This window comes from Pseudomonas sp. o96-267 (assembly GCF_003935465.1).
GTDB lineage: Bacteria > Pseudomonadota > Gammaproteobacteria > Pseudomonadales > Pseudomonadaceae > Aquipseudomonas > Aquipseudomonas sediminis.
The window spans coordinates 1-56,395 of record NZ_RHQP01000033.1 but is presented as its reverse complement, the minus strand read 5'-3'; the positions used below and the strand labels follow the sequence as shown (position 1 = coordinate 56,395).

The 56,395-nt window shown below is 62.9% G+C and carries 50 protein-coding genes and 1 pseudogene (1 of these 51 cut by a window edge); 24 read left to right on the top strand and 27 right to left on the bottom strand.

The features are described from left to right. The 4 genes from EGJ86_RS20095 to EGJ86_RS20080 form a co-directional block, all read left to right on the top strand. Window positions 1-307 carry the end of a thiazole synthase gene (locus EGJ86_RS20095; protein ID WP_017363115.1) on the top strand. It extends 488 nt beyond the left edge of the window, so 307 of the gene's 795 nt are visible here — the last part of the coding sequence; the start codon falls outside the window, past its left edge; the stop codon is at window positions 305-307. 68 nt (window positions 308-375) lie between these two features. Then, a complete protein-coding gene (trmB, locus tag EGJ86_RS20090) occupies window positions 376-1,092 on the top strand; it encodes a tRNA (guanosine(46)-N7)-methyltransferase TrmB (protein ID WP_125836379.1) in 717 nt (238 codons plus the stop codon). Window positions 1,093-1,274: 182 nt separating this feature from the next. Then, window positions 1,275-2,618 (top strand): DUF1329 domain-containing protein, encoded by a 1,344-nt coding sequence (locus EGJ86_RS20085; protein ID WP_125836378.1) that lies wholly within the window; start codon window positions 1,275-1,277, stop codon window positions 2,616-2,618. Window positions 2,619-2,691: 73 nt separating this feature from the next. Then, the gene (locus tag EGJ86_RS20080; RefSeq protein ID WP_125836377.1) at window positions 2,692-3,240 is read left to right on the top strand and encodes a hypothetical protein; all 549 of its coding nucleotides are present in this window, start codon (window positions 2,692-2,694) and stop codon (window positions 3,238-3,240) included. Between the two features lie 25 nt (window positions 3,241-3,265). Here EGJ86_RS20080 and EGJ86_RS20075 read toward each other — a convergent pair whose 3' ends face one another. The 11 genes from EGJ86_RS20075 to EGJ86_RS20025 all read right to left on the bottom strand — a co-directional run bounded on the left by EGJ86_RS20075 (window position 3,266) and on the right by EGJ86_RS20025 (window position 12,300). After that, window positions 3,266-3,589, bottom strand: coding sequence for a DUF3392 domain-containing protein (locus EGJ86_RS20075; protein ID WP_099525941.1), 324 nt, complete (start codon window positions 3,587-3,589; stop codon window positions 3,266-3,268). 89 nt (window positions 3,590-3,678) lie between these two features. Beyond that, window positions 3,679-4,839, bottom strand: coding sequence for a radical SAM family heme chaperone HemW (hemW, locus tag EGJ86_RS20070; RefSeq protein WP_125836376.1), 1,161 nt, complete (start codon window positions 4,837-4,839; stop codon window positions 3,679-3,681). Next, entirely contained in the window at window positions 4,836-5,444 is a 609-nt protein-coding gene (gene rdgB / locus EGJ86_RS20065; protein WP_372237980.1) for an RdgB/HAM1 family non-canonical purine NTP pyrophosphatase, read from the bottom strand. Before rdgB ends, hemW begins: the two co-directional genes overlap by 4 nt. Then, window positions 5,437-5,853: a DUF4426 domain-containing protein gene (locus EGJ86_RS20060; RefSeq protein ID WP_125836375.1), complete on the bottom strand. Its 417-nt coding sequence runs from the start codon at window positions 5,851-5,853 to the stop codon at window positions 5,437-5,439. The genes rdgB and EGJ86_RS20060 overlap by 8 nt, the downstream gene beginning before the upstream one ends. 14 nt (window positions 5,854-5,867) lie before the next feature. Next, the gene (gene metW / locus EGJ86_RS20055) at window positions 5,868-6,488 is read right to left on the bottom strand and encodes a methionine biosynthesis protein MetW (RefSeq protein WP_125836374.1); all 621 of its coding nucleotides are present in this window, start codon (window positions 6,486-6,488) and stop codon (window positions 5,868-5,870) included. Between the two features lie 2 nt (window positions 6,489-6,490). After that, the gene (locus EGJ86_RS20050) at window positions 6,491-7,630 is read right to left on the bottom strand and encodes a homoserine O-acetyltransferase (protein WP_125836373.1); all 1,140 of its coding nucleotides are present in this window, start codon (window positions 7,628-7,630) and stop codon (window positions 6,491-6,493) included. A gap of 85 nt (window positions 7,631-7,715) precedes the next feature. Next, window positions 7,716-9,692, bottom strand: coding sequence for a dynamin-like GTPase family protein (locus tag EGJ86_RS20045; RefSeq protein WP_099525936.1), 1,977 nt, complete (start codon window positions 9,690-9,692; stop codon window positions 7,716-7,718). A gap of 181 nt (window positions 9,693-9,873) precedes the next feature. Beyond that, window positions 9,874-10,164 (bottom strand): DUF167 domain-containing protein, encoded by a 291-nt coding sequence (locus EGJ86_RS20040; RefSeq protein WP_125836372.1) that lies wholly within the window; start codon window positions 10,162-10,164, stop codon window positions 9,874-9,876. 2 nt (window positions 10,165-10,166) lie between these two features. Then, window positions 10,167-10,760, bottom strand: a complete 594-nt coding sequence (locus EGJ86_RS20035; RefSeq protein WP_003463941.1) for a YggT family protein — start codon at window positions 10,758-10,760, stop codon at window positions 10,167-10,169. 11 nt (window positions 10,761-10,771) lie between these two features. Continuing rightward, window positions 10,772-11,590, bottom strand: coding sequence for a pyrroline-5-carboxylate reductase (proC, locus tag EGJ86_RS20030; protein ID WP_125836371.1), 819 nt, complete (start codon window positions 11,588-11,590; stop codon window positions 10,772-10,774). A gap of 17 nt (window positions 11,591-11,607) precedes the next feature. Then, window positions 11,608-12,300, bottom strand: coding sequence for a YggS family pyridoxal phosphate-dependent enzyme (locus tag EGJ86_RS20025; protein WP_125836370.1), 693 nt, complete (start codon window positions 12,298-12,300; stop codon window positions 11,608-11,610). A gap of 71 nt (window positions 12,301-12,371) precedes the next feature. Here EGJ86_RS20025 and pilT point away from each other — a divergent pair, with 71 nt between their 5' ends. Then, window positions 12,372-13,406: a type IV pilus twitching motility protein PilT gene (gene pilT / locus EGJ86_RS20020; RefSeq protein WP_003463935.1), complete on the top strand. Its 1,035-nt coding sequence runs from the start codon at window positions 12,372-12,374 to the stop codon at window positions 13,404-13,406. 126 nt (window positions 13,407-13,532) lie between these two features. Further along, on the top strand, window positions 13,533-14,678 hold the full coding sequence (locus EGJ86_RS20015; protein WP_099525931.1) for a PilT/PilU family type 4a pilus ATPase: 1,146 nt from the start codon (window positions 13,533-13,535) through the stop codon (window positions 14,676-14,678). Here EGJ86_RS20015 and EGJ86_RS20010 read toward each other — a convergent pair. Then, window positions 14,644-15,531, bottom strand: coding sequence for a TIGR03915 family putative DNA repair protein (locus EGJ86_RS20010; RefSeq protein WP_125836369.1), 888 nt, complete (start codon window positions 15,529-15,531; stop codon window positions 14,644-14,646). The two genes, EGJ86_RS20015 and EGJ86_RS20010, sit on opposite strands and share 35 nt — an antisense overlap. Next, window positions 15,531-16,742 (bottom strand): putative DNA modification/repair radical SAM protein, encoded by a 1,212-nt coding sequence (locus EGJ86_RS20005; protein ID WP_125836368.1) that lies wholly within the window; start codon window positions 16,740-16,742, stop codon window positions 15,531-15,533. The genes EGJ86_RS20010 and EGJ86_RS20005 overlap by 1 nt, the downstream gene beginning before the upstream one ends. Before the next feature lie 148 nt (window positions 16,743-16,890). Here EGJ86_RS20005 and EGJ86_RS20000 point away from each other — a divergent pair, with 148 nt between their 5' ends. After that, window positions 16,891-17,289, top strand: coding sequence for a TM2 domain-containing protein (locus EGJ86_RS20000; protein ID WP_125836367.1), 399 nt, complete (start codon window positions 16,891-16,893; stop codon window positions 17,287-17,289). A 147-nt stretch (window positions 17,290-17,436) separates the two neighbouring features. Here the strand turns inward: EGJ86_RS20000 and ntrC are convergent, their stop codons facing one another. The 5 genes from ntrC to glnA all read right to left on the bottom strand — a co-directional run bounded on the left by ntrC (window position 17,437) and on the right by glnA (window position 22,987). Next, window positions 17,437-18,870 (bottom strand): nitrogen regulation protein NR(I), encoded by a 1,434-nt coding sequence (ntrC, locus tag EGJ86_RS19995; RefSeq protein ID WP_125836366.1) that lies wholly within the window; start codon window positions 18,868-18,870, stop codon window positions 17,437-17,439. Continuing rightward, a complete protein-coding gene (gene glnL, locus EGJ86_RS19990) occupies window positions 18,867-19,955 on the bottom strand; it encodes a nitrogen regulation protein NR(II) (RefSeq protein WP_099525926.1) in 1,089 nt (362 codons plus the stop codon). Before glnL ends, ntrC begins: the two co-directional genes overlap by 4 nt. A 190-nt stretch (window positions 19,956-20,145) precedes the next feature. Then, entirely contained in the window at window positions 20,146-20,763 is a 618-nt protein-coding gene (locus EGJ86_RS19985; RefSeq protein ID WP_125836365.1) for a DUF4124 domain-containing protein, read from the bottom strand. A 5-nt stretch (window positions 20,764-20,768) separates the two neighbouring features. After that, window positions 20,769-21,344, bottom strand: a complete 576-nt coding sequence (locus EGJ86_RS19980; protein ID WP_125836364.1) for a DUF4124 domain-containing protein — start codon at window positions 21,342-21,344, stop codon at window positions 20,769-20,771. A gap of 236 nt (window positions 21,345-21,580) precedes the next feature. After that, a complete protein-coding gene (gene glnA, locus EGJ86_RS19975) occupies window positions 21,581-22,987 on the bottom strand; it encodes a glutamate--ammonia ligase (protein WP_072424925.1) in 1,407 nt (468 codons plus the stop codon). Window positions 22,988-23,315: 328 nt separating this feature from the next. On the opposite strand from glnA, the gene thiI reads away from it, so the two are divergent. After that, a complete protein-coding gene (thiI, locus tag EGJ86_RS19970; RefSeq protein WP_125836363.1) occupies window positions 23,316-24,770 on the top strand; it encodes a tRNA uracil 4-sulfurtransferase ThiI in 1,455 nt (484 codons plus the stop codon). A 272-nt stretch (window positions 24,771-25,042) separates the two neighbouring features. Continuing rightward, entirely contained in the window at window positions 25,043-26,866 is a 1,824-nt protein-coding gene (gene typA, locus EGJ86_RS19960; protein ID WP_125836362.1) for a translational GTPase TypA, read from the top strand. Between the two features lie 173 nt (window positions 26,867-27,039). Here typA and gbcA read toward each other — a convergent pair whose 3' ends face one another. Then, a complete protein-coding gene (gene gbcA / locus EGJ86_RS19955; RefSeq protein ID WP_099525922.1) occupies window positions 27,040-28,332 on the bottom strand; it encodes a glycine-betaine demethylase subunit GbcA in 1,293 nt (430 codons plus the stop codon). A 313-nt stretch (window positions 28,333-28,645) separates the two neighbouring features. On the opposite strand from gbcA, the pseudogene gbcB reads away from it, so the two are divergent. After that, window positions 28,646-29,750 (top strand): annotated as a pseudogene (gene gbcB / locus EGJ86_RS19945) (glycine-betaine demethylase subunit GbcB). A 75-nt stretch (window positions 29,751-29,825) separates the two neighbouring features. On the opposite strand, the gene EGJ86_RS19940 reads toward gbcB, so the two are convergent. Continuing rightward, a complete protein-coding gene (locus EGJ86_RS19940) occupies window positions 29,826-30,866 on the bottom strand; it encodes a low specificity L-threonine aldolase (protein ID WP_125836361.1) in 1,041 nt (346 codons plus the stop codon). Window positions 30,867-31,105: 239 nt separating this feature from the next. Between EGJ86_RS19940 and EGJ86_RS19935 the strand changes: the two genes are divergently transcribed. From EGJ86_RS19935 to fdhA, 8 genes are all read left to right on the top strand, one after another. Continuing rightward, window positions 31,106-31,405, top strand: a complete 300-nt coding sequence (locus EGJ86_RS19935) for a hypothetical protein (protein WP_125836360.1) — start codon at window positions 31,106-31,108, stop codon at window positions 31,403-31,405. Window positions 31,406-32,098: 693 nt separating this feature from the next. Next, entirely contained in the window at window positions 32,099-33,352 is a 1,254-nt protein-coding gene (glyA, locus tag EGJ86_RS19930) for a serine hydroxymethyltransferase (protein WP_017675820.1), read from the top strand. 66 nt (window positions 33,353-33,418) lie between these two features. Then, a complete protein-coding gene (locus EGJ86_RS19925; RefSeq protein WP_125836359.1) occupies window positions 33,419-34,669 on the top strand; it encodes a sarcosine oxidase subunit beta in 1,251 nt (416 codons plus the stop codon). Window positions 34,670-34,680: 11 nt separating this feature from the next. Continuing rightward, on the top strand, window positions 34,681-35,007 hold the full coding sequence (locus tag EGJ86_RS19920; protein WP_125836358.1) for a sarcosine oxidase subunit delta: 327 nt from the start codon (window positions 34,681-34,683) through the stop codon (window positions 35,005-35,007). Next, window positions 35,004-38,027 carry a sarcosine oxidase subunit alpha gene (locus EGJ86_RS19915; RefSeq protein ID WP_125836357.1) on the top strand — a complete coding sequence of 1,008 codons (3,024 nt, stop codon included), beginning with the start codon at window positions 35,004-35,006 and terminating at the stop codon, window positions 38,025-38,027. The genes EGJ86_RS19920 and EGJ86_RS19915 overlap by 4 nt, the downstream gene beginning before the upstream one ends. Next, on the top strand, window positions 38,020-38,649 hold the full coding sequence (locus tag EGJ86_RS19910) for a sarcosine oxidase subunit gamma (RefSeq protein ID WP_125836356.1): 630 nt from the start codon (window positions 38,020-38,022) through the stop codon (window positions 38,647-38,649). Before EGJ86_RS19915 ends, EGJ86_RS19910 begins: the two co-directional genes overlap by 8 nt. A gap of 122 nt (window positions 38,650-38,771) precedes the next feature. Then, on the top strand, window positions 38,772-39,635 hold the full coding sequence (gene purU, locus EGJ86_RS19905) for a formyltetrahydrofolate deformylase (protein ID WP_125836355.1): 864 nt from the start codon (window positions 38,772-38,774) through the stop codon (window positions 39,633-39,635). Between the two features lie 322 nt (window positions 39,636-39,957). Next, window positions 39,958-41,157 carry a formaldehyde dehydrogenase, glutathione-independent gene (fdhA, locus tag EGJ86_RS19900; protein WP_125836354.1) on the top strand — a complete coding sequence of 400 codons (1,200 nt, stop codon included), beginning with the start codon at window positions 39,958-39,960 and terminating at the stop codon, window positions 41,155-41,157. Window positions 41,158-41,316: 159 nt separating this feature from the next. On the opposite strand, the gene EGJ86_RS19895 is transcribed toward fdhA, so the two are convergent. From EGJ86_RS19895 to EGJ86_RS19865, 7 genes are all read right to left on the bottom strand, one after another. Continuing rightward, window positions 41,317-42,639 (bottom strand): sigma-54 dependent transcriptional regulator, encoded by a 1,323-nt coding sequence (locus EGJ86_RS19895; protein ID WP_125836353.1) that lies wholly within the window; start codon window positions 42,637-42,639, stop codon window positions 41,317-41,319. Beyond that, a complete protein-coding gene (locus EGJ86_RS19890; protein WP_125836352.1) occupies window positions 42,636-44,519 on the bottom strand; it encodes an ATP-binding protein in 1,884 nt (627 codons plus the stop codon). The genes EGJ86_RS19895 and EGJ86_RS19890 overlap by 4 nt, the downstream gene beginning before the upstream one ends. A gap of 108 nt (window positions 44,520-44,627) precedes the next feature. Continuing rightward, entirely contained in the window at window positions 44,628-45,362 is a 735-nt protein-coding gene (locus EGJ86_RS19885) for an amino acid ABC transporter ATP-binding protein (protein ID WP_037005476.1), read from the bottom strand. Then, entirely contained in the window at window positions 45,359-46,027 is a 669-nt protein-coding gene (locus EGJ86_RS19880) for an amino acid ABC transporter permease (protein ID WP_166432422.1), read from the bottom strand. The genes EGJ86_RS19885 and EGJ86_RS19880 overlap by 4 nt, the downstream gene beginning before the upstream one ends. Further along, window positions 46,024-46,770: an amino acid ABC transporter permease gene (locus EGJ86_RS19875; RefSeq protein ID WP_013717486.1), complete on the bottom strand. Its 747-nt coding sequence runs from the start codon at window positions 46,768-46,770 to the stop codon at window positions 46,024-46,026. The genes EGJ86_RS19880 and EGJ86_RS19875 overlap by 4 nt, the downstream gene beginning before the upstream one ends. 292 nt (window positions 46,771-47,062) lie before the next feature. Then, window positions 47,063-47,971, bottom strand: a complete 909-nt coding sequence (locus EGJ86_RS19870; RefSeq protein WP_125836351.1) for a glutamate/aspartate ABC transporter substrate-binding protein — start codon at window positions 47,969-47,971, stop codon at window positions 47,063-47,065. A 256-nt stretch (window positions 47,972-48,227) separates the two neighbouring features. Beyond that, window positions 48,228-49,121 carry an acyltransferase gene (locus tag EGJ86_RS19865; RefSeq protein WP_125836350.1) on the bottom strand — a complete coding sequence of 298 codons (894 nt, stop codon included), beginning with the start codon at window positions 49,119-49,121 and terminating at the stop codon, window positions 48,228-48,230. Window positions 49,122-49,283: 162 nt separating this feature from the next. Between EGJ86_RS19865 and EGJ86_RS19860 the strand changes: the two genes are divergently transcribed. The 6 genes from EGJ86_RS19860 to creC all read left to right on the top strand — a co-directional run bounded on the left by EGJ86_RS19860 (window position 49,284) and on the right by creC (window position 56,270). Next, window positions 49,284-50,522: an HD-GYP domain-containing protein gene (locus EGJ86_RS19860; protein ID WP_125836349.1), complete on the top strand. Its 1,239-nt coding sequence runs from the start codon at window positions 49,284-49,286 to the stop codon at window positions 50,520-50,522. Window positions 50,523-50,609: 87 nt separating this feature from the next. Then, window positions 50,610-51,119, top strand: coding sequence for an ATP-dependent zinc protease (locus EGJ86_RS19855; protein ID WP_099525906.1), 510 nt, complete (start codon window positions 50,610-50,612; stop codon window positions 51,117-51,119). 162 nt (window positions 51,120-51,281) lie between these two features. Continuing rightward, window positions 51,282-53,312 (top strand): methyl-accepting chemotaxis protein, encoded by a 2,031-nt coding sequence (locus EGJ86_RS19850; protein ID WP_125836348.1) that lies wholly within the window; start codon window positions 51,282-51,284, stop codon window positions 53,310-53,312. Window positions 53,313-53,469: 157 nt separating this feature from the next. After that, window positions 53,470-53,910 (top strand): CBS domain-containing protein, encoded by a 441-nt coding sequence (locus EGJ86_RS19845; RefSeq protein WP_125836347.1) that lies wholly within the window; start codon window positions 53,470-53,472, stop codon window positions 53,908-53,910. Between the two features lie 251 nt (window positions 53,911-54,161). After that, window positions 54,162-54,842, top strand: coding sequence for a two-component system response regulator CreB (gene creB / locus EGJ86_RS19840; protein WP_125836346.1), 681 nt, complete (start codon window positions 54,162-54,164; stop codon window positions 54,840-54,842). Between the two features lie 3 nt (window positions 54,843-54,845). Continuing rightward, window positions 54,846-56,270, top strand: coding sequence for a two-component system sensor histidine kinase CreC (creC, locus tag EGJ86_RS19835; RefSeq protein ID WP_125836345.1), 1,425 nt, complete (start codon window positions 54,846-54,848; stop codon window positions 56,268-56,270). Window positions 56,271-56,395 lie beyond the last annotated feature (125 nt).

Below are 56,395 nucleotides of genomic sequence, written 5' to 3'. Positions count from 1 at the left end.
CGGCTTGATCGGCTCCGGCCTGGGCATCTGCAACCCGTACAACCTGCGCATCATCCTCGAGGAATCGAAGGTGCCGGTGCTGGTCGACGCCGGCGTGGGCACTGCCTCCGACGCTACCATCGCCATGGAGCTGGGCTGCGAGGCGGTGCTGATGAACAGCGCCATCGCTGAAGCGCAGAATCCCGTGCTCATGGCCCGCGCCATGCAGCATGCCGTCGAGGCCGGGCGCCTGGCCTACCTGGCCGGCCGCATGCCGAAGAAACTCTATGCCAGTGCTTCGTCGCCGCTGACTGGCCTGATCAATTAAGGATGACGATTGGCTGCGTGCCGGTTCGCCGGCGCGCCAAGTCGTAACGCAATCTACAAGAGCCCAGCATGACCGATACCCAACAGCTCGAACTGACCGAAGATGGTCGCCAGCGCCGTACCATCAAGAGCTTCGTGATGCGCGCCGGGCGCATGACCGAAGGTCAGCAGCGTGGCATCGACAAGGGCTGGCCACTGTTTGGCCTTGAACTCGAAGACGGTCTGCGCGATTTCGATCAGGTCTTCGGGCGTAGCGCGCCGCGTACCTTCGAGATCGGTTTCGGCATGGGCCATTCCACCCTAGAGATGGCCGCCGCCGCGCCCGAGCAGGATTTCATCGGCGTCGAGGTGCACAAGCCGGGCGTGGGCGCCCTGCTCAATGGTGCGATGACGCAGAACCTCAGCAACATCCGCGTTTACAGCTGCGATGCACTGGAAGTGCTGCGCGATTGCGTCGCCGATGCCAGCCTCGATCGCGTGCTGCTGTTCTTCCCCGACCCCTGGCACAAGTCGCGTCATCACAAGCGCCGCATCGTCCAGCCGGCTTTCGCCGAGCTGGTGCGCAGCAAGCTGAAAATCGGCGGTGTGCTGCACATGGCCACCGACTGGGAAAACTACGCCGAACACATGCTCGAGGTGATGAACGCGGCGCCGGGCTACCGCAACCTGGCCGCCGATGGCACCTATGTGCCGCGCCCCGAGGAGCGCCCGGTGACCAAGTTCGAGCGCCGTGGCGAGCGCCTTGGCCATGGTGTGTGGGACCTCAAATTCCAGCGCCAGGAGTGATGTCCGAGCGATCCCTGCTGGCAGGGATTGTCCAGGCTTAGAACCGGCAGGATGCACGATTAGATCGGGATAACCCGGCTGCCAGGACGGTACCTCACCGCAAGACACAACAACGATAAGTGCGCCTGCAAGGCGCGCAGACATTAGCGGCACCGCTTGCATGGCGCCGCGAGGAGAGCATTGTGTTGAGATCGGTTTCCATTCTTCTGCTGACTGCCCTGGCGTTTCAGGCCCATGCCAAGGTCGATGCCAGCCAGGCCGCGCGTCTGGGTCAGGACCTGACACCACTGGGTGGCGAGCGGGCAGGTAATGCTGCCGGCACCATTCCCGCCTGGACGGGCGGCCTGGCGACTCCGCCAGCCGGCTACCAGCCTGGCATGCACCACCCGGACCCCTATGCGGACGACAAGCTGCTGTACCGGGTCGACAGCCAGAATCTGGCGCAGTATGAACAACTGTTGCCGATCGGCCTCAAGACCCTGCTGCAGGAAAACCCCAGCTTCTACCTGCGGGTATTCCCGACCCGCCGCAGCGCTGCTGCGCCGCAGCGTATCTATGACGCCACGCGTTTCAATGCACAGAATGCCGAGCTGATTTCCGGTGGCAATGGTGTGCAGGGCGCAGCTGCCGGCGTGCCGTTCCCTCTGCCGCAGACCGGCCAGGAGGCCATCTGGAACCACGTCATGCGTTACCGCGGCGACCAGATCAGCATGGCCACCAACCAGGCGGCGGTGCTCGCCAACGGTAGCTACAACCTGCTCAAGCTCGAGCGCGACGTCTACTTCCTCTATGGCCGCGAAGGCGTTGCCCCGCAGGATCTGGACAACACCCTGTTCTATTACAAGTACAAGGTGGTAGCGCCGGCCCAGCTGGCCGGCGCGGCGCTGGTGGTGCAGGAGACCCTCGACCAGGTGCTGGCGATTCGCAAGGCCTGGCGCTTCAATCGTGGTGAGCGCCGTGTGCGCCGCCTGCCGATGCTTGCCTACGACACCCTGCAACCCGACACCAATGGCATGGCCACTGCCGACCAGGTTGACTCCTACAATGGCGCACCGGATCGCTACGAATGGCAGCTGCTGGGCAAGCGCGAGATGCTGGTGCCCTACAACAGCTATGCCGTGCACCAGAAGGGCATTCCCTACGCCGACATCCTGCAGGCCAAGCACATCAATCCGGAATTGCTGCGTTACGAGTTGCACCGCGTCTGGGTGGTGGAGGCGGACCTGCGCACCGGCTTCAGTCATCCGTATGGCAAGCGTCGTTTCTATCTCGACGAGGACAGCTGGCAGATCCTCGCGGTCGATCTGTATGACCGTAATGGCAACCTGATCGGCCTGCAGGAAGCTCACCCGATCAGCTACTACGACGTGCCGATGTTCGGCTCGACCCTGGAGACCATCTACGACCTCAAGGGCGGCCGCTACTTCGCCGACGGTTTGGATAACAACGAGAAGATGTACGACTTCAACGCCAGGTTGAGCCCGCGTGACTTCACCCCGCAGGCGCTGCGCCGCGAAGGCAACTGACGGGGCTGCGGTCGTTCACGAAGCCGCCTTCGGGCGGCTTCTGTATTTTTGCGCATCTGATCAGGGAGGATGCATGAGCATCAGATTGCATATATTCGGCGCATCCGGCTCCGGTACCACCACGCTGGGCAATGCCCTGTCCAATAGCTGCGGCTGGCTGCACCTCGATACCGACGACTTCTACTGGTTACCCAGCGAGCCGCCGTACCTGCACAAGCGTCCACCACCACAACGGGTGGAGTTGATCCGCGAGTGCGCCGCGCAGGCGTCGAGCTGGGTGTTGAGTGGCTCGCTATGCAGTTGGGGAGAGGCATTGATCCCGTCGTTCAGTCATGCACTGTTCCTGCATCTGGACGATGACGAGCGCATGCACCGGCTACGTCAGCGCGAGGCGCAGCGCTACGGCGAACGAATTGAACCGGGCGGCGATATGCACGCCCAGAGTCTGGCCTTTCTCGACTGGGCGGCCGGCTACGAGCAGGGCGACCGGCACACGCGCAGCCGACTCATGCACGAGACCTGGATCGAGCAGCACCTGACGTGTCCGTTGCTGCGCCTGGATTCGACGCATGCCACCCCTGCGCAATTGGTTGAGCAGGTGATGGTGTGGCTGCAAGGTTGATGGGGCAGCCTGTGCGCTGCGCCCGCTAATTGCGGTCGGCGAGTATGCCGATGACCGCGAAGATCAGAATCAGCACTGGCGCCAGCGTGTAGTTGTTGAAGTGCGCCAGGCCCTTGGCCAGCCAGGGCGTGAGGAAGACGATGGCCAGGCCGTAGCCGACCGCGCAGAACACCACGAACAGCAGGGTGCGCAGGACGAAATTGAGGTTACCGATGGTGCGTTGAACCCAGGCGTTGATGGCTGGGCCGAACAGCACCAGCAACGTGGCCATGATGGCCAGGGAAATATCGCTGAGGTGGCTGCGGCTCCAGCGCGAAAGGGTGACGATCAGGTCCAGTAGCAGATCCATGCGGGCTCCTTCAGTGCAGCGCGACGTGAGCAATGGCCGCGCGAATCAGGCGCGCTAGCCTACCGGATTCATGCCGCTCTGTGGGTGAACTACGCCAGGAACTGCTGCAGCAGATCGTTGAGGAACAGTTGCCCCTTGGTGGTAGCTGCCAGGCGGGCTGGATCGGCCTGCAGCAGCCCCTGGCGTTCGGCTTCGCGGCGCGTCTGTTCGAGCTGCTGCAAAGGCAGGCCAGTGCGCTGGCTGAACAGTTCGGCCGGTGCACCTTCGGTCAGGCGCAGCACGTTCATCAGAAACTCGAAGGGCAACTCGTCAGCTTCCAGCAGGCGTTCCCCGGCCTGGAATGCCTTGACCGGGTCGAGGTAGTCCTTCGGCAGGCGGGTTTTCCAGGTGCGCTGGATGTGTCCTGCGGGCGTGCTCAATTTGGCGTGGGCGCCGGCGCCGATGCCGAGGAAATCACCGAAGGTCCAGTAATTGAGGTTGTGTCGCGCCTGCTTGCCAGGCCTGGCGTAGGCGGACACTTCGTATTGCGCGTAGCCTTCGGCTGCGAGCAGGGCCTGGCCGGCTTCCTGGATATCCCACAGCAGATCGTCCTCGGGCAGTTCGGGCGGCTGGCTCCAGAACACCGTGTTCGGCTCCATGGTCAGCTGGTACCAGGACAGGTGCGTCGGGCCCTGGCTGATGGCGGTGCGCAGGTCGAACAGGGCGTCCTCGATGCTCTGCTCGGGCAGGCCGTGCATCAGGTCGAGGTTGAAGTTGTCGAAGCCGGCAGCACGCGCCATATCGGCAGCGCGAATGGCTTCGTCGCCGTCGTGGATGCGCCCCAGCGCCTTGAGCTTGGCTTCCTGGAAACTCTGCACGCCGATGGACAGGCGATTGATACCCAGCGCCCGGTAGCCCTTGAACTTGGCCTGCTCGAAGGTGCCAGGGTTGGCCTCCAGGGTGATTTCGATATCCGGCGCAAAACCGACACGTTGCTCTACGCCTTCCAGCAAACGGCCCAGGGCGCGGTCGGAGAACAGGCTGGGCGTGCCGCCGCCGAAGAAGATCGAGGTCAGTTGCCGGCCATGGACGTGCTGCAGGTCGATATCGAGGTCAGCCAGCAGCGCGTCGACGTACTCTTCTTCAGGCAGCGTCGGCCCGGCGGCGTGGGAGTTGAAGTCGCAGTAGGGGCATTTGCGCACGCACCACGGGATGTGGATGTAGAGCGCCAGGGGCGGGAGCAGGAAACTCCCGCCAGCGGAATCGCTCATGCCAGCCCCAGGCGCTGCTTGAGCAGGGCCATGGCGCGGGCGCGGTGGCTGAGGCGGTTCTTCTGATCGGACGGCATCTCGGCGCTGGAACATTCGCTATCCGGCACCCAGAACAGTGGGTCGTAGCCGAAGCCGTGCTCGCCACGGGCTTCGTGCAGGATGCTGCCGTGCCACAGGCCTTCGCAGAGGATTGGCAAAGGGTCGTCGGCATGTCGAACCAGTGCCAGGGCGCAGACGAACTGCGCGCCGCGCTCGGCATCCGGCACGTCTTTCAGGGCGGCGAGCAACTTGGCGTTGTTCGCCGCATCGCCCTGGCCATCGGCATAGCGTGCCGAGTAGATGCCGGGGGCGCCGCCGAGGAAGTCCACCGCCAGGCCGGAGTCGTCGGCCAGTGCCGGCAAGCCCGAGATGCGCGCGGCGTTGCGTGCCTTGAGGATGGCATTCTCGACGAACGACAGACCGGTTTCTTCCGGCTCGACCTGGCTGAATTCGCCGATCGAACGCACGCGCACGGCGTCGCCGAGCATGGCCTGCAGCTCCTTGAGCTTGCCGGCGTTATGGCTGGCCAGGACCAGCTCCTTGAAACCACTCACTGGCTTAGTCATCCGGGAACATTTCCTGGTTGAAGGTGATGCGGTGTGCGTCATCACCCTGGCGTACGTTCAGGGTGAAGCTGAGCATTTCGCGGGTCTTGAATGGGAACTGCGCCAGGTAATAGATGGCCTCGCCTTCGGTGACCTGGCGGAACGTTAGCGCGGTGCTCTTGCCCAGCAGGTCCTTCACCTCGCCCCCGACCACGGCGGTGCTGGCCTTGCCGGCTTTGAGCACGGCGACATTGATCACGCCCTGGGTCTTGCTGCGTACCAGGCCGGCGGCGCTGGCGATATCCGGCTGGATGAAGCTGGAGTTGAACACGCTGTAGTGCACGTCGAGATCGCCGAAGCTCTGCTTACGCTCGGCGGCGGCCGGCAGGGCCAGGCACAGGGCGATCAGGAAGGGGATGATGCGGCGCATGTTGTTCTCCTCGTTCAGACCGCGACGCGGTGGGCGGACAGATCCGCGCCGCTGATGCGGTAGATGCCGATCTCGCCCAGCAGGTTGGGCCAGATACGGCTGGCGATGCCGTGGCGATGGTCACGGTCCACCGCCAGGCGTGCTTCCACACGGGCACCTTGGGCGTGGCAGAGACGCTCGAAGTCCTCGAAGGTGCAGAAGTGGATGTTCGGGGTGTTGTACCAGGTATAGGGCAGGAAGTCCGACACCGGCATGCGACCTTTTGTCGTCAGGTACCAGCGGCAGCGCCAGTGGCCGAAATTGGGGAAGGTGATGATGCAGGTCTTGCCGACGCGCAACATCTCGGCCAGCACCTTGTCCGGGTAGTGCAGCGCCTGCAGCGACTGGGTCATGACCACCACATCGAAGCTGTTGCTGGCGAAGTTGCCCAGGCCCAGGTCGAGGTTCTGCTCGATGACGTTGACGCCGCGCTCGATGCACAGGGCGATCTTGTCCGGGTCGATTTCCAGGCCGTAGCCGGCCACCTGCTTGTTGTCGCGCAGCCAGGCCAGTAACTCGCCGTCGCCGCAGCCCAGGTCGAGCACACGGCTGCCCGGGGCGATCCATTCCTGGATGATGTCCAGATCCGCTCGCATGCTCATACCTCGATTCGCTTCATGTAGCTGCCGAACGCCTGCAGGTAACGCGGGATCGGCATGAGGAAGGCGTCGTGGCCCTGCGGTGCGTCGATCTCCAGATAGCAGACGTTCTTCTTCGCCGCCGTCAGCGCGTCGACGATTTCCCGCGAGCGCACGGGTGAGAAGCGCCAGTCGGTGGTGAAGGACATCACGCAGAAATCCGCCTTGGCCACGGCCAGGGTCTTGGCCAGGTCGCCGTCATGCGCGGCGGCCGGGTCGAAGTAGTCCAGCGCCTTGGTCATCAGCAGGTAGGTGTTGGCATCGAAGCGGCCGGAGAACTCCTCGCCCTGGTAGCGCAGGTAGCTTTCCACCTGAAACTCGACGCTGTGGAAGTCGTAGTTGAGCTTTTCACTCTTCAGGCCACGGCCGAATTTCTCGCCCATGGCGTCATCGGACAGGTAGGTGATGTGCCCGACCATTCGCGCCAGCATCAGGCCGCGCTTGGGGATCACACCCTGTTCCTGGAAGTGTCCGCCGTGGAATTCCGGGTCGGTGAGAATCGCCTGGCGCGCCACTTCGTTGAAGGCGATGTTCTGCGCCGACAGTTTGGGCGCCGAAGCGATGGCCAGGCAGTGGCGTACGCGCTCGGGATAGCTGATGGTCCATTGCATGGCCTGCATGCCGCCGAGGCTGCCGCCGATCACCGCCGACCATTGGCCGATGCCGAGCTCGTCGGCCAGGCGCGCCTGGCTGTGCACCCAGTCTTCGACCGTCATCACCGGGAAATCGGCGCCATAGGGTTTGCCGGTGGCCGGGTTGGTGCTGCTCGGGCCGGTGGAGCCGTTGCAGCCGCCGAGGTTGTTGAGGCTGACGACGAAGAACTTGTTGGTGTCGATCGGCTTGCCGGGGCCGATGCAGCTGTCCCACCAACCGGGTTTGCGATCATCCGGGCTGTGATAGCCGGCGGCGTGATGGTGGCCGGACAGGGCATGGCAGATCAGTACCGCATTGCTGCGCGCGGCGTTCAGTTCGCCGTAGGTTTCGACGACCAGTTCGTACTCGGCCAGGCTGCGCCCGCAGGCCAACGCCAGGGGCTCGCTGAAGCGAAATACCTGGGGGCTGACCAGGCCGACGGAATCTTCGGGAAATGCAGTGGGCATGGAGGCGCTGCTAAGGAATCGGAGGAGGGCGCCAGTCTAAAGAGCACCGACCCGAGCGGCAAGCGAGCTGGGCGCCCGCCCCCCTCTACAGGCTTTGTGGGCGTGCTGCCATCGGCAGGCTGACCACCTTACCTTGCCGCTGCACCGGTGCCGGTCGGCGCAGTACGCGCAGCATGTCGCTGGCCTGCGCCAGTTGCTGTTCCAGCTCTTCCTGGTAACGCGCCAGTTGCAGGCTGCGTTTGCGCGTCTGCTGAGTTTCCTGAGCCAGGGCCTTGAGGCGCAGCATGTGGCTTTCCAGCATCTGCTTGTGTTCCAGGGTGTGTTGCATCAGCGGCATCAGCGCATCGGCGGCCCATTGTTCGGCATCCAGGCGCAGGCGCTGGTGCAGGCCGATCACCTCCTGGGCCAGAGTCGCGAAGAAGCGCCGGGTCAGGCTGCGCTGCTCGGTGAGCAGGGTTTTCAGATGCAGGCGGAACTGGTCACCCTTTTCCTGCAGCTTCTTCAGCTCACGCAGGTAACGCTGAATCTTGAACTGCGGCGCGTCGACGCCGCCTAGCGGGCTTTCTTCGTTATGCCGGCGATAGATGGCGGCGACCATCTTGTTGGCCATCTCGGCTTCGTGCTGCAGGTTGTGCAAATCCTGCTCGACGGCGCGAAAGAAATGCAGGATGCCCTGGTTGATACCCAGGGTGGTCCAGCTGCCGGTCAAGGTACGTCGCACTTCGCTCAGGTGTTCTTCCAGGCGTTCGACGCGTGCGGCGTGACGCAGTAGCTGTCCCTGGCGTTGCAGCAGACGCTGGTTGGTCTTCAGGCCAAGCAGGCGCTTGTGGTGCAGGCTGTGGTCTTCCTTGGTCTTGGCGGTCAGTTCGAACAGCAGTTGGCCGTTGTCCTGCTGATGGTTGCCGAGCAGGGCCAGCTGTTCGCTGACTTTCTCCAGGCGCAGGCTGAGCACGTGTTGACTGTTGTTGAGCAGCGCCAATACCTGGCGTACCACGCTATCTTCGATCAGGCGCTCCTTCTGCGCGACGATACGCTCGCACAGCAGGGTCTCCAGATTGGCCATCTGGCTGCGGGCCAGCAGCGCCTCGTCCTTGCGCACCTTGGCCAGCAGCGCCTGCTTGGCCGATAGCGGCAGTACGTCCTGCTTGGCGATGCCCAGCTGTTTGGCGGTGGCGCTCTGGATCTGGCCGATGGCGTTCTGCACGAAAGTCTCGCCTGCCAGGTCGTCCCATAGCACGTCGATCTTGTTCAGCACGGCAAACAGGCTGGTCTGGGTGTCTTCGTCGAGCTGACGGATATGCTGTTGCCAGATGTGCATATCGCTGGCGGTGACGCCGGTATCGGCGGACAGCAGGAAGATGATCGCCTGGGCATTGGGCAGCATCGACAGGGTCAGCTCGGGTTCACTGCCCAGGGCGTTTAGGCCGGGGGTGTCGAGAATACGCAAGCCCTGGCGCAGCAGCGGATGATCGAAGTTGACCATCGCATGGCGCCAGGCGGGTACCAGCACCTGGCCGCGTTTACCGGTGCCTTCGAGCATGTCCGGGTGGAAGCCGAGCTGGATCGCCTGTTCCACCGGCATGGGTTTGGTCTTGGCCACCTGACTGAAGGCCAGGGCCATGTTGGCCGGGTCGCTGATGTCCAGCGGGATGTTCACCCAGTGCCGGGGAATACGCTTGAACTGCGCGACGCTGGCCGAGGCCGTGCGGGTCTCGATGGGCAACAGACGAATGTAGGGTCGTTCCGAACGCGGATCGAAGAACAGCTCGGTGGGACACATGGTGGTGCGCCCGGCATGCGAGGGCAGCATGCGCTGACCATATTCGGAAAAGAACAGGCTGTTGATCAGCTCGGTCTTGCCGCGCGAGAACTCGCCGACGAAGGCCAGGGTGATGTGATCGGTGCGCAGGATCTTCAGCGCACGTTCGAGCTTGGCCTGAACCGCCTCGGAGTTGAGCCGGTTGTGCTCCAGCCAGCTGCGATAGCGCGTGATCTCGCGCATCAGCTCGCGTTTCCAGGCGACGTAAGCGTCAACCTGCTGGCTGAGACGTTCCATGCTCATCCTGGCTCTCCTCTCGGCAAGTTCATCCACTTGCTGGGGCTGCGTGACTGTTCAGTTGGGGTTGCCGCCAGGAAGCACGGCATTGGCGAGAATAGCTTGCATTATGCGAGCTACAAGGCGGTCGTCAATTGGCCGCTTCTACAGTCCCGCCTTATGGTCGGGTGCGGCGGCTGAGCGGTCGTCAGGTGCGCTGCAGCCCAGGAATCGGCGGCAGGCTTCGCGGGGCGCGGATACGCAGGCGTTTATGCCGATTGAGTTCACCGCTTTCCAGGCTCACCTGGCTCTTGGCGACGCCGAAGGCCTTGGCCAGGAAGGCCAGCAGGTGGGCGTTGGCCTTGCCGTCTACCGGCGGGGCGGTGAGGCGGATTTTCAGCCGCTCACCCTGCAGCCCGGCGAACTCGTCCTTGCTCGCCTTGGGCTGCAGGTGGCAGTCGAGGATCAGGTCCTCACTATCCCAGCGGTAGAAGCTCATCCTCAGAGAAAGGGGCTGAGCATCGGCGGCAGACCAGTGGAGGCCGCCAGCCCGCCAATCACGAAACGATCGATCAGGTTGATGGTGATGAAGGCGAAAATCGGCGAGATATCCAGGCCGCCGAGGTTTGGCAGCAGCTTACGGAATGGCGCCAGCAGCGGCTCGCAGATCTGGTTCACCAACTGTGCGCCCGGGTTGTAGCTGCCCGGAGCGACCCAGGAGAGGATCACGCTGATGATCAGGGCGAAGAAGAACACCTTGAGAAACAGCGAGGTCACGCCAATCATCGACCAAACCAGCAGCTGCAGGATGAAGCCGCCGACGTTGTAGCCCATCAGGGTCAGGGTGACGATCATCAGTAGCAGCTGCACCAGGATAGCCAGCACCAGCGAAGCCAGGTCCAGCCCGGCGAAGCCCGGAATGATCCGGCGCAGTGGAGTCACCAGCGGTTGCGTGGCCTTGACGATGAACTGGCTCAGCGGGTTGTAGAAGTCCGCACGTACCAGTTGCAGGATGAAACGCAGCAGCACGATCAGCAGATACAGGCTGCCGAGGGTCTGAATGATGTAGATCAGGGCTTCGATGAGTCCGGACATGTGTGCTTCCTTTATTGACCCAGTTGTTCGGCCAGTTCGGCCGAGCGATTGGCAGCGGCATTCAGTGCCTGTTGTACCAGCGCTTCGAAGCCGCCGGCCTGGAAGGTTTTGATTGCCGCTTCGGTGGTTCCGTTCGGTGAGGTAACACGGCGACGCAATTCGGCCGCGTCGACATCGCTTTCACTGGCCATGCGCGCAGCGCCCAGGGCGGTCTGGATGCTCAGACGCGCAGCGGTCTCACGCGGCAGGCCGAGTTTCTCGCCAGCTTCGGTCATCGCCTCGATCAGCAGGAAAAAATAGGCAGGGCCGCTGCCAGAGACGGCAGTCACTGCATCGAGCTGCGCTTCGTCGTCCAGCCACAGGGCCAGGCCGACGGCGCTCAGCACCTGCTCGGCCTGGGCTTTCTGCGCGGCGTTGACGCGCGGGTTGGCGAACAGGCCGGAAACACCCTGGCGCAGCAGCGCTGGCGTATTGGGCATGCAGCGCACTACCGGGCGCTGGCCAAGCCAGTTCTCCAGGCTGGCGCAGCTGATGCCGGCGGCGATGGAGATGATCACCTGATTCGGCGCCAGGTGGGCGGCCAGGTCCAGGCACACTGTCTTCATGATCTGTGGCTTGACCGCCAGCACGATCAGGTCCGCGCCTTTGATCGCTTCAGCGTTATCGGCAAAGGTGGCGATGCCGTGTTCCTGCTGCAGACGAGTACGTTGTTCGCTACCAGGTTCGCTGGCGCGGATGGCGCTGGCTGCCACGCCCTGCGCACGCAGGCCACCAATCAGGCTGGCGGCCATGTTGCCGGCGCCGACGAAGGCGATGGTCGGGTTGCTCATTGCAGAAAATCCTTCATTCAGTGAGTGGGCTGGCCGTAATCGCGGGCACCGAACAGGGCGGTACCGATGCGCACCCAGGTGGCGCCTTCGGCGATGGCGGCCTCCAGGTCATGGCTCATGCCCATGGACAGGGTATCGAGGTTCAGCGCCAGGTCATCACGCAATTGGCGCAAACGGGCGAAGGCGGCATGTTGCGCGGCAACATCGTCGGTAGGTTCGGGAATCGCCATCAGCCCACGCAGGCGCAGGTTGGGCAGGGCGGTTACAGCCTTGGCCAGCTCTGGTAACGCTTCCGGGCTGCAGCCGGATTTGCTGTCCTCAGCGCTGACATTGACCTGCAGGCAGATATTCAGCGGCGGCAGGTGGGCGGGGCGCTGCTCGGAGAGGCGTTGGGCGATTTTCAGGCGATCCACCGAATGTACCCAGTCGAAATGCTCGGCGATGGGCCGGGTCTTGTTCGATTGAATGGGGCCGATGAAGTGCCAGATCAAGGGTAGATCGTTCAATTCGACCTGTTTGCCCAATGCCTCCTGCAGGTAGTTCTCGCCAAAATCGCACAAACCAGCTGCATGAGCTTCACGAATGGCCGCTGCTGGCTTGGTCTTGCTCACCGCGAGCAGGCCGATATCCGTCGAATTACGCTGCGAGGCTTGCGCCGCCTCACGGATGCGCGCTCCGACCTTTGCAATATTCTCTGCTATCGTGGACATTACCTGAGCTCTATAAGCCTGGCCGTTGCGTTTGCGGCATTCTACCTGCTTGCTTGTAATTGGGGAGTCCCATGGATATCACTGAGCTGCTCGCCTTCAGCGCCAAGCAAGGCGCGTCGGATTTGCACCTCTCGGCGGGTCTGCCGCCGATGATCCGCGTCGACGGCGATGTACGCCGCATCAACCTGCCGCCGCTGGATCACAAGCAGGTACACGCGCTGATCTACGACATCATGAATGACAAGCAGCGCAAGGACTTCGAAGAGTTCCTCGAGACCGACTTCTCCTTCGAAGTGCCGGGTGTGGCGCGTTTCCGGGTCAACGCCTTCAACCAGAACCGTGGCGCCGGTGCGGTGTTCCGTACCATTCCGTCCAAGGTGCTGACCATGGAAGACCTGGGCATGGGCGAGGTGTTCCGCAAGATCACCGACGTGCCGCGCGGCCTGGTGCTGGTCACCGGTCCCACCGGTTCGGGCAAATCGACCACCCTCGCGGCGATGCTCGACTACCTCAACAGCAACAAGTACCACCACATCCTCACCATCGAAGACCCCATCGAATTCGTCCACGAGTCGAAGAAGTGTCTGGTCAACCAGCGCGAGGTGCACCGCGACACCCACGGCTTCTCCGAGGCCCTGCGCTCGGCCCTGCGGGAAGACCCGGACATCATCCTGGTGGGCGAGATGCGCGACCTGGAAACCATCCGCCTGGCGCTGACCGCCGCGGAAACCGGTCACCTGGTGTTCGGCACCCTGCACACCACCTCCGCCGCCAAGACCATCGACCGTGTGGTCGACGTGTTCCCGGCCGAGGAGAAGTCGATGGTGCGTTCGATGCTCTCCGAGTCGCTGCAGGCGGTGATCTCGCAAACCCTGCTGAAGAAGATCGGCGGCGGTCGTGTTGCCGCCCACGAAATCATGATCGGCACACCGGCCATCCGTAACCTGATCCGTGAGGACAAGGTCGCGCAGATGTATTCAGCGATCCAGACCGGTGGCGCGCTGGGCATGCAGACCCTTGATGCCTGTCTGAAGACGTTGGTGTCCAAGGGACTGGTCAGCCGCGACAGTGCGCGCGAGAAGGCCAAGAGCCCGGAAAACTTCTAGGAACTGGTGTGGGAGCGAGCGTTGCTCGCGAAGCTTTCGCGTCACCCAGTTCGCGGGCACAGCTCGCTCCCATGATTCGGCAGATGGCTGCCGAACGGCATTGCACACGAAGCGGCGAGAACGACGATGGAATTCGAAAAACTACTGCGCCTGATGGTCGAAAAAGGCGGCTCCGACCTGTTCATCACCGCTGGTGTCCCGCCGTCGATGAAGGTCAATGGCAAGATCATGCCGGTGACCAAGAACGCCATGTCGCCGGAGCAGACCCGCGAGACCGTATTGGGCGTGATGAACGAGGCACAGCGCCGCGACTTCGCCGAGAACCATGAGTGCAACTTCGCCATCAGCGCCCGTGGTATCGGTCGTTTCCGCGTCAGCGCCTTCTACCAGCGCAACCTGGTGGGCATGGTGCTGCGCCGGATCGAGACGACCATCCCGACTATCGACGAGCTCAAACTGCCGGAAATTCTCAAGAAGCTGGCGCTGACCAAGCGCGGCCTGGTGCTGTTCGTCGGTGCCACCGGTACCGGTAAGTCCACCTCGCTGGCGGCAATGATCGGCTATCGCAACAGGAACAGCAGCGGTCATATCATCTCCATCGAAGACCCGATCGAGTACATCCACCAGCACCAGAGTTGCATCGTCACTCAGCGTGAAGTGGGCATCGACACCGAGTCGTTCGAAGTGGCGCTGAAGAACACCCTGCGTCAGGCGCCGGACGTGATCCTCATCGGTGAGGTGCGGACCCGCGAGACCATGGATCATGCCGTGGCCTTCGCCGAAACCGGTCACCTGTGCCTGGCTACTCTGCACGCCAACAACGCCAACCAGGCGCTGGACCGCATCATCAACTTCTTCCCGGCTGACCGGCAGAACCAGGTGTGGATGGACCTGTCGCTCAACCTCAAGGCCATCGTCGCTCAGCAACTGATTCCAACCCCAGATGGTAAAGGTCGCCGCGCGGTGATCGAGGTCCTGATCAACACCCCGCTGGCCGCTGACCTGATCCGCAAGGGCGAAGTGCACGAACTCAAGGGTTTGATGAAGCGCTCCACCGAGCAGGGCATGCAGACCTTCGACCAGGCGCTGTACAACCTCTACACCCAGGGCGAGATCACCTACGAAGATGCGCTGCTCTACGCCGACTCGGCCAACGACCTGCGCCTGATGATCAAGCTCGGTTCGGAAACCGATGGCGATCACCTGACCAGCATGGCCCAGGGCCTGGCGCTGGAGGTCAGTGAGGAAGATCCGGGGCGTCGCTTCCGCTGACGCTGGCTGACAGGGGACGCGATGCGTCCCCTTCGTTTATCTGGGCGATGCGTTTGCCCTTCCTGCCGGCCAGCACCAATGCCTGGCCATCGCGCTGCGCGCCAGCGCGTGCTTCGCTCATCAGTTGGGGAATCAGCGGGCCTTCCGGCAGGTGCTTCCAGAACCTCAATGGCAGATGCTGCTGCATCACTGTGCGGTTGAGCCGCGCCGGGTTGAAGGTGCTGCCGTAATAGGCGCGCCACAGCGCCTGGCCGTCATCCTCGGGCTGTTGTGCCCAGGCTTGCCACTGCGCTGGGCAGCGGCGCTCGTGCTGCAGGCGCTGGCCATCCCAGTACACGCCGTCACGCGGCGTGGCGATCAACCAGCTGTGTTTGCCCAGGCGTTCGGCGAAGTGCCCGCTGGCCGAGGCGAGAATGTCATGCGCGGGTTCGAACCAGGCGACGAAGTCCGGCGCGTCAGGGATTTTGCATGGCTGGAAACGCACGAAGGCATGCAGGTGATGCGCCTCGCGGCGCACCGCCTTGAGCCGGCGATGCAGCTCGCTGCCATCGGGATCGCCGGCCAGCACAGCGCTGCGTTCGCCCTGCACGAAACGCCACAGCACGCGGTAGAGCAGGCTCCAGCGTTCATCGCCGCGGTACTGGGAGGCGCTTCCCAGCAAGTCCAGCAATTCGGGGGACACGCGCAAGCGACCATTGGGCTCCGGCGCGCGTTCGGCGGGTTGGTCGAACAGGCTGGGCGGCGCCTCCTCGTCCAGCCACTGCAACTGATGCGGTGCCAGGCCTTGCAACAAGGCGCGGCGCGCGGCCTGGCGCCAGGTGGCGAAGCTGCCGTCGAAGCGCAGGCTGTGCATCACCACAACGCCATCTGTGCCGGGGTGTCGCGCAGTTGCTGACGCAGCACCACGGATTCGTGTTCGGCGCGCGGTGGCCGGTAATCCTGGGTGACGATAAACGGCTTGGCCTTTTCCAGTACGCAGCGCAGGCGAGTCAGGTCCTCGTAGCGGATACGCCGTTCCCGCCGCAGCGCGCCCAGGCGTCGTGCGCTGAGCACGCCGATGCCGGGCACACGGGCAATCAGTGATTCGTCGGCGCGGTTGAGATCGACGGGAAACTGCTCGCGGTTGGCCAGGGCCCAGGCCAGCTTGGGGTCGATGTCCAGCGCCAGGTTGCCGGGACCGGTGAGCAGCTCCGTGGCGCTGAAACCGTAGCCGCGCATGAGGAAGTCGGCCTGGTACAGGCGATGCTCGCGCAGCAGTGGCGGCGCCTCGAAGGGCACGGTTTTCGGGCTCTGCGGGATCGGGCTGAAGGCCGAGTAGTAGACGCGGCGCAGGCGGTAGTCGTGATACAGGCTCTGTGCGTTGTGCAGGATGGTGCTGTCATCGGTGGCGTCGGCACCGACGATCATCTGCGTGCTCTGCCCGGCTGGGGCAAAGCGCGGCGCGCGGCGTTCTTCCTTGGCCTCACGCTCGCCGAGATGAATCTTGTGCATGGCCTGGTGGATGCTGCCGACGTTCTTTTCCGGGGCCAGTTTCACCAGGCTGGTTTCGGTGGGCAGCTCGATATTGACGCTGAGGCGATCGGCATACAGCCCGGCCTCCGCGATCAGTTCCGGTGCGGCATCGGGAATGGTCTTGAGGTGAATGTAGCCGCGGAACTGATGCTCCTGGCGCAGCAGCTTGGCGACGCGGATCAGCTGCTCCATGGTGTAGTCGGCCGAGCGGATGATTCCGGAGCTGAGGAACAGGCCGCTGATGCAGTTGCGCTTGTAGAAGTCCAGGGTCAGCGTCACCACTTCCTCGGGGGTAAAGCGCGCGCGAGGTACGTCACTGGAACGACGGTTGATGCAGTATTGGCAGTCGTACAGGCAGAAGTTGGTCAGCAGGATCTTCAGCAGCGCCACGCAGCGACCGTCCGGTGTGTAGCTGTGGCAGATGCCCATGCCATTGGTCGAACCGATGCCGTCCTTGCCCTTGGAGCTGCGCTTCGGTGCGCCGCTGCTGGCGCAGGAGGCATCGTACTTGGCGGCGTCGGCGAGGATGGTGAGCTTTTCAATCAGTTGCATGGCAGGCCATATCTATACTGTTTTTCTATACAGTATATGGGCCTCGTACAGCTATCAAGTCATTCGTTGTGTGGCGTTGCATCTGGGTGGGTGAAACCTTATGTCTGTATGCAGCGTCTGAAGCCATATCTCTCATAAGGAGTTCGCCATGCAACGACCCGATACGCACAGCAAGCTGATCGGCTACCTGCTGTGGATCTTCGGTTTTCTCGGTTCCCACCGCTTCTACTATGGCAAGCCGGTCACCGGCACCATCTGGTTCTTCACCCTCGGCCTGCTGTTCATCGGCTGGATCATCGACCTGTTCCTGATTCCGGCGATGGATCGCGAGGCCGATCTGCGCTTTACCGCAGGTGAAACCGATTACAACGTGGCGTGGATTCTGCTGACCTTCCTCGGTGTGTTCGGTGTGCACCGCATGTATCAGGGCAAGTGGATCACCGGGATCATCTACCTGTTTACTGGCGGCCTGTTCCTGGTCGGCGTGCTCTATGACTTCTGGACGCTGAACACGCAGATCTCGATCAAGAACGCGCAACGCGGTTGATCCTGTCTCAATAGACGGGGCGCGCGGCGCACCCTACGGTCGTCGCGCTCTGGGTAGGGTGCGCTGTGCGCACCACCAATGGCCGGCCACTGACTGCAAATAAAAAGGGCATCCCATGGGATGCCCTTTTTTGTAACGCTGGCGGGATCAGTCGTCGCTGTCGTCGTCGTCCCCGCCGTCGACCTTCATGCCCAGCTCCTTGATCTTGCGAGTCAGGGTGTTGCGACCCCAACCCAACAGCAGGGCGGCGTCGCGGCGGCGGCCGGCGGTGTGCTTGAGTGCAGTCTCGATCATGATGCGCTCGAAGGCCGGTACGGCGCTGTCGAGCAGGTTGGACTGGCCGCGTGCCAGGGCCTGGTCGGCCCACAGGCGCAGCGCCTGTTCCCAGTTGGTCACTGGTGCGGCGTCCTGCGGCTGGGTCAGCAGCTCGGGCGGCAGGTCGTCGACGTGCACTTCGCGACCCGAAGCCATGACGGTGATCCAGCGGCAGGTGTTCTCCAGCTGGCGAACGTTGCCCGGCCAGGGCAGGTGCTTGAGGTAGTCTTCGGTTTCGCTCTTGAGCAGCTTCGGCTCGACCGACAGTTCCTGCGCTGCACGGGCGAGGAAGTGGTGAGCCAGGGTCGGGATATCCTCGCGGCGGTCGGCCAGGCGCGGGATGTGGATGCGAATGACGTTGAGACGGTGGAACAGGTCTTCACGGAACTTGCCGGCCTGTACCAGGGTTTCCAGGTTCTGGTGGGTGGCGGCGATGATGCGCACGTCCACTTTCACTGGGGTGTGACCGCCAACGCGGTAGAACTCGCCATCGGCCAATACGCGCAGCAGACGAGTCTGGGTGTCGGCCGGCATGTCGCCGATTTCGTCGAGGAACAGGGTGCCGCCATCGGCCTGCTCGAAGCGGCCGCGGCGCTGGTTGGCCGCGCCGGTGAAGGCGCCTTTCTCGTGGCCGAACAGCTCGGATTCCATCAGGTCCTTGGGGATCGCCGCCATGTTCAGCGCGATGAAGGGCGCGGCAGCGCGCGGACTGTGGCGGTGCAGGGCGTGGGCCACCAGCTCCTTGCCGGTACCGGATTCGCCGTTGATCAGCACGGTGATATTGGAGTGGCTGAGGCGACCGATAGCGCGGAACACCTCCTGCATCGCCGGCGCTTCGCCGATGATTTCCGGGGTACGCGCCTGCGCAGCCGGGACGGCCAGGCTCTGCTGTTCCTGGGCGTGCTGGAAGGCGCGCTTGACCAGTGAAACGGCCTCGTCGACGTCGAACGGCTTGGGCAGGTACTCGAAGGCGCCGCCCTGGTAACTGGCTACTGCGCTGTCCAGGTCCGAATGCGCGGTCATGATGATCACCGGCAAGCGTGGATACAGCTCGCGGATGCGTGCCAGCAGGTCGAGGCCGCTGGCGCCGGGCATGCGGATGTCGGAGATGATCACGTCCGGCTGTTGGCGGGTCAGGCGGGCGAGTACACCGTCGGCACTGTCGAAACTCTGGGTGGTCATGCCTTCCTGTTGCAGGGCCTTTTCCAGTACCCAGCGGATGGAACGATCGTCGTCGACAATCCAGACGGTTTCACTGCGGCTCATGGCGTGGGCGCTCCTTGTTCCAGCGGTAGGAAGATCGAGAATACGGTGTGGCCGGGATAGCTCTCGCACTCGATCAGCCCCTGGTGCTGGCTGATGATGTTCTGGGTGATGGCCAGGCCCAGGCCGGTGCCGTCGGCACGACCGCTGACCATGGGATAGAAGATGGTTTCCTGCAGTTCCGGCGGAATGCCGGGACCGTTGTCGATGATCTCGACCTTGACCACCAGGCGATGGCGCGTGTGGCCAATGGTGAACTGGCGCAGGGTACGGGTACGCAGGCTGATGCGCCCGAGGCCCATGTCGTGCTTCTGCCCGGCGATGGCCTGCATGGCGTTGCGCACGATATTGAGCACGGCCTGGATCATCTGCTCACGGTCGATCAGCAGATCCGGAATGCTCGGGTCGTAGTCGCGCACCAAGGTGATGCTGCCTTGGCTTTCCGCCTCGATCAGGTTGGCGACGCGCTCCAGCACCTCGTGCACGTTGGTCATCGACAGCGACGGCAACTTGTTCGAGCCGAGCATGCGGTCGACCAGGTTACGCAAGCGGTCGGCCTCTTCGATGATGACGTTGGTGTAGTCCTTGAGCTCTTCGTTGGGCAGTTCGCGCGACAGCAGTTGCGCCGCACCGCGAATGCCGCCGAGCGGATTCTTGATCTCGTGGGCCAGGCCGCGCACCAGCAGTTTGGTGGTCTCCTGCTTGGACAGTTGCGCCTCTTCCTTGGTGATGCGCAGCAGGCGGTCGCGCGGGTGCACTTCCAGCAGCAGCAGGGTCTCGCCCATGCTGAACAGCGGCGTTACCGCGTAGTCCACGGTCAGCGTCTGGCCGGTGACCGAGGTCAATACGGCTTCGCGCTTGTTGAATGGATGCGCCTGTTCCACCGCCTGGCGCAAGGATGACAGCGCCTCGGGCGATTCGGTGAACAGGTCGCTGATGAACTGACCGTGGCTGCGTTGGCCGCTGACGGCCAAGAGCATTTCCGCCGCCGGGTTCATGTACTCAAGGCACAGCTGGCTGTTGAGCAGCAGGGTGGCGGTGGTCAGGTTGTCGAGTAGCAGGCGGTGCAGCGCGTCGTTGATGGTCATAGGCAGTGCGTTCCGGCGATGGGCAGGAAAATGCAAGAAGCAAACCAAGGCCCCGAAAAGACGCATTATTTGTGCGGTCTGCCAGGTTTTGGTGGTGCTGCGGCGCGACTGGGTGAAGAAAAGCGACCCAAAACAGGGAGAGCTTAGGAGGTGGTGCGTTAGATTGCACCATTAAGGTGCGATCTGCTTTTCAGAAGAAAGGAAGGATGCTGACCTCTTCCTTGGGCTTGTCTTTCAGTGGGCATTCGGGGCGAACGCCGTATTCATCTTTCTTGCAGGGATTGATCTTGCGCTTCTGCGCCAGGGTCATGCGGTGCATGTGGAAGGGTTGCGCGGGTGTGCGCTCGACGATCAGCCCGGCGGAGTCGATGATCTCTGCCACCAGTTGGTGCGTGCCGCGGTCGACGTGCTGCAGGGAGAAGACCGGGCTGCGGCTGATCTCGCCCTGGGGCGCGCCGTCGAGCAGCAGTCGGTAGCTGTGGCCAGGCAGCAGGCCCGGCTCGCTGTTGAGGGTGACGATCATGTCGCCGGAGCCGTTGTGGATCGAGGCGTCCGGCTCCGGCACAAGGATGCGCAGTACCTGATAGTGCACGGTCGGCTTGGTGACGGCAGGTGGCGGGGCCATGCGCACTGTGGATTGCGGCTGGTTCATTTGCGCGCTGTTGGACGGCGCGAGCATCACCCGTTCAGCATTGCTGCTGCGCGGTTTGTCAGTGAAAACGCGGTTACCTTCAGCATCGATGTAGGTATAGACCTGAGCCGAAGCTGCTTGGGTGATGAGCAGCAGGCAAAACAGTAGTGCACGCATCGGGATCAGTTCGTCGGTCTCGGGGTTGGGCGCGGAGTCGGTCGTGGTGGTGTGACCGGTGGGCGGGCAGGGCTGTTGACGCTGATGCGCTGCACGGTGAAGGTTTCGGTGGCGCTCTGCTGGATGATGCGTTCGCCGGCCACCACTGCTACCGCCAGGCTGTGTGCGCCACGGTCAAGGTTGGTCAGTTGCAGGCTCGGTACGTTGCTGGCCTGGCCGTATGGCTCGCCATCGAGAATCAGGCGTAGCTGGTGGCCGGGCTGCAGGCGTGGCTGGATGTTCACGCCGACGATGAAGGTGCCGTTGTTGGCGCGCATGGCTTCGTCGTCAGGGATGCCGGTGAGGCTCATTACGGAGTAGGGCGCTTCGCTCTGCGCTGGCGTGTTGTCGTCGCTCGCCGGCATGCTCGGCGTCTGCATCTCCACCGTGTTGGTCGGGGGCAGATTGACGCTCTCGGCGGCCGTGCCGTCGGGTGGCTGATTGGTGAAGACCGTGTTGCCGTTGGCATCGGTGTATTTGTAGATCTGCGCACTGGCCGGCAGGGTCAGGGCGAGCAGCAGGCAGGCGAGTAACGGGCGCATGGGCCGATCCTTCCGCAGGTGATGCGCTAAGCCTTGCACTGCTGGCGGTTCCTGGCAAGCGCAGGGTGCTATGGCTGTGATGTTTGGCTACAAATCGGCGCCTGTTATGGAGACGATTGCGTAGGGCTCGGGCTCTCGGTGCGCGCGGCGCACCCTACGGCGGGAAATGAAAAAGCCCCGCCAGGCAGAGCCGGGAGGGGCTTTCGAGCGCGCCGCACGAGGCGGCGCAAACTGGCTTAGACGCTGTAGTACAGGTCGTATTCCAGCGGGTGTACGAAGGTACGTACCTTGATTTCTTCTTCGGACTTCAGCTCGATGTAGGCATCGATGAAGTCGTCGGAGAACACGCCGCCCTTGGTCAGGAACGCGCGGCCCTTGTCCAGCTCTTCCAGGGCTTCTTTCAGGCTGCCGCACACTTGCGGGATCAGCTTGCCTTCTTCCGGCGGCAGGTCGTACAGGTTCTTGTCGGCAGCATCGCCCGGGTGGATCTTGTTCTGGATGCCGTCGATACCGGCCATCAGCAGAGCTGCGAAGGCCAGGTAGGGGTTGGCAGCCGGGTCCGGGAAGCGTGCTTCGATACGGCGAGCTTTCGGGCTGGCAACGTACGGGATACGGATCGAAGCGGAGCGGTTGCGAGCCGAGTAGGCCAGCATGACCGGAGCTTCGAAGCCCGGAACCAGACGCTTGTAGGAGTTGGTCGACGGGTTGGTGAAGCCGTTCAGGGCCTTACCGTGCTTGATGATGCCGCCGATGAAGTACAGAGCGGTCTCGGACAGACCGGCATAGCCTTCACCTGCGAAGGTGTTCTTGCCGTCTTTGGAGATCGACATGTGCACATGCATGCCCGAACCGTTGTCGCCGTAAAGCGGCTTCGGCATGAAGGTAGCGGTTTTGCCGTAGGCATCGGCTACGTTGTGCACGCAGTACTTCAGGGTCTGAACTTCGTCAGCCTTGGCGACCAGAGTGTTGAACTTCACGCCGATTTCGTTCTGACCGGCAGTGGCCACTTCGTGGTGGTGCACTTCGACGACCAGGCCCATTTCTTCCATGGCGTTGCACATGGCAGTACGGATTTCGTGGTCGTGGTCGCACGGCGGAACCGGGAAGTAACCGCCTTTGACGGCTGGACGGTGGCCCTTGTTGCCGCCTTCGACGTCGCCGTCGGTCATCCAGGAACCTTGCTCGGAGTAGATCTTGAACATCGAGCCGGAGATGTCGGACTTGAACTTCACTTCGTCGAAGATGAAGAACTCGGGCTCCGGGCCAACGAATACGGTGTCACCGATGCCGGTGCCTTTGAGGAACTCTTCAGCGCGCTTGGCGATGGAGCGCGGGTCGCGGTCGTAGCCTTGCATGGTGCTCGGCTCGATGATGTCGCAGACCAGGATCAGGGTCGGCTCTTCGGTGAACGGGTCCAGAACGGCGGTATCGTCTACCGGCATCAGGATCATGTCGGAGGCTTCGATGCCTTTCCAGCCATGGATGGACGAGCCGTCGAACATTTTGCCGTGCTCGAAGAAATCTTCGTCCAGGGCGTCACGGGCCGGCATGGTCACGTGGTGCTGCTTGCCCTTGGTATCGGTGAAGCGCAGGTCTACCCACTTCACGTCGTGTTCTTTGATCAGTTGAACAGCCTTAGACATGTTGTCCTCCAGGTGGAAAAGGCTCTTATCGATAAGCCTTGAATATGCGGTGAAGCCCGGCGGGATAGTCCTCCAGGGCGACCTGCCTCACAAGGGAGCAAATTGCATGCCAGTGCCCTTTATTGGGCAGAGGCCGCGAAACTCAGGTGCTGCGCCGTCTGCACGGCAATTCGCTGGAAATATTTGCACCATTTAAGGGCCTTTAATTTCACAAAAGATCCATTTTGGTGCGCTGTATGGGTGGTGCAGTATTTTTGGTCAAAGCTTGAACAATTTCCGCTATAATCCGCGCCCCTGTTTTTTCGTCCCCCAAGCGGGCGCTCTATTCATGAAGCTCATCGTCAAAGTTTTCCCTGAAATCACCATCAAGAGTCGCCCGGTGCGCAAGCAGTTCATCCGCCAGTTGGGGAAGAACATTCGCTCCGTGCTGCGCGATCTTGACCCCGAACTGCGGGTGACCGGTGTCTGGGACAACCTTGAGGTCGAGACCGACCTGGACGATCCCAAGCTGCTCGCCGAGATGACTGAGCGCCTGCGTAACACGCCGGGCATCGGCCTGTTCCTCGAGGTCAATGAATACCCGCTGGGCGATCTGGACGACATCACCGAACACTGCAAGCGTCACTACGCCGACCAGTTACCGGGCAAGGTCTTCGCTGTGCGCTGCAAGCGCGGTGGCAAGCACGCGTTCTCCTCCATCGACGTCGAGCGTCACGTCGGTTCGCGTCTGCGCCTGGAGTGCGGTGCTGCCGGCATCGACCTGAAGAAGCCGGACGTCGAAGTGCGCATGGAGATTCGCGACCAGCGCCTGTTCGTGGTGCATAACCGCCACGAAGGCCTCGGCGGTTACCCGCTGGGCTCGCTGGAACAGACCCTGGTGTTGATGAGCGGCGGCTTCGACTCCACCGTCGCGGCCTATCAGATGATGCGCCGCGGCCTGGTCAGCCACTTCTGCTTCTTCAATCTCGGTGGCCGTGCCCATGAATTGGGCGTGATGGAAGTGGCGCACTATATATGGCAGAAATTCGGCCGCTCGCAGCGTGTGTTGTTCGTCAGCGTGCCGTTCGAGGAAGTGGTCGGCGAGATTCTCGGTAAGGTCGACAACAGCCAGATGGGGGTGATCCTCAAGCGCATGATGCTGCGAGCCGCCACCCGTGTTGCCGAAAAACTGCAGATCGAAGCGCTGGTCACCGGCGAGGCGATCAGCCAGGTCTCCAGCCAGACTCTGACCAATCTGGCGGTGATCGATTCGGCAACCGACATGCTGGTCATGCGCCCGCTGATTGCCAGCCACAAGCAGGACATCATCGACACCGCCACGCAGATCGGTACCGCCGAGTTCGCCAAGAACATGCCCGAGTACTGCGGCGTGATCTCGGTCAACCCGACCACCAAGGCCCGTGGCTATCGCGTGGAGAAGGAAGAGGCCCAGTTCGACATGGCCATCCTCGAGCGTGCTCTGGAGCGCGCCACCCAACTGCCCATCGACCGCGTGATCGACGAGTTGGGCAAGGACGTGCAGGTCGAGGAAGTAGGTGAAGCGCTGACTGGCCAGATCGTCATCGATATCCGTCACCCCGACGCCGCTGAAGACGAGCCCCTGGCGGTGCCGGGCATCGAAGTGCAGGCGCTGCCGTTCTACGCGCTGAACAACAAATTCAAGGAACTGGATGAGAACCGCCAGTACCTGCTGTATTGCGACAAGGGCGTCATGAGCCGCCTGCACGCCCACCATCTGCTGAGCGAGGGACATGCCAATGTGCGCGTTTATCGTCCGGCATAGGACGCCGGGGCTTAATGGCGGGAGTATCCGCCATCGCCCTCCCGACCCGGGGCACCTCTAAAAACTACCTGCGTTGTCATTGCTGCGTTAAAAACAAGCTCAAAATGCTCATTTACAACTTGTAAACTCCGCTTTTTCGCTTGTTTCTGCCTTGCACTGACTGCCTCGCCTACGTTTTTAGAGGTACCCCGATCAGCTCGCTGATCCCAGTTTCTTCATATTCGTCGTCCAGGCTGGGCGACACACCGAATCCTCTGATCGAGATACACACAGTGATCGAAAATCTGCGCAACATCGCCATCATCGCCCACGTCGACCATGGCAAAACCACCCTCGTCGACGCCCTGCTGCGTCAGTCCGGCACCTTGGAACGTAACGAGCTCAACGACGAGCGCGTGATGGACAGCAACGACCAGGAAAAAGAGCGCGGCATCACCATTCTGGCGAAGAACACCGCCATCAAGTGGAACGACTACCGCATCAACATCGTCGACACCCCCGGCCACGCCGACTTCGGTGGCGAAGTTGAGCGCGTCATGTCGATGGTCGACTCCGTACTGCTGGTGGTTGATGCCCAGGACGGCCCGATGCCGCAAACCCGCTTCGTGACCAAGAAGGCCTTCGAAGCCGGCCTCAAACCGATCGTCGTGATCAACAAGATCGACCGTCCGGGCGCACGCCCTGACTGGGTCATGGACCAGATCTTCGACCTGTTCGACAACCTCGGCGCCACCGATGAGCAGCTCGACTTCCAGGTCGTCTACGCCAGCGCCCTGAACGGCATCGCCGGTCTCGACCATGCCGACATGGCCGAAGACCTGACCCCGCTGTACCAGGCCATCGTCGACCACGTACCGGCTCCGAACGTCGACCTCGACGGCCCGTTCCAGATGCAGATCTCCGCACTGGACTACAACAGCTTCCTCGGCATCATCGGCGTTGGCCGTATTGCCCGTGGCAAGGTCAAGCCGAACACTACGGTCATTGCCATCGACGTCGACGGCAAGAAGCGTAACGGCCGCGTCCTCAAACTGATGGGTCACCACGGCCTGCACCGCGTAGACGTCGAAGAAGCCACCGCTGGTGACATCGTCTGCGTCAGCGGTATGGATCAGCTGTTCATCTCCGACACCCTGTGCGACATCAACCACGTCGAAGCGATGAAGCCGCTGACCGTTGACGAGCCGACCGTCTCGATGACCTTCCAGGTCAACGACTCGCCGTTCTGCGGTAAAGAAGGCAAGTTCGTCACCAGCCGTAACATCAAAGAGCGTCTAGACAAGGAGCTGCTGTACAACGTGGCCCTGCGCGTTGAAGAAGGCGACAGCGCCGACAAGTTCAAGGTCTCCGGCCGTGGTGAGCTGCACCTCTCGGTACTGATCGAAACCATGCGTCGCGAAGGCTTCGAAATGGGTGTTGGCCGTCCGGAAGTGATCATCCGTGAAGTCAACGGCGTCAAGCAGGAGCCGTTCGAGAACGTCACCATCGACATCCCTGAAGAATCCCAGGGCAAGGTCATGGAAGAAATGGGCCTGCGTAAGGGCGACCTGACCAACATGTCGCCGGACGGCAAAGGTCGCGTGCGCCTGGAATACAACATCCCGGCTCGCGGTCTGATCGGTTTCCGTAACCAGTTCCTGACTCTGACCAACGGCGCCGGCATCCTGACCTCGATCTTCGACCGTTACGACACCGTCAAGCCGGGCAGCATGTCTGGCCGTCAGAACGGCGTACTGGTCTCGATCGATACCGGCAAGGCGCTGACCTACTCCCTGGAAACCCTGCAGGCGCGCGGCAAGCTGTTCGTCGAGCACGGCCAGGAAATCTACAACGGTCAGATCGTCGGCCTGAACAGCCGCGACAACGACCTGGGCGTGAACCCCACCAAGGGCAAGAAGCTCGACAACATGCGTGCTTCGGGCAAGGACGAAACCATCGCCCTAGTTCCGCCGGTTCGCTTCACTCTGGAGCAGGCTCTGGAATTCATCCAGGATGACGAGCTGTGCGAAGTGACGCCGAAGTCGATCCGTCTGCGTAAGAAGATCCTCGACGAAGGCGAGCGTACCCGCGCTGCCAAGAAAGCCAACAAGGCCTGACGCTTAGCGACTAGCCTCGGCTGTAAATAAAAAGCCCCGCCAGAGCGATCTGGCGGGGCTTTTTGTTGTGGATGCCGTTAGTGCTCGGTAGGAGCGGCTTCAGTCGCGCTGCGGCCGGCAGGCCAGCAACCCATAAGCTGCCAGCCCGATCACCACCAGCAGGCTGAGCGTCATCACTCGCCTGCCACCTGGCGCAGCGATTGCGCTGGGGTGTCGCCGAGGTTGTTGAGCAGGCGCTCGCTGTACCAGTCGAGAAAGTTGATCACGCCGAACTCGTAGGTCTTCGAGTACGGGCCAGGCTGGTAGGCGGTGGAGTTGATGCCGCGCTGATTTTCCTCGGCCAGGCGGCGGTCCTGGTCGTTGGTGGCGTCCCATACCTGGCGCAGGCGAGCGACGTCGTAGTCGACGCCTTCGACGGCGTCCTTGTGCACCAGCCACTTGGTAGTGACCATGGTTTGCTGCGCGCTGATCGGCCAAACGGTGAAGACGATCAGGTGGTCGCCCATGCAGTGGTTCCACGAGTGCGGCAGATGCAGGATGCGCATGGAGCCCAGGTCCGGGTCGGTGATGCGGCCCATGAGTTTCTTGCAGCCTTGTTTGCCGTCCATGGTCATGGACACGGTGCCCTTGAGCAACGGCATGCGCACGATACGGTTGCGCAGGCCGAAGCTGGCGTGAGCGTAAGGAATCTTGTCCTTGTCCCAGCGAGTGGTGCACTCGGCGACCTGATCTTTGAACGCCTGGCTGGCGCGCGGATCGGTGACGTCATCCCATTCCAGCAGGGTGTTGAGCAGTTCCGGGTGCGAACCGTTGCAGTGGTAGCACTCGCGGTTGTTCTCGATCACCAGCTTCCAGTTGGCCTTTTCCATCAGGGTGGTCTGCACGGCCACCTTGGTGTTCTCCATGTCGTACGGTTCCATGTAGTGCGCCAGGGTGGCGAGGAACTCGTCGATGGCCGGCGGGTTTTCCGCCAGGGAGATGAAGATGTAGCCGCCGGCGGTTTTGCACTGCACCGGTTTCAGGCTGTAGTCCTTGAGGTCGAAGTCGGCGCCCATTTCAGTGCCGGCGAACAGCAGGCGGCCGTCCAGCTCGTAGGTCCACTGGTGGTAGGGGCAGACCAGCTTGGCCACCTTGCCCTTGTCGCTCACGCACAGGCGCGAGCCGCGATGGCGGCAGACGTTATGGAAGGCGTGGATCTGGCCTTCAGCGCCGCGGATGACCAGGATCGGGTTGTCGCCGATCTGCAGGGTGAGGAAGTTGCCTTTGGCCGGAATCTCGCAGGTCATGCCGGCGATCAGCCATTCCTTGTGGAAGATCTCCTGCATGTCGACCTGAAACAGGCGTTCGTCGCTGTAGAACGGCTGCGGCAGGGAGAATGTACGGTCGCGATCGTGCAGCATCTGCGCAGTAGCCTTGCGCGCGGGCTCCAGCGGGTCGCCCAGGCTCAGATTTTGGGTGCAGTCCATGGTGGCTCCTCATTGGCGGGCGCCTCGCGCCTGCCGGAAATAGTGGCTGATACGGTATGTGCCGCAAGGTCTCGATCAATCGCTGCTGCCTGCAATGGGCGTGCATGCTTGGTGAGCGGAGTGTGGAGCCGGCACAAGGTAAAACCTTATCCATGGGCGACATGGCCAGATTTGTTTCCGACGCGCCAGGCCCCGTGCTATCGGGCAGGTCGCGATAAGCATGCGGATGTCGCAGGTAGATAAATGACAGCCGGCGGCCTTTCGCACAATTCGCCGCATATGGGCCGATATCCGGCCGCGTGGAGAGCCGTTCATGACCGCCAACGCCTTCCTCAATCCGGTTACGACGCAAACCTGGACCAACGGCCGCCATCTGGTGCGTTGCGTCAAGGTGATCCAGGAAACCTGGGACGTGCGCACCTTCTGCTTCATGGCCGATCAGCCGGTACTGTTCTTCTTCAAGCCGGGGCAGTTCGTCACCCTGGAGCTGGAGATCGACGGCCAGCCGATCATGCGTTCCTACACCATCTCCAGCTCGCCTTCGGTGCCTTACAGCTTCTCCATCACCATCAAGCGGGTGCCGGGCGGCAAGGTATCGAACTGGCTGCACGACAACCTCAAGGAAGGCGACGAGGTGCCAGTACATGGCCCGGTCGGGCTGTTCAACGCCATCGATTTCCCTTCCGAGAAAGTGCTGTATCTATCCGGTGGCGTCGGTATCACATCCGGTGATGTCGATGGCGCGCTGGTTCTACGACACCAACGCCAATGTCGACATGGTCTTCGTGCACAGCGCCCGTTCGCCGAAAGACATCATCTACCAGCGCGAGCTGGAGCACATGGCGGCGCGCATCAACAACTTCAGCCTGCACGTGATCTGTGAGAAGCATGGTCTGGGCGAGTCCTGGGCGGGTTATCGTGGCTATCTGAACAAGCCGATGCTGGAATTGATCGCGCCGGACTACCTGGATCGGGAGATCTTCTGCTGCGGTCCGACGCCCTACATGAGCGCGGTCAAGCGCCTGCTCGAAGCCGCCGGTTACGACATGGCGCGTTATCACGAAGAGGCGTTCGGCCCGACGCCGCCGGAGATCCGCGCCGAGGTCAAGGAGCTGGCTGCCGAAGCCGCAGATGCCCCGGAAGTTCCGGTTGCCGAACTCAATCAGGTGGAATTCACCAGCACCGGCAAGAGCATCCGTGTGGCGCCCGGCGAGACCGTGCACGCGGCCGCCGCCAAGCTTGGTCTGCATATCCCCAAGGCCTGCGGCATGGGTATCTGCGGTACCTGCAAGGTGATGAAAACCGCCGGGGAAGTGGAGATGGAGCACAACGGCGGCATCACCGACGAGGATGTGGCCGAGGGCTACATCCTGTCGTGCTGCAGCGTGCCGAAAGGGGATGTGGCGATCGACTATTGATCGTCATGAATATCCGTAGCCCGGATGAAATCCGGGCTACTTAGCCATAAACACCGTTCGTGGCCTTAAGGCGTTTCAGGCGCTCATCACTTCACGGATATCTGCAGCCAACTGACGTACGCGGGCTTCGTCGGTATCCCAGCTGCACATGAAGCGCGCGCCGCCAGCGCCGATGAAGGTGTAGAAGCGCCAGCCGCGGGCGGTGAGGGCGGCAATGGCCGGCTCCGAGAGTTGCAGGAACACGCCGTTGGCTTCCACCGGGAACATCAGGCTTACGCCGGGTACATCCTCGACCAGGGTGGCCAGCAGCTGCGCGCAGCGGTTGGCGTGGTTGGCGTACTTCAGCCAGGCATCGTCCTGCAGGATGCCGACCCAGGGTGCGGACAGGTAGCGCATCTTCGAGGCCAGCTGGCCGGCCTGCTTGCAGCGGTAGTCGAAGTCTTCGTCCAGCGCCTTGTTGAAGAAGATGATGGCCTCGCCGACGGCCATGCCGTTCTTGGTACCACCGAAGCACAGCACATCGACGCCGGCCTTCCAGGTCAGCTCGGCCGGGCTGCAGCCTAGGAAGGCGCAGGCGTTGGAGAAGCGCGCGCCATCCATGTGCAGGTGCAGGCCCAGTTCCTCGCAGACCTGGCTGATGGCGCGGACTTCTTCCGGGCGGTACACGGTGCCGACTTCGGTGGCCTGGGTGAGGGTGACCACACGCGGTTTCGGGTAGTGGATATCCTGACGCTTGAGGGCGATCTCGCGGATCGCCTGCGGCGTCAGCTTGCCGTTATCGGTATTGGCCAGCAGCAGCTTGGAACCGTTGGAGAAGAACTCCGGCGCGCCGCATTCGTCGGTTTCGACGTGGGCGGTCTCCGAGCAGATCACGCTGTGGTAGCTCTGGCACAGCGAGGCCAGGGCCAGGGAATTGGCGGCGGTGCCGTTGAAGGCGAAGAACACCTCGCAGTCGGTCTCGAACAGGCGGCGGAAGTGATCGGCAGCGCGCGCCGTCCACTCGTCATCGCCGTAGGCGCGCTGGTGGCCCTGGTTGGCCTCGGCCATGGCGGCCCAGGCTTCGGGACAGATGCCGGAGTAGTTGTCGCTGGCGAATTGCTGGGCATTGTCGGGCATTGGCGCGTTCCTTCTGAAAAACCTGCCGGCGGGTCTGCCGGGAAAGCCTCTACTTTAACCCTGCGGCTATCTGTCAGGCGTCCGTCGCCGCGACGAGTTGTTGCGCTGAAGCGTACTGCCGAGTCGGTTCGTGGCCACTCGTTCGGCTAGCAGATGGAACTTGAAGCTTGCTCTGGCGTTCACACTTACCAGAGGGCGGCAGTCGATCCGCTCTCCGCATTCAAGAGAAGGAGTTTCCCATGACTTATCGTCACCTGCTCGCCCTTGCCCTGCCGCTGGCCGTGGCGCTGCCCGTTTCCGCCGCCGAGTGGTCGGATAATGCCAAGACCGAATTCGTTCAGCAGTGCATTGCTGGCGCACCGGCAGGCTACGAGGAGCCACAACTGCGTGCTTATTGCGACTGCGCTGCGACCAAGGTCAGCAAGGAATTCAGCGAAGCCGAGTTGCAGGAAATCAGCCGCCAATCCCCGCCTGACCCTGCCATGCAGCAGCGTCTGGTAAATGCCTCCAGCAGCTGTGCTGGCAAGCTCAAGCCTTAAGGCATCGTTGAGCAAATAGCAGGCGCTGGCGCTGGAGCCCCATGGGCTCTGGCCCCGCGCCATGTTTCCACAGGCCATGCACAGCGCCGCCCACAGTATTTGTGCACAAGCCTGCTCTATCTCTTTGATCCTGTTCGATTTTTAGCCGTCTCTCGGCAAGCCCCGGCTGCTCTGGCTTCGCGCCTGCGTCGAACAGCCTATGCACAGTTTCATCCACATCTTTTGTGCATATCCCCAACCGATCCTCGCCTCTCGCCCATGTCGCTGGTGGATAAGCCAGGGAGTCGGCGTGGCTGTATGGATATCGAACACGACCCTCAGCGGCAGCGCTGGCAGGGGTGGCAGCCATGTGCTGACAGCTTTTCCACAGGCTAGTCCACCGCTTCTGTGCATGGTCGCATTGTTAACTGCTTGATATCGATCAGGAAATGACCGCGACCCGGCAGCCCCTGCAGATGCTGGGGCGACGCGCGGTATGCACGGTTTATCCACAGCTTGATCCCCGTTATTTGTGCGCAAAAACGCGAACTGATCTCGACGCGCCTGATTGCGACAAGACCATGTCGCAAACGAATGCTCTCACGGCGTTGGCAGGCATTTGGGCGGGCAGGGGCGGCCCTACCATCGCTGCACAGGGCCTTGCCGGCCCGCCCGTCCAAGACCGCCGCCCACAGGCGCTGCAGGAGAGTCGAGATGTTCAGCAAGCAGGATCAGATTCAGGGTTACGACGACGAGTTGCTCGCGGCGATCGATCAGGAAGAACGCCGTCAGGAAGAGCACATCGAGCTGATCGCCTCGGAGAACTACTGCAGCCAGCGGGTGATGGAAGCACAGGGCAGCGGCCTGACCAACAAGTACGCCGAAGGCTATCCGGGCAAGCGTTACTACGGCGGCTGCGAGTACGTCGACAAGGTCGAGCAACTCGCCATCGATCGTGCCAAGGCGCTGTTCGGTGCCGATTACGCCAACGTTCAGCCGCACTCCGGCTCGTCGGCCAACAGCGCTGTCTATCTGGCGTTGCTCAATGCGGGTGACACCATTCTCGGCATGAGCCTGGCGCATGGTGGTCACCTGACCCACGGCGCCAAGGTGTCGTCCTCGGGCAAGCTCTACAACGCCGTGCAGTACGGCCTGGACACCGCTACCGGGCTGATCGACTACGACGAGGTCGAGCGCCTGGCCGTGGAGCACAAGCCGAAGATCATCGTCGCCGGCTTCTCCGCCTACTCCAAGACCCTGGATTTCCCGCGCTTTCGCGCCATCGCCGACAAGGTCGGTGCGCTGCTGTTCGTCGACATGGCCCACGTCGCCGGCCTGGTCGCAGCGGGCCTGTACCCGAACCCGATTCCCTTCGCCGATGTGGTCACTACCACCACCCACAAGACTCTGCGTGGCCCGCGTGGCGGCCTGATCCTGGCCAAGGCCAACGAAGAAATCGAGAAGAAGCTCAACTCCGCCGTATTCCCCGGTGCCCAGGGCGGCCCGCTGATGCATGTCATCGCCGCCAAGGCCGTGTGCTTCAAGGAGGCCATGGAGCCGGAGTTCAAGGCTTACCAGCAGCAGGTGATCGACAACGCCCAGGCCATGGCCAAGGTGTTCATCGAACGCGGCTACGAGGTGGTCTCCGGTGGCACCGACAACCATCTGTTCCTGCTCAGCCTGATCAAGCAAGGGCTGACCGGTAAGGAGGCTGACGCCGCCCTCGGCCGTGCCGGCATCACCGTGAACAAGAACGCCGTACCCAACGACCCGCAGTCGCCGTTCGTCACTTCGGGCATCCGTATCGGTACGCCGGCAGTGACCACCCGTGGCTTCAAGGTCGCCCAGTGCCAGGCGCTGGCCGGCTGGATCTGCGACATCCTCGATCACCTCGGCGATGCCGATGTCGAGGCGCAGGTGGCCAAGCTGGTCGCCGGGCTGTGCGCGGACTACCCGGTGTATCGCTAAGCCAACCCTTTCTCTCGGCCCCTCTCGCGTAACGCTGAGAGGGGAGTAGAACCCTGGAGCATGCCCATGCAACGTTATTCCGGCTTCGGCCTGTTCAAGCACTCGTTCAGCCACCATGAGAACTGGCAGCGCATGTGGCGTAACCCGACGCCCAAGCCGGTGTACGACGTGATCATCGTCGGCGGTGGTGGCCATGGTCTGGCCACGGCCTATTACCTGGCCAAGGAGTTCGGCGTGAAGAACGTCGCGGTGGTGGAGAAGGGCTGGCTCGGCGGCGGCAACACCGCGCGCAACACCACCATCGTGCGTTCCAACTACCTGTGGGACGAGTCCGCGCAGCTCTACGAGCACGCGATGAAGTTGTGGGAAGGGCTGTCGCAGGACATCAACTACAACGTCATGTTCTCCCAGCGCGGTGTCTACAACCTCTGCCACACCCTGCAGGACATGCGTGACGCCGAGCGTCGCGTCAGCGCCAACCGCCTCAATGGCGTGGATGGCGAACTGCTGGATGCCAAGCAGGTCGAGGCGGAGATTCCCTACCTCGATTGCAGCAAGAACACCCGTTATCCGGTGATGGGTTCCACCGTACAGCGTCGCGGTGGCGTCGCCCGTCACGACGCCGTGGCCTGGGGCTACGCACGTGCCGCCGATGCCCTCGGTGTCGATCTGATCCAGAACACCGAGGTGATCGGTTTCCGCAAGCAGAACGGTGCGGTGATCGGGGTGGAGACCAACAAGGGTTTCATCGGCGCCAAGCGCGTCGGCGTGGTCACTGCCGGTAACTCCGGGCACATGGCGGGGCTCGCCGGCTTCCGCCTGCCACTGGAATCGCACCCGCTGCAGGCGCTGGTGTCCGAGCCGATCAAACCGATCATCGACAGCGTGATCATGTCCAACGCCGTGCATGGCTACATCAGCCAGTCGGACAAGGGCGACCTGGTCATCGGTGCCGGCATCGACGGCTACAACGGCTACGGCCAACGCGGCTCCTACCACACCATCGAGCACACCCTGCAGGCCATCGTCGAGATGTTCCCGGTGCTCTCGCGGGTGCGCATGAACCGCCAGTGGGGCGGCATCGTCGACACCTGCCCTGACGCCTGTCCGATCATCTCCAAGACCCCGGTGGACAACCTGTTCTTCAACTGCGGTTGGGGTACCGGTGGCTTCAAGGCCACGCCGGGTTCGGGCCACGTCTTCGCCGCTAGCCTGGCCAAGGGTGAGATGCACCCGCTGGCCAAGCCGTTCTCCATTGACCGTTTCCACACCGGCGCACTGATCGACGAGCACGGCGCCGCTGCCGTGGCTCACTAAGGAGACCCGCCATGCTGCACTTCTTCTGCCCCTACTGTGGCGAACTGCGCTCCGAAGAGGAATTCCACGCCAAGGGCCAGGCGCACATCGCGCGCCCGCTCGATCCCGATGCCTGCAGTGATGCGCAGTGGGGCGAGTACATGTTCTTCCGCGACAACCCGCGCGGCATTCACCACGAGCTGTGGGTGCACGCGGCCGGCTGCCGCAAGTATTTCAACGTCACCCGCCACACCGTGACCTACGAGATCCTCGAGACCTACAAGGTCGGCGAGAAGCCTTCGGTCACCGCGGCCGCGGCCACCGACAAGCAAGCCGTGGCAGAAGGAGTAACGGCATGAGCCAGGTCAATCGTCTTGCCAAGGGTGGTCGCATCGACCGCAGCCAGGCGCTGAGCTTCACCTTCAATGGCCAGACCTATCAGGGCTTCGCCGGCGACAGCCTGGCCGCCGCGTTGCTGGCCAACGGCGTCGACATCGTCGGTCGCAGCTTCAAGTATTCGCGTCCACGCGGCATCGTCGCGGCTGGCGCCGAAGAGCCCAACGCCGTGTTGCAGATCGGCTCCAGCGAGGCGGCGCAGATTCCCAACGTGCGTGCCACCCAGCAGGCGCTTTACAGCGGCCTGGTGGCCAGCAGCACCAACGGCTGGCCGAGCGTCAACACCGACCTGATGGGCATCCTCGGCAAGGTCGGCGGAGGCATGATGCCGCCCGGTTTCTACTACAAGACTTTCATGTATCCGCAGAACCTGTGGATGACCTACGAGAAGTACATCCGTAAGGCCGCAGGCCTGGGCCGTTCGCCCACCGAGGTTGATCCGGATATATATGATCAGATGAACCAGCACTGCGACGTGCTGATCGTCGGCGCCGGCCCTGCCGGTCTCGCCGCCGCGCTGGCTGCCGGCCGTAGCGGTGCGCGGGTAATCCTCGCCGATGAACAGGAAGAGTTCGGTGGCAGCCTGCTCGACACCCGCGAAGCCCTGGATGGCAAGCCTGCCGCCGAATGGGTAGCGCAGGCCATCGCCGAGCTGAAGACGCTGCCGGAAGTCACCCTGCTGCCACGCGCCACGGTCAACGGTTACCACGACCACAACTTCCTCACCATCCATCAGCGTCTGACCGATCACCTCGGTGAAGTCGCTCCGATGGGCCAGGCCCGTCAGCGCATGCACCGCGTGCGTGCCAAGCGCGTGGTGTTGGCCAGTGGCGCCCACGAGCGGCCGCTGGTGTACGCCAACAACGATGTGCCCGGCAACATGCTGGCTGGCGCCGTGTCGACCTACGTCCGCCGTTATGGCGTGGCACCTGGGCAGGAACTGGTGCTGTCGACCAACAACGATTATGCCTACCGCGTGGTGCTCGACTGGCTCGATGCCGGGCGCAAGGTGGTGGCTGTCGCCGATGCACGCAGCAACCCGCGCGGCGCCTGGGTCGAGGAAGCACGTGCACGTGGCGTGCGGATCCTCACCGGCAGCGCGGTGGTCGAGGCGCGCGGCAGCAAGCGCGTGACAGGCGCGCGTATCTGCGCCATCGATACCAAGGCACACAAGGTCACCAGCCCCGGCGAAGTGGTCGACTGCGACCTGATCGTCAGCTCCGGCGGCTATAGCCCGGTAGTGCACCTGGCTTCGCACCTGGGCGGTCGCCCGGAGTGGCGTGAAGACATCCTCGGTTTCGTGCCGGGGCCGGGTAACGGTATCCAGCAGCGCATCGACGCCGGTGCGGTGAATGGCGTGTTCGCCCTCGGCGACGTGCTCGCCAATGGTTTCGAGGCCGGCGCCAAGGCAGCTGCCGAGGCTGGTTACAAGGCCGTCAGCGGCAGCCTGCCGCAGGCCGAGGCGCGCCAGGAAGAGCCGATGCTGGCGCTGTTCCAAGTGCCGCACGACAAGTCAACGGCGCGTGCGCCCAAGCAGTTCGTCGACCTGCAGAACGACGTCACCGCCGCCGGTATCGAGCTGGCGACGCGTGAGGGCTTCGAGTCGGTCGAGCACGTCAAACGCTACACCGCACTGGGCTTCGGCACCGACCAGGGCAAGCTGGGCAACATCAACGGCCTGGCCATCGCCGCGCGTTCGATGGGCATCAGCATCGTGCAAATGGGCACCACCATGTTCCGTCCGAATTACACGCCTGTGACTTTCGGCGCCGTGGCCGGTCGCCACTGTGGTGAGCTGTTCGATGCCAAGCGCTACACCGCGATGCAGGCCTGGCACCTGAAGAACGGTGCCGAGTTCGAGGACGTTGGCCAGTGGAAGCGCCCCTGGTACTTCCCGAAAAATGGCGAGGACCTGCATGCCGCTGTGGCCCGTGAGTGCCTGGCCGTGCGCAACAGCGTGGGTATTCTCGATGCCTCGACCCTGGGCAAGATCGACATCCAGGGCGCGGATGCCCGTGAGTTCCTCAACCGCGTCTACACCAACGCCTGGACCAAGTTGGACGTGGGCAAGGCGCGCTACGGCCTGATGTGCAAGGAAGACGGCATGGTCTTCGACGACGGCGTCACCGCCTGTCTGGCCGACAACCATTTCGTCATGACCACCACCACCGGCGGCGCTGCCCGTGTGATGGAGTGGCTGGAGATCTACCACCAGACCGAATGGCCGGAGCTGAAGGTGTACTTCACCTCGGTCACCGACCACTGGGCGACCATGACCCTGTCCGGCCCCAACAGCCGCAAGCTGCTGGCCAAGGTCACCGACATCGATCTGGACAAGGACGCCTTCCCCTTCATGAGCTGGAAGGAAGGCCTGGTCGGCGGCGTGCCGGCGCGGGTGTTCCGCATCTCCTTCACCGGCGAGCTGAGCTACGAAGTGAACGTGCAGGCCGACTACGCCCTGGGCGTGTGGGAGCAGATCATCGAAGCCGGCAAGGAGTTCGACCTGACCCCCTACGGCACCGAGACCATGCACGTGCTGCGGGCGGAGAAGGGCTTCATCATCGTCGGTCAGGATACCGACGCCTCGGTGACCCCGGACGATCTGAACATGGGCTGGTGCGTTGGTCGCACCAAGCCGTTCTCCTGGATCGGCAAGCGCGGCATGAACCGCGACGACTGCCTGCGCGAAGACCGCAAACAGCTTGTGGGGTTGAAACCGGTCAATCCGAACCAGGTGCTGCCGGAAGGCGCGCAACTGGTGTTCGACTCGAAACAGTCCATCCCGATGCAGATGGTCGGTCACGTCACCTCCAGCTACATGAGCGCGGCGATGGGGTACAGCTTCGCCATGGCGGTGGTCAAGGGCGGCCTCAAGCGCATGGGCGAGCGTGTGTTCGCGCCGCTGGCCGATGGCAGCCTGATCGAAGCCGAAATCTGCAGCTCCGTGTTCTATGACCCGAAAGGGGATCGCCAGAATGTCTAACGTCAACGTCTACCAACAACGTCCCGCCGACATCGCCGGGCAGTCGCCGCTGCATCACGCCGGCCTGCATGAGCTGGTCGGCAAGGGTCGCAAGAACGCCGGCATCACCCTGCGCGAGAAGAAACTGCGCGGGCACCTGGTCATTCGCGGGGATGCCAAGGACGCTGGTTTCTCCGGCGGCGTGCACAAGGCCCTGGGCCTGGAGCTGCCGGTGGCGCTGACCCTGGTCGCCGACGGCGACACCTCGTTGCAGTGGCTGGGCCCGGACGAGTGGCTGCTGATCGTGCCCGGCGGCAGCGAGTTCGAGGTCGAGCGTCGGCTGCGCGATGCGCTGGATGGCCAGCATATCTCGGTGGTCAACGTCAGCGGCGGGCAGACCCTGCTGGAGCTGTCCGGGCCGAAGGTGCGCGAGCTGCTGATGAAGTCCACCAGCTACGACGTGCACCCGAGTAATTTCCCGGTGGGCAAGGCGGTGGGCACCGTGTTCGCCAAGTCGCAGCTGGTGATCCGCCATACCGGCGAGGAGACCTGGGAACTGGTAATTCGCCGCAGCTTCTCCGACTACTTCTGGCTGTGGCTGCAGGATGCCAGCGCCGAGTATGGGTTGGCGGTCGAGGCCTGATATCGAACGGCTCCCTCTCCCCTCTGGGGAGAGGGGAAGGGCGGATAGCGTTGTACCGGCGGCCCTCTCCCCCGGCCCCTCTCCCGCAAGCGGGAGAGGGGTGAAAATCATCGGAGTTTGTTATGAGCCGCACCCCCGACACCTGGATTCTCACCGCCCATTGTCCGAGCGTGCTCGGCACCGTGGACGCGGTCACGCGCTTTCTCTTCGAGCAGCGCTGCTACGTCACCGAGCATCACAGCTTCGACGATCGGTTGTCCTCGCGCTTCTTCATCCGCGTCGAGTTCCGCCAACCGCAGGACTTCGATGAAGCTGCCTTCCGCGCTGGGGTTGCCGAGCGTCTGGCGCCCTTCGACATGCAGGTCGAGCTGACCGCGCCGGGCTACCGCGCCAAGGTGGTATTGATGGTGTCCAAGGCCGACCACTGCCTGCATGACCTGCTGTATCGCCAGCGTATCGGCCAACTGGCCATGGACGTGGTGGCGGTGGTGTCCAACCATCCCGACCTCGAGCCGCTGGCGCGCTGGCACGGCATTCCCTACCACCATTTTCCGCTCGACCCGGCCGACAAGCCGGCGCAAGAGCGCAAGGTGCTACAGGTGATCGAGGATACCGGCGCGGAGCTGGTGGTGCTCGCCCGCTACATGCAGGTGCTGTCGCCCGAGCTGTGCCGCAAGCTGGACGGCTGGGCGATCAACATCCACCACTCGCTGTTGCCTGGTTTCAAGGGCGCCAAGCCCTATCACCAGGCCTACCAGAAGGGCGTCAAGCTGGTTGGCGCCACGGCGCACTACATCAACAACGACCTCGACGAGGGGCCGATCATCGCCCAGGGCGTGGAGGCGGTGGATCACGCCCACTACCCCGAAGACCTGATCGCCAAGGGCCGCGACATCGAATGCCTGACCCTGGCCCGCGCGGTCGGTTATCACATCGAGCGCCGCGTGTTCCTTAACGCCAACCGCACGGTGGTGCTTAACGCCTGATCACGCGGCTACCCGGCTGTAGGGTGGGCTTCAGCCCACAGGCTTTTCGGTGGGCTAAAGCTGAACGCCGCCCGGCCAACCCTACAAACGGAGTCGCAACGGAAAACGCTTTTGGTGGGCTAAAGCCCACCCTACGTTCGCTATTCGGTGTGTGCGCACCGGCAGTCAACGCAAGAACATCGGTGCGCATAGCGCACCCTACGGAAATCGCCCTGCCAGGTTTCACCGGCGGTTTCCGGCAACAGACGCAACAAGCTCCAGTGCAAGGCCGCGCGGCCAGTCGGTCGCGTCTTGTGTCCACAACAAGAAAGGAGAGTTACGCATGTCTGGTAATCGTGGTGTGGTTTATCTCGGTACGGGCAAGGTCGAAGTACAGAAGATCGACTACCCGAAAATGCAGGACCCGCGCGGCAAGAAGATCGAGCACGGGGTCATCCTTAAAGTCGTTTCCACCAATATCTGCGGCTCCGACCAGCACATGGTGCGTGGTCGTACCACCGCGCAGGTCGGCCTGGTGCTGGGCCACGAGATCACCGGTGAGGTGATCGAGAAGGGCCGCGACGTCGAACGCCTGCAGATCGGTGATCTGGTATCGGTGCCCTTCAACGTGGCCTGCGGCCGCTGTCGTTCCTGCAAGGAACAGCACACCGGCGTCTGCCTGACCGTCAACCCGGCGCGTGCCGGCGGTGCCTACGGCTACGTCGACATGGGCGACTGGACCGGCGGCCAGGCCGAGTACGTGCTGGTGCCTTATGCCGACTTCAACCTGCTCAAGCTGCCGGATCGCGACAGGGCCATGGAGAAAATCCGCGACCTGACCTGCCTATCCGACATCCTGCCCACCGGCTACCACGGCGCGGTCACTGCCGGCGTTGGGCCAGGCAGTACGGTGTATATCGCCGGCGCGGGTCCGGTCGGTCTGGCGGCTGCCGCCTCGGCGCGTCTGCTCGGTGCTGCGGTGGTGATCGTCGGTGACGTCAACCCAACGCGCCTCGCTCATGCCAAGGCTCAAGGGTTCGAAATCGCCGATCTGTCCAAGGACACCCCATTGCACGAGCAGATCGCTGATCTGCTGGGTGAGCCGGAAGTGGATTGCGCGGTTGACGCCGTGGGCTTCGAAGCCCGTGGTCACGGCCATGCCGGTGCCCAGCAGGAGGCGCCGGCAACGGTGCTCAACTCGCTGATGGGCGTCGTGCGCGTAGCCGGCAAGATCGGTATTCCTGGCCTGTACGTGACCGAAGATCCGGGCGCGGTGGATGCCGCTGCGAAGATCGGCTCCTTGAGCATTCGCTTCGGCCTCGGTTGGGCCAAGTCGCACAGCTTCCACACCGGCCAGACGCCGGTGATGAAATACAACCGCGCGCTGATGCAGGCCATCATGTGGGATCGCATCAACATCGCCGAAGTGGTCGGCGTGCAGGTCATCAGCCTGGACGACGCGCCGCGCGGTTACGGCGAGTTCGATGCTGGCGTGCCGAAGAAATTCGTCATCGACCCGCACAAGACCTTCAGTGCAGCGTGACGGCGTGACCTGGGTTTAATCCCAGGTCGCTAACTTTCACGGCAAAGGCGCAGTTGTTGGCGTCTTCTTTCGGGAGCCTGCGGGCTCCCTCTTTGTTCGGCATGAGGCCGTTGCGGTCATTTCTTTTCGCGGCTTAAGCCGCTCCTACGGGGACAGCAGTTATTGCAGCCCGTACTTCTTCACCTTGTCGAACAGCGTGGTCTTGGCCAGGCCCAGTGCCTGCGCAGCCTGGCTGAGGTTGCCGGCGTGGCGCTCCAGGGCCGCGCCCAGCAGGTTGCGCTCAAAGGCCTCCACGGCTTCGCTGAAGCCCAGCGCGTTGCTGTCGGCCTGGCCGCTTTTCTTGAATACCGGCAAGCCGAGGGCGAAGCGCTCGGCGACGTTGCGCAGTTCGCGCACGTTGCCCGGCCAGTCGTGTGCGGTCAGCGCGGCCAGGGTGTGCCGTTCCAGCTCCGGTGTGCCACGGTCGAAACGCAGCGCGGCGAGTTGCAGGAAGTGCTCGAACAGCAGAGCGATGTCCTCGCGGCGTTCGCGTAGCGGCGGCAGTTCCAGGGTCACCACGTTGAGCCGGTAGTAGAGGTCGCTGCGAAACTCACCGCGTCTGCCCAGCTCATCGAGGTCGGATTTGGTGGCGGCGATCACCCGGCAGTCGACGTTGATCGACTGGTTCGAGCCGAGGCGTTCCAGGCTGTGTTCCTGCAGCACGCGCAGCAGTTTGATCTGCAGTCCCAGCGGCATGCTCTCGATCTCGTCGAGGAACAGGCTGCCGCCGTCGGCGTGTTCGATCTTGCCGATGCGCCGCTTGCCGGCGCCGGTGAAGGCGTGGGCTTCGTGGCCGAAGATCTCGCTCTCGAACAGGCTCTCCGGCAGGCCGCCGCAGTTCAGTGCGACGAACTGCTTGCTTTGCCGCCGGCTGAAGTCGTGCAGGCAGCGCGCGACCAGTTCCTTGCCGGTGCCGGTCTCGCCCTCGATCAGCACGTTGGCGTTGGTGTCGGCGACGTTGGCGATCAGTTCGCGCAGCTGCTGCATGGCCGGCGAGCGGCCGATGATGCGCTGCTCCAGTGCCTGGCGTCCGGCCAGTTGGCGGCGCAGGGCGCTGACCTCGCGGGCCAGGCTGCGCTGTTCCAGAGCGCGGCGCACGACGTCGACCAGGCGCTCGGGGGAGAAGGGTTTCTCCATGAAGTCGTAGGCACCGTCACGCATCGCATTGACCGCCATACCGATGTCGCCGTGGCCGGTAATCAGCACCACCGGCAGGCTCGGGTCGCGCTGCTTGAGGCGGGTAAGCAGTTCCAGGCCGTCGATGCCGGGCAGGCGGATGTCGCTGATGACGATGCCGGCGAAGTCCTCGTCGCCGCGCTGCAGGGCTTCTTCGGCGCTGCCTACACCGATGCTGTCGATGTCTTCCAGGGCCAGTGCCTGCTGGCAACCGAGCAGCACATGGGGATCGTCCTCGACGATCAGGACGGTGAGGCTGTCGCTCATGCTTTGGGCTCCCGCGGGTAGGGCAGGCTGAGGATAAAGGCGGTACCGCCCTCGTCCGGGTGGCGTACGGTGAGGCTGCCGCCTGCTGCTGCGGCCAGGCTGGCGGACAGGGTCAGGCCGAGGCCCAGACCCTGTTCACCGGGTTTGGTGGTGAAGAACGGCTCGAACAGGTGCGCACGGGTTTCCGGAGCGATGCCAGGGCCGTTGTCGCGCACTTCCAACTGGTAGCCGTCGGCATCCGCCGTACCGCTCAGCCACAGCTGGCGGTCGACCTGGTTGCGCATGGCGTCGAGGGCGTTGCTGATCAGATTGACCAGAATCTGCTCCAGGCGAATCTGTTCGATGGCCAGGCGTACGTCGGCCTGCTCTGGGTGTAGATAGTCGCGATGAATGGTCATGCTGGTACGTTGCAGGCGCGGGTGAAGGAGCATGATGGCGGCGTCGACCGCCTGGCTCAACGAGGCCTCGCCGCTATCGCCGGCACGGCGGGCGAAGGCGCGCAGACTGCCGGTGATCTTGCCCATGCGGTCGACCAGTTCGCCAATGTTCTGCAGATTGCTGCTGGCGACATCCAGGGCGCCGCGCTGGAGGAAGCGCACGGTGTTGCCGGACAGCGTACGCAGCGCCGCCAGTGGCTGGTTCAGCTCGTGGGCGATGCTGGTGGACATCTGCCCGATCACCGCCAGCTTGCCAGCCTGCACCAGTTCGTCCTGAGCCTGGCGCAAGGTGGTTTCGGCCTGCTCGCGCTCGCGCACCTCGGCCTGCAGGCGTTCATTGCTGGCCTGCAGATCGGCCGTGCGCTCGGTGATCTTGCGTTCCAGTTCGTCGTTGGCCGCCTGCAGCGCCTCGCGGGCGGCCAGGCGGGTGGCGATGACCTTGCGCCGCTCGTTCCAGGCAATCAGCAGAAAGGCCAGCAGGGCGGCCGCCACTGCCGCCAGCATGCCGTGGCTCATGGCTGCGCTGCGCTGTTCCTGCAGCGGGCTGAGCAGGGTCAGATGCCAGGGCGTGTCTTCCAGACGGCGGGTCTGCAGCAGGTAGTTGGCAGGTACGCCGGCGGTGGCGAAGCTGACCTGTTCGATGCCGTCGTCCACTGGTGAGCGGTTGAACAATTGCAGTTCTTCCAGCGCCGCCCAGTGGTACTGCAGGCTGCGCGCCAGGCGCTCCTTGGTGGCTTCGTCGAGCGGGCGCACGGATTTCAAGCGCACCATCGGATCGCTGGCGAGGATGATGATGCCGTTCTCGTCGCTGACATAGGCTTCCAGCAGCGCGCGCTGCCAACGTTCTTCAAGCGCGTCGAGCCGTACCTTGACCACCGCCACGCCGATGATGCGATCGCCGTCGCGCAGGCCATGGGCCAGGTAGTAACCGGGTTCGCCGGTGGTGCTGCCGATGCCATAGAAGCGGCCCGGGCGGCCTTTGATGGCGTCCTGGTAATAGGCGCGGAACGCCAGGTCTTCGCCCAGGTAGCTGTCGGCCTCGTCCCAGTTACTGGTGGCGATCACCCGGCCGTCCGGGTCGAGCACGTAGATGGCCAGGCTGCCGCTGCGCTCGTTGAGGCCCTGCAGGTACACGTTGACGTGATGACGGCGGTAGGCCGTGGGCGTCAGTAGCAGGCGCGAGACGTTGCCCTCCAGCTCCAGCAGGCTGGGCAGGTAGGTGTACTTGGTGATTTCGCTTTCGACGGCCCGGGCGTTTAGCTCCAGCTGGCGCTCACCGTTCTCGGCCAGCGTACGGATGCCGGCGCGATCGCTGATGTGATAGCCGGCGTAGCCGCAGCCGAGCACCAGCAGCAGGAACAGCAGAATCAGCGACAGGTGACGGAGCAGGCGCGGTTTCACGGTCAGATCGGCGCGAGGAGGGGCGGGCAGGCATTGCATCATAGTCCTCCCCAGACTGGCCAGATATGTGGATGTGTAGCCCGGATGCAATACGGGAAGCCGTGAACGGTCATCCCCGGATTGCATCCGGGCTACGCCAGGCGCGACAGGTCAGTGCTGGAGGATCTTCGCCAGGAACTGCTGGGCGCGCTCGGAGCGGGCGTTGATGTCGCCGAAGAACTCTTCCTTGGGGCAGTCCTCGACGATCTGTCCAGCGTCCATGAAGATCACCCGGTCGGCGACTTTGCGGGCGAAGCCCATCTCGTGGGTCACGCACATCATGGTCATGCCCTCGTGAGCGAGCTGCACCATGACGTCGAGCACCTCGTTGACCATCTCCGGGTCGAGCGCCGAGGTCGGTTCATCGAACAGCATCACCACCGGGTCCATGGCCAGCGCACGGGCAATGGCGACGCGCTGTTGCTGACCACCGGAGAGCTGACCCGGGTGCTTGTGCGCATGGGCGGCCAGGCCGACGCGGTCGAGCAGGGCCAGGCCCTTCTTCTCGGCCTCGGCCTTGCTGCGACCGAGCACCTTGATCTGCGCGATGGTCAGGTTCTCGGTGATGGTCAGGTGCGGGAACAGCTCGAAGTGCTGGAACACCATGCCAACGCGCGAGCGCAGTTTGGGCAGGTTGGTCTTCTTGTCGGCGATGGAGGTGCCGTCGACGTTGATGTCGCCCTGCTGGAAGGGCTCCAGTGCGTTGACGCACTTGATCAGAGTCGACTTGCCCGAACCGGACGGCCCGCACACCACGACCACTTCGCCTTTCTTCACCTCGGTGCTGCAATTGGTCAGCACCTGGAAGTCCCCGTACCACTTGTTGACGTTCTGGATGGAAATCATACGGCTAACCTTTTTTGCAGGAGCTTGACCAGGCGCGAGGCGGCGAAGCTGATGGTGAAGTAGACCAGGCCGGCGAAGATCAGAAATTCATGGGGCTGGCCGATGATATCGCCACGCGAACGAGCGGCGTTGAGGAAGTCCATCAGGCCCACGGTGTAGACCAGCGAGGTGTCCTGAAAGAGGATGATGCTCTGCTGCAGCAGCAACGGCGTCATCTTGCGGAACGCCTGCGGCAGGATGATCAGGCGCATGCTTTGCCCGTAGGTCATGCCCAGGGCCGAGGCAGCGCCCATCTGGCCCTTGGGGATGGCCTGGATGCCGGCGCGGACGATCTCGCAGAAGTAGGCCGCCTCGAACATCACGAAGGCCACCAGGCACGAGCTGAACGCACCTACCGGGGTGTCCTCGCCGGTGATCCAGCGCAGGATGAACGGCACCGCGAAATAGAACCAGGTGATCACCAGCAGCAACGGGATCGAGCGGAAGTAGTTGACGTAGGTTGCGGCGATGTTCGACAGCAGCTTGCTGTGCGACAGGCGCATCAGCGCCAGCAGGGTGCCCAGCACCACGCCGCCGAGCACGCCCAGCACCATCAGTTGCAGGGTGACTAGCATGCCGTCCCACAGGCCCGGCAGAGCAGGGATGATCTGACTGAAGTCCATCATTTACCCCCTACGGAAATCAGGCCGGGTACGGCGACCTTCTTCTCGATCATGCGCATGATCATCATCAGGCTCATGTTCAAGGTGAAGTAGATCAGCGTGGCCAGGGTGAAGGCTTCGAACAGGTTGGCGCTGAATTCGGCGGTCTGCTTGGTCTGCGCCAGCAGCTCCATGAGGCCGATCAGCGACGCCACCGAGGAGTTCTTGAAAATGTTGAGGAACTCGCTGGTGAGCGGCGGAATGATGATGCGGTAGGCCTGCGGCAACAGCACGTTGGTGTAGATCTGCGGCAGGCGGAAACCCATGGCGTAGGCCGCGGCGGTCTGGCCCTTGGGCAACGCCTCGATGCCGGTGCGTACCTGTTCGCAGACTCGCGCCGCGGTGAACAGGCCAAGGCACACCACCACCGAGAGGTAGGCCGAGGTAGCCGGGTTGAGATCCTGCTTGAACCACAGTTCCAGCGGCTCGGGCAGCAGGTCCGGCACCAGGAAGTACCAGAGGAATAGCTGCACCAGCAGCGGCACGTTGCGGAAGATTTCCACGTAGGCGGTGGCCAGGCCGGACAGCCAGCGGTTCGGCAGGGTCCGCATCACGCCGAGCAGCGAGCCCAGCGCCAGGGCGATGATCCAGCCGGCCAGGGCGATGGCGATGGTCCAGCCCAGGCCGGTGATGAACCAGTCCAGGTAGGTTTCGCTGCCGATGCCGGTGGACTTGAAGTAGATGCCCCAGTCCCAGTTGTAATTCATTACAGATTCCCTCTCGTGAGGAAACGATCTGCTGCGCGTCGGCTCTGCTGCGTTAAAAGCAGATTCGGAATGCTCATGTGCTACAGCACACTCCGCTTCCTCATCTGCTTTTGCCTTGCATAGCTCTAGCTCGCGAGATCGTGGATATGTTTCTACTTTGACGAAGGCAAGAGTTGCCCGTATCCGCCTGGGCGGACGGTCTCGGCTTCGTCAGGAATTAGGTTGGGGAAGCCGTTGGCTTCCCCGGGGTCCCCGCGCCGTTACGCCTTGTGAGCGTGGCGGCGCATCACCGTCAGATCTGTTCTGCAGATTTGTCGGTCGGATTGGCGATCAGCTTCTTCAGCTCGTCGCTCATGGGGAAATTCAGGTTCAGGCCCTTCGGTGGGACGGGCTGCTGGAACCACTTGTTGTAGATATCGTTGATCTCGCCGGAGGCGAAGGTGGCGCTGATGGCCTTGTCGACCACTTGCTTGAAGCCGGTGTCACCCTTGCGCACCATGCAGCCGTAGATCTCGAAGGATTGCGGGGTGCCGACCACGGCCCAGTCATCCGGCTTCTTGGCCTTGGCCATTTCGCCGGCGAGCAGGGCGTCGTCCATCATGAAGGCGACGGCGCGGTTGGATTCGAGCATCAGGAAGGACTCGCCGTGATCCTTGGCGGAAATCACGTTCATGCCCATCTTCTTCTCGGCGTTCATCGACTTGATCAGGCGCTCGGAGGTGGTACCAGCGGTGGTCACCACGTTCTTGCCTTTGAGGTCGTCGAAATCGTTGATGCCGCTGGTCTTCTTGGCCAGCAGGCGGGTGCCCACTTCGAAGATGCCAACGGAGAAATCGACCTGCTGCTGACGTTCGATGTTGTTGGTGGTGGAGCCGCACTCCAGATCGACGGTGCCGTTCTGTACCAGCGGGATACGGGTCTGCGAGGTCACCAGGTTGTAACGCACCTTGAGGTCCGGCAAGCCCAGCTCCTGCTTGATCGCCTCGACCACCTTCAACTGCAGGTCATGGGAATAGCCGATCGGCTGGCGCGAGTTGTCGCCGAAGTAGGAGAAGGGAATGGACGAGTCACGGTGGCCCAGGGTGATGGTGCCGCTGTCCTTGATCTTCTTCAGGGTGCCGGTCAGTTCCTCGGCGATCACCGGAGTGGAAAGGAAGGCGGCGGCAATGGCCACGCTCAGTACACGGTGGAAGGTACGCATGAATCGAGTCCTCGATGTTGTTGTTGTGATGGCGGGTACGCCACTTTGCTCATGGAAGGTCTACTGCATTCCTGTAGTGACTTGAGCAGGTTGTGTGCCAGCACTTTCGAGGGTTTCGATATTTATGTATCTAATTGATTTTTAATGGTTTTATTTTCATCTCTGAATGCTTTTAGACGCTTGCCCGTTCGCCCTTCCGACTAAACCTGTGCGGCTGTATTCGGAAATCCGAACGGTCTCCGGCCCTGTGTTCCTGCTAGCCGTGGTTCTCGCTGCGCAACCGTTCGATGCGTTTGTCCTTGGCTAGCCACAGGTCCGATACCCAGTCCTGCACCTGCTGGCGGAAACCCGGGTCGTTCTCGTAGTCGCCCTGATACAGCGCCGGGTCCAGTTCGAGGGTCTGGATATCCATGATCACCTTCGGCACCTGGCCGCTGAGCAAGGCCCAGAAGCCCGGCACCTGCTTGCCGGGATAGACCAGCGTGACGTCCAGCACGGCGTCGATCTGTTCACCCAGCGTGGCGAGCACGAACGCCACGCCGCCGGCTTTAGGCTTGAGCAGGTAGCGGTAGGGAGACTGCTGCTGCGCCTGCTTGGCCGGGGTGAAGCGGGTGCCTTCCAGGTAGTTGACCACGGTGACCGGCAGGCGCTTGAACTTCTCGCAGACGGCCCTGGTGATCTCCAGGTCCTTGCCCTTCATGTGCGGGTTCTTCTGCAGAAAGGCCTTGGAGTAGCGCTTCATGAAGGGGTAATCGAGTGCCCAGAAGGCCAGGCCGAGGAAGGGCACCCAGATCAGCTGCTGCTTGAGGAAAAACTTGAAGTAGGGCGTCTTGCGGTTGAACGCCTGCACCAGGGCAGGAATGTCGACCCAGGATTGGTGATTGCTGATCACCAGGTAGGAGCGGTCGCTGCGCAGCTCGGCGTTGCCGCGAATGTCCCAGTGAGTCGGGGTGAGCAGGGCGAAGATGCGCTTGCAGTTCTCCGCCCAGAATTCGGCCACCCACATCACCCCGCGTGAACAGGTATCGCGGGCGCTCTGGCCGGGTAACACGAGCTTGGCGAGGGCGATCAGCAGCAGCGGACCGATCAGGATCAGGGTGTTGGCGAGCAGTAAAACGATGTTGGCTAGGCCGGTCAGCAGAGGGCGCATGTCGACTCCATGGCGGGCGATGAGCGGACATCTTATGCAAGCGCAACAATTTGCTCAAAGCTCCACCCACTGGCCTATTGCCAGATCAGTGTCTATAAGCCAATGATCGTCACCACGGGACATCCCGCCCACGGAAGGCGCTTCAACCTGCCGGTACGTACCATGCTCAAACGGATCGCCGTCGCCGATCTACGCGTCGGAATGTTCATTCAGGAATTCTGCGGCTCCTGGATGGATCATCCCTTCTGGAAGTCCAAATTTCTCCTCAGTTCCGAAAAAGATCTCGCTCGTATTCGCGATAGTGCGATCAGCGAGCTGTGGATCGATGTCAGCAAGGGCACCGATGTCGCCGCTGGTGTCCATGCCGCTACCGAGGCTGAGGTCCAATGCGAGGCTGAGGCCCGCCTGTTGGCGGCCATCGAGCCGCCCAAGGTCAAGGCACTGTCGATGGAGCAGGAGCTGGAGAATGCGGTGAAGCTCTGCGCGCGCTCCAAGCAGGCGGTAATGGACATGTTCAGCGATGCGCGCATGGGCCAGGCGCTGCAGTTCGAGCAGGCCGAGTCGCTGGTCGAGGAAATTTCCGAGTCGGTGATGCGCCACCCCAATGCGCTGATCAGCCTGGCGCGGCTCAAGCACAGCAACGAATACACCTATATGCACTCGGTGGCGGTCTGCGCCTTGATGATCGCCCTGGCGCGCCAGCTCGGTCTGCCCGAGGCCGCTGTGCGCGAGGCCGGGCTGGCCGGTTTGCTGCACGATATCGGCAAGATGGCCGTACCGCAGGAGCTGCTGGACAAGCCCGGCAAGCTCACCGACAACGAGTTCGCCAAGGTGCGCCGGCACCCGGAGGCTGGCGGCAATATCCTGATTGCCAGCAAGCAGGTCAGCGCTCTGGTTCTCGACGTGTGCCTGCATCACCACGAGAAGGTCGACGGCAGCGGCTATCCGCATCATCTGCAAGGTGACCAGATCAGTCTGCTGGCAAAGATGGGCGCGGTCTGCGACGTGTACGACGCGATCACGTCCAATCGCCCCTACAAGCAGGGCTGGGACCCGGCCGAGTCGATCCGCAAGATGGCCGAATGGAAAGGGCATTTCGACGAAGTGGTGTTCCAGGCCTTCGTCAAGACCGTCGGCATCTATCCGGTCGGCGCCCTGGTGCGTCTGCAAAGTGGACGCCTGGCGGTGGTCATGGAGCAGAATCCCAAGGCGTTGCTGGCGCCGAGGGTCAAGGTGTTCTTCTCGGCCAAGTCGCGTTTGCCGCTGCCACAAAGCGTCGTCGACCTGAGCAAGATCACCGACCAGGATCGCATTGTCGGGCGTGAATCGGCCGAGGAGTGGGGTTTCGAGCGGCTCGATGAGCTGTGGAGTGGCGTGGATCTGGAAGGGCGCGGCCGCTAGTTTGCAGCACGTTGTAACGCTTTTGGCGGAACATGCCAGGCGCATGGCAGTCGTAGGTTCGGTCACCGCAAACGAGAGGACCTAACCTTGAAATACGCTCTGCTCCTGCTGGCCGCCGCCATCAGTCTGCCGACCATGGCCGATGAACAACCGGACCTTTACGGCCGCTACGAACTGATCAAGCTCCCCGCTCTGGGCCAGACTCTCAAGGCCAAGATGGACACCGGCGCGATGACCGCCTCGCTATCGGCCAAGGACATCGAACCCTTCAAGCGCGATGGTGAGGATTGGGTGCGCTTCCGCCTGGCCGTCGATGGTGCTGAAGACAAGGTGTATGAACACCCGCTGGTACGCATCGCCGAGATCAAGAAGCGTACCGAAGAGAGCGACGCCGAGGTCAAGGAAGTCGCCTACTCGCAGCGCCCGGTGATCGAGATGCCGATCTGCCTGGGCGAGGAAGAGCGCACCATCGAGGTCAACCTGACCGACCGCAGCACCTTCAGCTATCCGCTGCTGATCGGTGCCAGCGCCATGCGCGATCTTGGTGCAGCGGTGGACCCAGCCGAGCGCTACACCCGCGATCGTCCCCAATGCTGAGTTAATTGTCGCATTTCGGAAAAGGCTGATACCCATTGGCCAGTACACTCGTCTTGAGTGCCCAGTATCGACTTCCTTGTCCATAAGGGCGCCGGGCCTGCTTTTTGCTATATGCAATTCTCTGCCAGGCCTGTAGGCCCTTTAGGTCGTTGAGGTGTCGCTATGACGGGAGTACTCAAGCCGGGTGTACGGCTACTGCAGCGTTTCAGTTTTGCCCACAAGTTTCAGTTGGTGTTCCTGTTGTTCGCGTTGCCGCTCGGTTATGCGCTGTGGGTCATCAGCAGTGACTACCTGTCGCGCCTGCAATCCGTGGACTACGAAGTGGAAGGCGCGCAGGCGCTGGAACGTATGGCTCAGGTGCAACATGAGCTGATCGCCCAGCGCACCCTGCTGGCGCGTTGGAAAGGCACCGAGAATGCCGCGCAAGGCTTGCTGCAGCAGCGCGAGGCCAAGCTCGATGAGGCCTTGCAGCAGGCGGCCGAGCCGCTGCAGAGCGAGCTGATCAGTGATCAGGCGCGCCAGCATTTCCAGGCCCTGCAGGGCGAGCGCGACGGTCTGCGAGCTGCAGGGCTGACCAAGGTCCCCTTGCCCGATGCACTGGAGCGCTACCAGAAGGCGCTGTTGTACCTGATCGCCCTGCGTGAGCAGGTGGCGACTGACAGCACCCTGATTCTCGATCCGCGCCTCGACACCTACCTGATGATGGAGCAGATCACCTACGTCATGCCGCGGCTGCTCGAGCAGCTTGGCACCTTCGCCGCTCAGGGCCATGGCGCCGTGGTCTCGCAGCATTTCACCCTGCAGAGCCGGGTGCTGATCCGCGACCTGCGGCGCAGCCTGGACGAGCAACGGGCGCAGTTGGTCAAGGCGCAGATCACCCTGTCACGCGAGGCGCCGCAGGCCATGCGCCAACTGAGCGCGCCTTTCGATGCCTCGCTCAAGGCGTTCGACGACTTCCTCGTCCAGATCGACCGCGACATGTTCGAGGCCAGCCCCATGGCGCTCACGCCCGAGCAGTTCGTGCAACGTGTCGAAGCGCTGGAAACCCAACTGCAGGGCCTGCAGCAAGCGCTCTATCAGCAGTTCTCCGCCAGCCTCGGTTATTACCGGCAGCAGGCGCTGCACTCGATGATCCAGGTGATTGGCGCATTCATCGCGCTCACCTTGCTGGCGATGTACGTACTGATGTGCCTGAACGCCTCGATCCGCATCAGCACCAGCAACATCATCGAAGCCGCGCGTGGTCTGCGTGACGGCGACCTGCGCGTGCGCATGGAGGTCAACGGCCGTGACGACCTGGCCGCCATCGCCCAGGCGCTGAATACCGCAGTCGAGCAGATGCGCGACTCACTGCAGGGCGTCAATCGCGAAAGCCAGCAACTGGATAGCACGGTGCAACTGCTCGGTGGCCAGGCGCGTGATGCGCTGGACGCGGTCGAGCAGCAGCAGGCGCAGATGAGCCAGATCGCCACCGCCGCCACGCAGATGGCCGCCACCGCGCAGAGCGTGGCGCAAAGCTGCGAGCAGGCAGCGGTGGAGGCGCAGCAGACCCGTGAAGTGGCGCTGAGCAGCAACCAGCGCAGTGAGCGCACCAGCGCCAGCATGCGCCACCTTAGCAGCCGTCTCGGCGAAAGCGCTGCAGCGTTGCAGCAACTGCGTGATCAGACTCAGCAGATCAACCGCGTTGTCGAGGTGATCAAGGGCATCGCCGAGCAGACCAACCTGCTGGCGCTCAATGCCGCGATCGAGGCCGCGCGTGCCGGGGAAGCCGGGCGAGGCTTCGCTGTGGTCGCCGATGAAGTGCGCTCGTTATCCAAGCGCACCCAGGACTCGACCCAGGAAATCGCCCAGACCGTGGACAACCTGCAGCGCGTGGTCGGGCAGTCGGTCACCCTGATGGAAGAAGCCTGCAGCCAGGCCGACGGCGACATCGGCAGCGTGCTGGCCATGGGCGATGAACTGCAGAACATCGTCGACTCGGTGCAGCGCGTCAGCGACCGCCTGGCGCAGATCGCCACGGCCGCCGAGCAGCAGGCGGCCACCGCCGATGAGGTCAGTGGCAACATCCAGCAGGTCGACCAGGCGGCCGGACAGTTGCTCGATGGCGCTCAGGCGGTCAGCCATGCCGCCGAGCAGTTGCGCCGAGGCAGCGAAGGGCTGGCGCAGAATACCGGGCGCTTCACCCTCGGCTGAAACCAGGGAAAGATTGCAGAGGTCGTCATGATCCACGCAGGCGGGCACCCGGAATATCCGGGTTGCTGTCGCCGATAAACGGCTTGTAGAACATTACCGGGCTGACCTGGCTGGCCAACTCTGCTAAAAACACTGCAAACAACGCGGAGCCCCCAGCATGAAAACGGTTGCCGAACTGCTCAGAACCAAGTCCAACACCTTTCTCTACAGCGTCGACGCGGACGACTCCCTGCTCGATGGGCTGCGCATCATGGCGGAAAAGGGCGTTGGTGCGCTCGTGGTGCTCTCCGGCGGACGCATGGTCGGCATCGTCAGTGAGCGCGATTACGTGCGTAAGGTGGCACTGGCCGACCGCTCGATGCTGGACGCCAAGGTCAACACGATCATGACCCGTGAGGTGATCAGCGTCAGCCCGCGTGACAACCTGCAATATTGCATGCAGCTGATGACCGAGCGGCGCCTGCGCCACCTGCCGGTGCTGGCCGAAGGCGAGCTGATCGGCCTGCTGTCGATTGGTGACCTGGTCAAGGAAACCATCGCCGAACAGGCTGAGCTGATCCGTCAACTGGAACAGTACATTCGCGGCGAAATTCCATGAACGAGTAGCCCGGATGCAATCCGGGAAGCCGTGCCGTTCGTTCCCCGGATTGCATCCGGGCTACGGGTGAGCGACAGGCCTTCGTTCAACCTCCTGCATCCATGCGATCGCCGCGACGCTTGTCGCGTAGGGCGGATGTAACCCGCTCCCCTCCTTTGGCGGCTTGCCCCAGCCCTACGCGATTGCACGCTTGACGCATGATCCCGCCCCCGGCAGTCTGCCGCCGTTGCCCAACAGGTGCAGGACGCCCGATGCCGCAGATACTCATCGTCGAAGACGAAGCCGCGATTGCCGATACGCTGATCTACGCCCTGCAGGCCGAAGGCTTCCTCACGCAGTGGTCGAGCCTCGCTGGCGAAGCCCTGACACTGCTGGAAAGCGGCGCCTTCGACCTGGCCATTCTCGATGTCGGCCTGCCCGATATCAGCGGCTTCGAGCTGTGCAAGCGCCTGCGCCGTTTCTCCGAAGTGCCGGTGATCTTCCTTACCGCACGCAGCGAGGAGATCGACCGCGTGGTTGGCCTGGAAAGCGGCGCCGACGACTACGTGGTCAAACCCTTCAGCCCGCGCGAAGTAGCGGCGCGGGTCAAGGCCATTCTCAAGCGTGTGGCGCCGCGTGAGGGGGCGGGCGCCACTGCGTCGGGTGCCTTTCAGATCGACGATGCGGCCTTTCGCATTCACTACCACGGCCAGGCGCTGAGCCTGACCCGCCACGAATTTCGCCTGTTGCGCACCCTGCTCGGCCAGCCACGTCGGGTCTATGCCCGCGAGCAACTGCTCGATGCCCTCGGCGTGGCCAGCGAGGCCGGTTACGAGCGCAATATCGACAGCCATATCAAGAGCCTGCGCGCCAAGCTGCGTGTCATCGCTCCGCGCGAGGAGCCGATCCAGACGCATCGCGGCCTCGGCTACAGCTACGAACCCGAGGCCTGAGCCATGCCGCTGGGTGTTCGTATCTTCCTCGTCTACTTTCTCTTCGTCGGCCTCGCCGGCTGGTTCGTGCTCAGCACGGTGATGGATGAGATTCGCCCTGGCGTGCGCCAGAGCACCGAAGAAACCCTGGTCGATACCGCCAACCTGCTGGCCGAGATCCTGCGTGACGACCTCAAGGCCGGCACGCTCGGTCAGGGCCGCCTGAACGACGCACTGGAGGCCTATGGCCGGCGCCAGCCGCAGGCGAGCATCTGGGGGCTGACCAAGGCCGAGGTCAACCACCGCATCTACGTCACCGACGCCAAGGGCATCGTCCTGCTCGACTCCAGCGGCCTGGCGGTCGGTCAGGACTACTCGCGTTGGAACGATGTGCTGCTAACCCTGCGCGGCCAGTACGGCGCCCGTTCGACCCGTGAAGACCCGAACGACCCCGACTCCTCGGTGATGTACGTGGCCGCGCCGATCAGGGATGGCGAACGCATCATCGGCGTGGTCTCGGTGGCCAAGCCCAACCGCACCCTGCAGCCCTATATCGAGCGCTCGCAAACGCGCCTGGGCTGGCTCGGGGCCGGGTTGATCGGCCTTGGCCTGCTGGTCGGCGCGCTGCTGTCCTGGTGGCTCAGCGCCGCGCTGGGCAAACTCACCCGCTATGCCCAGGCCGTCAGCGAGGGCCAGCGCACCGAGCCGCCCCAGGTACGCGGCGGCGAGCTGGGGCAACTGGCGGTGGCGGTCGAGCGCATGCGCATCGAGCTGGAAGGCAAGGCCTACGTCGAGCGCTACGTACACACCCTGACCCACGAACTGAAAAGCCCGCTGGCGGCTATCCGTGGCGCTGCCGAGCTGCTCGACGGCGAGATGTCCACCGACCAGCGCCAGCGTTTCGTGGCCAATATCCAGCAGGAAAGCGCACGGTTGCAGAATCTGATCGAACGCCTGCTGCACCTGGCCCAGGTCGAACAGCGCCAGGGCCTGGAAGAACGCGTCGCAGTGCCCCTGGCACCCTTGGTCGAGGAACTGCTGGAGGCGCAACAGGCACGGATCACGGCAGCCGCTCTGCATATCGAGCAGACACTGCCGGCAGGGCTGAAGGTTCTGGGTGAGCGCTTTCTGCTGCGTCAGGCGCTGGCCAATCTGCTGGATAACGCACTGGATTTCACGCCTGCCGGCGGCGTGATCCGTATCACCGCCGAGCGCCAGGGCGAGCAGGTGTTGCTACGCCTGTTCAACCAGAGCGAGGCCATCCCCGACTATGCGCTGGCGCGTCTGACCGAACGCTTCTACTCCCTGGCCCGACCCAATGGCGGGCGCAAGAGCACCGGGTTGGGGCTCAACTTCGTGCAGGAGGTGGTCGATCTGCATGGGGGGGAGTTGCAGATCGGGAATATCGAGGGTGGTGTAGAAGTGCGTCTGACGTTGCCAGGTACATAAGCCACGTAGACGTAGGATGGGGTGAGCAAGGCGAAACCCATTGGTGTTGAGGGTGTACGAATTTTTGTGTAACCGACTCATGAGCGACACTGTCGCTCCGAACCGGAGACACCATGAGCAAGACG

What these genes read in the sequence shown, in the direction of transcription:
- EGJ86_RS20060 (WP_125836375.1), bottom strand. Translation starts at nt 5,853, where the DNA reads ATGCGCCGCATCATCCCCTTCCTGATCGCCCTGTGCCTGGCCCTGCCG.
- EGJ86_RS19935 (WP_125836360.1), top strand. Translation starts at nt 31,106, where the DNA reads ATGACTTATCGTCACCTGCTCGCCCTTGCCCTGCCGCTGGCCGTGGCG.
- creB (WP_125836346.1), top strand. Translation starts at nt 54,162, where the DNA reads ATGCCGCAGATACTCATCGTCGAAGACGAAGCCGCGATTGCCGATACG.
- EGJ86_RS20005 (WP_125836368.1), bottom strand. Translation starts at nt 16,742, where the DNA reads ATGCAACTGATTGAAAAGCTCACCATCCTCGCCGACGCCGCCAAGTAC.
- EGJ86_RS19870 (WP_125836351.1), bottom strand. Translation starts at nt 47,971, where the DNA reads ATGCGTACCTTCCACCGTGTACTGAGCGTGGCCATTGCCGCCGCCTTC.
- EGJ86_RS19860 (WP_125836349.1), top strand. Translation starts at nt 49,284, where the DNA reads ATGCTCAAACGGATCGCCGTCGCCGATCTACGCGTCGGAATGTTCATT.
- EGJ86_RS20010 (WP_125836369.1), bottom strand. Translation starts at nt 15,531, where the DNA reads ATGCACAGCCTGCGCTTCGACGGCAGCTTCGCCACCTGGCGCCAGGCC.
- EGJ86_RS20025 (WP_125836370.1), bottom strand. Translation starts at nt 12,300, where the DNA reads ATGTCCACGATAGCAGAGAATATTGCAAAGGTCGGAGCGCGCATCCGT.
- EGJ86_RS19865 (WP_125836350.1), bottom strand. Translation starts at nt 49,121, where the DNA reads ATGCGCCCTCTGCTGACCGGCCTAGCCAACATCGTTTTACTGCTCGCC.
- ntrC (WP_125836366.1), bottom strand. Translation starts at nt 18,870, where the DNA reads ATGAGCCGCAGTGAAACCGTCTGGATTGTCGACGACGATCGTTCCATC.
- EGJ86_RS19980 (WP_125836364.1), bottom strand. Translation starts at nt 21,344, where the DNA reads ATGCGCCCGTTACTCGCCTGCCTGCTGCTCGCCCTGACCCTGCCGGCC.
- creC (WP_125836345.1), top strand. Translation starts at nt 54,846, where the DNA reads ATGCCGCTGGGTGTTCGTATCTTCCTCGTCTACTTTCTCTTCGTCGGC.
- EGJ86_RS19890 (WP_125836352.1), bottom strand. Translation starts at nt 44,519, where the DNA reads ATGATGCAATGCCTGCCCGCCCCTCCTCGCGCCGATCTGACCGTGAAA.
- metW (WP_125836374.1), bottom strand. Translation starts at nt 6,488, where the DNA reads ATGCGAGCGGATCTGGACATCATCCAGGAATGGATCGCCCCGGGCAGC.
- thiI (WP_125836363.1), top strand. Translation starts at nt 23,316, where the DNA reads ATGAAGCTCATCGTCAAAGTTTTCCCTGAAATCACCATCAAGAGTCGC.
- rdgB (WP_372237980.1), bottom strand. Translation starts at nt 5,444, where the DNA reads ATGACTAAGCCAGTGAGTGGTTTCAAGGAGCTGGTCCTGGCCAGCCAT.
- proC (WP_125836371.1), bottom strand. Translation starts at nt 11,590, where the DNA reads ATGAGCAACCCGACCATCGCCTTCGTCGGCGCCGGCAACATGGCCGCC.
- EGJ86_RS20080 (WP_125836377.1), top strand. Translation starts at nt 2,692, where the DNA reads ATGAGCATCAGATTGCATATATTCGGCGCATCCGGCTCCGGTACCACC.
- EGJ86_RS20040 (WP_125836372.1), bottom strand. Translation starts at nt 10,164, where the DNA reads ATGAGCTTCTACCGCTGGGATAGTGAGGACCTGATCCTCGACTGCCAC.
- EGJ86_RS20075 (WP_099525941.1), bottom strand. Translation starts at nt 3,589, where the DNA reads ATGGATCTGCTACTGGACCTGATCGTCACCCTTTCGCGCTGGAGCCGC.
- glnA (WP_072424925.1), bottom strand. Translation starts at nt 22,987, where the DNA reads ATGTCTAAGGCTGTTCAACTGATCAAAGAACACGACGTGAAGTGGGTA.
- glyA (WP_017675820.1), top strand. Translation starts at nt 32,099, where the DNA reads ATGTTCAGCAAGCAGGATCAGATTCAGGGTTACGACGACGAGTTGCTC.
- EGJ86_RS19925 (WP_125836359.1), top strand. Translation starts at nt 33,419, where the DNA reads ATGCAACGTTATTCCGGCTTCGGCCTGTTCAAGCACTCGTTCAGCCAC.
- EGJ86_RS20045 (WP_099525936.1), bottom strand. Translation starts at nt 9,692, where the DNA reads ATGAGCATGGAACGTCTCAGCCAGCAGGTTGACGCTTACGTCGCCTGG.
- EGJ86_RS19915 (WP_125836357.1), top strand. Translation starts at nt 35,004, where the DNA reads ATGAGCCAGGTCAATCGTCTTGCCAAGGGTGGTCGCATCGACCGCAGC.
- EGJ86_RS19875 (WP_013717486.1), bottom strand. Translation starts at nt 46,770, where the DNA reads ATGAATTACAACTGGGACTGGGGCATCTACTTCAAGTCCACCGGCATC.
- EGJ86_RS20050 (WP_125836373.1), bottom strand. Translation starts at nt 7,630, where the DNA reads ATGCCCACTGCATTTCCCGAAGATTCCGTCGGCCTGGTCAGCCCCCAG.
- trmB (WP_125836379.1), top strand. Translation starts at nt 376, where the DNA reads ATGACCGATACCCAACAGCTCGAACTGACCGAAGATGGTCGCCAGCGC.
- EGJ86_RS20000 (WP_125836367.1), top strand. Translation starts at nt 16,891, where the DNA reads ATGCAACGACCCGATACGCACAGCAAGCTGATCGGCTACCTGCTGTGG.
- EGJ86_RS19895 (WP_125836353.1), bottom strand. Translation starts at nt 42,639, where the DNA reads ATGAGCGACAGCCTCACCGTCCTGATCGTCGAGGACGATCCCCATGTG.
- purU (WP_125836355.1), top strand. Translation starts at nt 38,772, where the DNA reads ATGAGCCGCACCCCCGACACCTGGATTCTCACCGCCCATTGTCCGAGC.
- EGJ86_RS19880 (WP_166432422.1), bottom strand. Translation starts at nt 46,027, where the DNA reads ATGATGGACTTCAGTCAGATCATCCCTGCTCTGCCGGGCCTGTGGGAC.
- EGJ86_RS19910 (WP_125836356.1), top strand. Translation starts at nt 38,020, where the DNA reads ATGTCTAACGTCAACGTCTACCAACAACGTCCCGCCGACATCGCCGGG.
- gbcA (WP_099525922.1), bottom strand. Translation starts at nt 28,332, where the DNA reads ATGGACTGCACCCAAAATCTGAGCCTGGGCGACCCGCTGGAGCCCGCG.
- EGJ86_RS19850 (WP_125836348.1), top strand. Translation starts at nt 51,282, where the DNA reads ATGACGGGAGTACTCAAGCCGGGTGTACGGCTACTGCAGCGTTTCAGT.
- EGJ86_RS20035 (WP_003463941.1), bottom strand. Translation starts at nt 10,760, where the DNA reads ATGTCCGGACTCATCGAAGCCCTGATCTACATCATTCAGACCCTCGGC.
- pilT (WP_003463935.1), top strand. Translation starts at nt 12,372, where the DNA reads ATGGATATCACTGAGCTGCTCGCCTTCAGCGCCAAGCAAGGCGCGTCG.
- EGJ86_RS19920 (WP_125836358.1), top strand. Translation starts at nt 34,681, where the DNA reads ATGCTGCACTTCTTCTGCCCCTACTGTGGCGAACTGCGCTCCGAAGAG.
- EGJ86_RS19845 (WP_125836347.1), top strand. Translation starts at nt 53,470, where the DNA reads ATGAAAACGGTTGCCGAACTGCTCAGAACCAAGTCCAACACCTTTCTC.
- glnL (WP_099525926.1), bottom strand. Translation starts at nt 19,955, where the DNA reads ATGACCATCAACGACGCGCTGCACCGCCTGCTACTCGACAACCTGACC.
- EGJ86_RS19885 (WP_037005476.1), bottom strand. Translation starts at nt 45,362, where the DNA reads ATGATTTCCATCCAGAACGTCAACAAGTGGTACGGGGACTTCCAGGTG.
- fdhA (WP_125836354.1), top strand. Translation starts at nt 39,958, where the DNA reads ATGTCTGGTAATCGTGGTGTGGTTTATCTCGGTACGGGCAAGGTCGAA.
- EGJ86_RS19985 (WP_125836365.1), bottom strand. Translation starts at nt 20,763, where the DNA reads ATGCGTGCACTACTGTTTTGCCTGCTGCTCATCACCCAAGCAGCTTCG.
- hemW (WP_125836376.1), bottom strand. Translation starts at nt 4,839, where the DNA reads ATGAGCGATTCCGCTGGCGGGAGTTTCCTGCTCCCGCCCCTGGCGCTC.
- EGJ86_RS20015 (WP_099525931.1), top strand. Translation starts at nt 13,533, where the DNA reads ATGGAATTCGAAAAACTACTGCGCCTGATGGTCGAAAAAGGCGGCTCC.
- EGJ86_RS19940 (WP_125836361.1), bottom strand. Translation starts at nt 30,866, where the DNA reads ATGCCCGACAATGCCCAGCAATTCGCCAGCGACAACTACTCCGGCATC.